Origin of the sequence: Micrococcus sp. UYEF5 (assembly GCF_040546065.1) — a bacterium.
GTDB lineage: Bacteria > Actinomycetota > Actinomycetes > Actinomycetales > Micrococcaceae > Micrococcus > Micrococcus luteus.
Map to the genome: position 1 here is coordinate 111,556 of NZ_JBEPNB010000006.1, position 53,631 is coordinate 165,186.

At 73.9% G+C, this 53,631-nt stretch carries 40 protein-coding genes and 5 tRNA genes; 25 read left to right on the top strand and 20 right to left on the bottom strand.

All coding sequences use genetic code 11. The features are described 5' to 3' along the window. Window positions 1-126 precede the first annotated feature (126 nt). Window positions 127-5,181: an ATP-dependent helicase gene (locus tag ABIB16_RS07700; RefSeq protein ID WP_354436174.1), complete on the bottom strand. Its 5,055-nt coding sequence runs from the start codon at window positions 5,179-5,181 to the stop codon at window positions 127-129. Continuing rightward, entirely contained in the window at window positions 5,178-5,636 is a 459-nt protein-coding gene (locus ABIB16_RS07705) for a 23S rRNA (pseudouridine(1915)-N(3))-methyltransferase RlmH (protein WP_174232859.1), read from the bottom strand. Before ABIB16_RS07705 ends, ABIB16_RS07700 begins: the two co-directional genes overlap by 4 nt. A gap of 105 nt (window positions 5,637-5,741) precedes the next feature. Here ABIB16_RS07705 and ABIB16_RS07710 point away from each other — a divergent pair, with 105 nt between their 5' ends. Beyond that, a complete protein-coding gene (locus ABIB16_RS07710) occupies window positions 5,742-6,830 on the top strand; it encodes an alpha/beta hydrolase (protein WP_123244174.1) in 1,089 nt (362 codons plus the stop codon). Window positions 6,831-6,896: 66 nt separating this feature from the next. Here ABIB16_RS07710 and ABIB16_RS07715 read toward each other — a convergent pair. After that, window positions 6,897-6,987: transfer RNA gene (locus ABIB16_RS07715), tRNA-Ser, on the bottom strand. 74 nt (window positions 6,988-7,061) lie between these two features. Then, window positions 7,062-7,568 carry a nucleoside deaminase gene (locus ABIB16_RS07720; RefSeq protein WP_354436175.1) on the bottom strand — a complete coding sequence of 169 codons (507 nt, stop codon included), beginning with the start codon at window positions 7,566-7,568 and terminating at the stop codon, window positions 7,062-7,064. Between the two features lie 83 nt (window positions 7,569-7,651). Here ABIB16_RS07720 and upp point away from each other — a divergent pair, with 83 nt between their 5' ends. The 3 genes from upp to ABIB16_RS07735 all read left to right on the top strand — a co-directional run bounded on the left by upp (window position 7,652) and on the right by ABIB16_RS07735 (window position 10,146). Next, window positions 7,652-8,287: a uracil phosphoribosyltransferase gene (upp, locus tag ABIB16_RS07725; protein WP_119217943.1), complete on the top strand. Its 636-nt coding sequence runs from the start codon at window positions 7,652-7,654 to the stop codon at window positions 8,285-8,287. 475 nt (window positions 8,288-8,762) lie between these two features. After that, window positions 8,763-9,551 (top strand): winged helix-turn-helix domain-containing protein, encoded by a 789-nt coding sequence (locus ABIB16_RS07730; protein ID WP_119217543.1) that lies wholly within the window; start codon window positions 8,763-8,765, stop codon window positions 9,549-9,551. A gap of 70 nt (window positions 9,552-9,621) precedes the next feature. Then, a complete protein-coding gene (locus ABIB16_RS07735) occupies window positions 9,622-10,146 on the top strand; it encodes a SixA phosphatase family protein (RefSeq protein WP_095353556.1) in 525 nt (174 codons plus the stop codon). Window positions 10,147-10,225: 79 nt separating this feature from the next. Here the strand turns inward: ABIB16_RS07735 and ABIB16_RS07740 are convergent. Beyond that, a tRNA-Arg gene (locus ABIB16_RS07740) sits at window positions 10,226-10,299 on the bottom strand. Window positions 10,300-10,543: 244 nt separating this feature from the next. Between ABIB16_RS07740 and ABIB16_RS07745 the strand changes: the two genes are divergently transcribed. Continuing rightward, entirely contained in the window at window positions 10,544-12,388 is a 1,845-nt protein-coding gene (locus tag ABIB16_RS07745) for a phosphoenolpyruvate carboxykinase (GTP) (protein WP_049147908.1), read from the top strand. Between the two features lie 68 nt (window positions 12,389-12,456). Here the strand turns inward: ABIB16_RS07745 and ABIB16_RS07750 are convergent, their stop codons facing one another. Together ABIB16_RS07750 and ABIB16_RS07755 are read right to left on the bottom strand one after the other, a co-directional pair. Continuing rightward, complete coding sequence (locus tag ABIB16_RS07750) at window positions 12,457-13,647, bottom strand: globin domain-containing protein (RefSeq protein WP_061867517.1); 1,191 nt, start codon at window positions 13,645-13,647, stop codon at window positions 12,457-12,459. Between the two features lie 94 nt (window positions 13,648-13,741). Beyond that, on the bottom strand, window positions 13,742-14,200 hold the full coding sequence (locus ABIB16_RS07755) for an RrF2 family transcriptional regulator (protein ID WP_002858036.1): 459 nt from the start codon (window positions 14,198-14,200) through the stop codon (window positions 13,742-13,744). 71 nt (window positions 14,201-14,271) lie between these two features. Between ABIB16_RS07755 and ABIB16_RS07760 the strand changes: the two genes are divergently transcribed. Further along, window positions 14,272-16,467: a RecQ family ATP-dependent DNA helicase gene (locus ABIB16_RS07760; protein WP_159832833.1), complete on the top strand. Its 2,196-nt coding sequence runs from the start codon at window positions 14,272-14,274 to the stop codon at window positions 16,465-16,467. A gap of 10 nt (window positions 16,468-16,477) precedes the next feature. Here the strand turns inward: ABIB16_RS07760 and ABIB16_RS07765 are convergent, their stop codons facing one another. Continuing rightward, a complete protein-coding gene (locus ABIB16_RS07765) occupies window positions 16,478-17,953 on the bottom strand; it encodes a phosphomannomutase/phosphoglucomutase (RefSeq protein WP_061873256.1) in 1,476 nt (491 codons plus the stop codon). Between the two features lie 141 nt (window positions 17,954-18,094). On the opposite strand from ABIB16_RS07765, the gene ABIB16_RS07770 reads away from it, so the two are divergent. After that, complete coding sequence (locus ABIB16_RS07770) at window positions 18,095-19,246, top strand: MFS transporter (RefSeq protein ID WP_255354996.1); 1,152 nt, start codon at window positions 18,095-18,097, stop codon at window positions 19,244-19,246. Between the two features lie 45 nt (window positions 19,247-19,291). Here ABIB16_RS07770 and ABIB16_RS07775 read toward each other — a convergent pair whose 3' ends face one another. Beyond that, the gene (locus ABIB16_RS07775; protein ID WP_159832835.1) at window positions 19,292-20,629 is read right to left on the bottom strand and encodes a polysaccharide deacetylase family protein; all 1,338 of its coding nucleotides are present in this window, start codon (window positions 20,627-20,629) and stop codon (window positions 19,292-19,294) included. Between the two features lie 196 nt (window positions 20,630-20,825). On the opposite strand from ABIB16_RS07775, the gene ABIB16_RS07780 reads away from it, so the two are divergent. Continuing rightward, window positions 20,826-21,662: a hypothetical protein gene (locus ABIB16_RS07780; protein ID WP_061867512.1), complete on the top strand. Its 837-nt coding sequence runs from the start codon at window positions 20,826-20,828 to the stop codon at window positions 21,660-21,662. A gap of 79 nt (window positions 21,663-21,741) precedes the next feature. Here ABIB16_RS07780 and ABIB16_RS07785 read toward each other — a convergent pair. Then, window positions 21,742-21,830: transfer RNA gene (locus ABIB16_RS07785), tRNA-Ser, on the bottom strand. Window positions 21,831-22,026: 196 nt separating this feature from the next. Beyond that, window positions 22,027-22,905, bottom strand: coding sequence for a PRC and DUF2382 domain-containing protein (locus ABIB16_RS07790; protein ID WP_354436176.1), 879 nt, complete (start codon window positions 22,903-22,905; stop codon window positions 22,027-22,029). 291 nt (window positions 22,906-23,196) lie between these two features. On the opposite strand from ABIB16_RS07790, the gene ABIB16_RS07795 reads away from it, so the two are divergent. Next, window positions 23,197-25,152 carry an FAD/NAD(P)-binding protein gene (locus ABIB16_RS07795; RefSeq protein WP_354436178.1) on the top strand — a complete coding sequence of 652 codons (1,956 nt, stop codon included), beginning with the start codon at window positions 23,197-23,199 and terminating at the stop codon, window positions 25,150-25,152. Between the two features lie 84 nt (window positions 25,153-25,236). Here the strand turns inward: ABIB16_RS07795 and ABIB16_RS07800 are convergent, their stop codons facing one another. From ABIB16_RS07800 to ABIB16_RS07810, 3 genes are all read right to left on the bottom strand, one after another. Beyond that, the gene (locus tag ABIB16_RS07800) at window positions 25,237-27,987 is read right to left on the bottom strand and encodes an ExeM/NucH family extracellular endonuclease (protein WP_354436180.1); all 2,751 of its coding nucleotides are present in this window, start codon (window positions 27,985-27,987) and stop codon (window positions 25,237-25,239) included. Between the two features lie 27 nt (window positions 27,988-28,014). After that, a complete protein-coding gene (locus tag ABIB16_RS07805) occupies window positions 28,015-30,291 on the bottom strand; it encodes a bifunctional metallophosphatase/5'-nucleotidase (RefSeq protein ID WP_354436181.1) in 2,277 nt (758 codons plus the stop codon). A gap of 244 nt (window positions 30,292-30,535) precedes the next feature. Further along, window positions 30,536-30,623: transfer RNA gene (locus ABIB16_RS07810), tRNA-Ser, on the bottom strand. 143 nt (window positions 30,624-30,766) lie between these two features. On the opposite strand from ABIB16_RS07810, the gene ABIB16_RS07815 reads away from it, so the two are divergent. Continuing rightward, a complete protein-coding gene (locus ABIB16_RS07815) occupies window positions 30,767-31,828 on the top strand; it encodes an NAD(P)H-quinone oxidoreductase (RefSeq protein WP_002858060.1) in 1,062 nt (353 codons plus the stop codon). Further along, entirely contained in the window at window positions 31,825-32,274 is a 450-nt protein-coding gene (locus ABIB16_RS07820) for a hypothetical protein (protein ID WP_044658507.1), read from the top strand. The genes ABIB16_RS07815 and ABIB16_RS07820 overlap by 4 nt, the downstream gene beginning before the upstream one ends. Window positions 32,275-32,348: 74 nt before the next feature. Here the strand turns inward: ABIB16_RS07820 and ABIB16_RS07825 are convergent. Then, window positions 32,349-32,422 (bottom strand) — tRNA-Thr (locus ABIB16_RS07825). 181 nt (window positions 32,423-32,603) lie between these two features. Between ABIB16_RS07825 and ABIB16_RS07830 the strand changes: the two genes are divergently transcribed. Beyond that, a complete protein-coding gene (locus tag ABIB16_RS07830) occupies window positions 32,604-33,338 on the top strand; it encodes an HAD family hydrolase (RefSeq protein ID WP_044658508.1) in 735 nt (244 codons plus the stop codon). 29 nt (window positions 33,339-33,367) lie between these two features. Here ABIB16_RS07830 and ABIB16_RS07835 read toward each other — a convergent pair whose 3' ends face one another. Beyond that, entirely contained in the window at window positions 33,368-34,558 is a 1,191-nt protein-coding gene (locus ABIB16_RS07835; protein WP_036384674.1) for a DNA polymerase III subunit delta', read from the bottom strand. Further along, window positions 34,555-35,214, bottom strand: coding sequence for a dTMP kinase (gene tmk, locus ABIB16_RS07840; RefSeq protein WP_002858064.1), 660 nt, complete (start codon window positions 35,212-35,214; stop codon window positions 34,555-34,557). The genes ABIB16_RS07835 and tmk overlap by 4 nt, the downstream gene beginning before the upstream one ends. Before the next feature lie 81 nt (window positions 35,215-35,295). Between tmk and ABIB16_RS07845 the strand changes: the two genes are divergently transcribed. Further along, window positions 35,296-35,592, top strand: coding sequence for a DUF2516 family protein (locus ABIB16_RS07845; protein WP_036384680.1), 297 nt, complete (start codon window positions 35,296-35,298; stop codon window positions 35,590-35,592). Window positions 35,593-35,617: 25 nt separating this feature from the next. On the opposite strand, the gene ABIB16_RS07850 is transcribed toward ABIB16_RS07845, so the two are convergent. Beyond that, window positions 35,618-36,460 (bottom strand): hypothetical protein, encoded by an 843-nt coding sequence (locus ABIB16_RS07850; RefSeq protein ID WP_044658509.1) that lies wholly within the window; start codon window positions 36,458-36,460, stop codon window positions 35,618-35,620. A gap of 49 nt (window positions 36,461-36,509) precedes the next feature. Between ABIB16_RS07850 and ABIB16_RS07855 the strand changes: the two genes are divergently transcribed. Then, a complete protein-coding gene (locus ABIB16_RS07855; protein ID WP_044658510.1) occupies window positions 36,510-37,268 on the top strand; it encodes a phosphoglyceromutase in 759 nt (252 codons plus the stop codon). 62 nt (window positions 37,269-37,330) lie between these two features. Here the strand turns inward: ABIB16_RS07855 and phoU are convergent, their stop codons facing one another. Beyond that, entirely contained in the window at window positions 37,331-37,999 is a 669-nt protein-coding gene (phoU, locus tag ABIB16_RS07860) for a phosphate signaling complex protein PhoU (RefSeq protein ID WP_044658511.1), read from the bottom strand. 163 nt (window positions 38,000-38,162) lie between these two features. Here phoU and ABIB16_RS07865 point away from each other — a divergent pair, with 163 nt between their 5' ends. Continuing rightward, on the top strand, window positions 38,163-39,392 hold the full coding sequence (locus ABIB16_RS07865; RefSeq protein WP_036316036.1) for a sensor histidine kinase: 1,230 nt from the start codon (window positions 38,163-38,165) through the stop codon (window positions 39,390-39,392). Next, window positions 39,389-40,069, top strand: a complete 681-nt coding sequence (locus ABIB16_RS07870) for a response regulator (protein ID WP_041104721.1) — start codon at window positions 39,389-39,391, stop codon at window positions 40,067-40,069. The genes ABIB16_RS07865 and ABIB16_RS07870 overlap by 4 nt, the downstream gene beginning before the upstream one ends. Window positions 40,070-40,160: 91 nt before the next feature. Here the strand turns inward: ABIB16_RS07870 and ABIB16_RS07875 are convergent, their stop codons facing one another. Beyond that, window positions 40,161-40,712: a hypothetical protein gene (locus tag ABIB16_RS07875; protein ID WP_036384688.1), complete on the bottom strand. Its 552-nt coding sequence runs from the start codon at window positions 40,710-40,712 to the stop codon at window positions 40,161-40,163. 201 nt (window positions 40,713-40,913) lie between these two features. Between ABIB16_RS07875 and ABIB16_RS07880 the strand changes: the two genes are divergently transcribed. The 9 genes from ABIB16_RS07880 (at window position 40,914) to glgB (ending at window position 53,109) form a co-directional block, all read left to right on the top strand. Then, on the top strand, window positions 40,914-41,396 hold the full coding sequence (locus ABIB16_RS07880) for a CarD family transcriptional regulator (protein ID WP_069941546.1): 483 nt from the start codon (window positions 40,914-40,916) through the stop codon (window positions 41,394-41,396). A 124-nt stretch (window positions 41,397-41,520) separates the two neighbouring features. Continuing rightward, window positions 41,521-42,819: a 2-C-methyl-D-erythritol 2,4-cyclodiphosphate synthase gene (gene ispF / locus ABIB16_RS07885; RefSeq protein WP_237069386.1), complete on the top strand. Its 1,299-nt coding sequence runs from the start codon at window positions 41,521-41,523 to the stop codon at window positions 42,817-42,819. A 73-nt stretch (window positions 42,820-42,892) separates the two neighbouring features. After that, window positions 42,893-44,350 carry a cysteine--tRNA ligase gene (gene cysS / locus ABIB16_RS07890; RefSeq protein ID WP_161788169.1) on the top strand — a complete coding sequence of 486 codons (1,458 nt, stop codon included), beginning with the start codon at window positions 42,893-42,895 and terminating at the stop codon, window positions 44,348-44,350. 74 nt (window positions 44,351-44,424) lie between these two features. Continuing rightward, entirely contained in the window at window positions 44,425-45,414 is a 990-nt protein-coding gene (rlmB, locus tag ABIB16_RS07895) for a 23S rRNA (guanosine(2251)-2'-O)-methyltransferase RlmB (RefSeq protein ID WP_036317879.1), read from the top strand. A gap of 232 nt (window positions 45,415-45,646) precedes the next feature. After that, window positions 45,647-46,630, top strand: coding sequence for an ABC transporter substrate-binding protein (locus ABIB16_RS07900; RefSeq protein WP_134417095.1), 984 nt, complete (start codon window positions 45,647-45,649; stop codon window positions 46,628-46,630). Between the two features lie 131 nt (window positions 46,631-46,761). Next, a complete protein-coding gene (locus tag ABIB16_RS07905; protein ID WP_036382447.1) occupies window positions 46,762-47,751 on the top strand; it encodes an ABC transporter permease in 990 nt (329 codons plus the stop codon). Continuing rightward, window positions 47,744-48,535: an ABC transporter ATP-binding protein gene (locus tag ABIB16_RS07910; RefSeq protein ID WP_041104730.1), complete on the top strand. Its 792-nt coding sequence runs from the start codon at window positions 47,744-47,746 to the stop codon at window positions 48,533-48,535. Before ABIB16_RS07905 ends, ABIB16_RS07910 begins: the two co-directional genes overlap by 8 nt. 103 nt (window positions 48,536-48,638) lie before the next feature. After that, window positions 48,639-50,738 (top strand): alpha-1,4-glucan--maltose-1-phosphate maltosyltransferase, encoded by a 2,100-nt coding sequence (locus ABIB16_RS07915; protein WP_044658573.1) that lies wholly within the window; start codon window positions 48,639-48,641, stop codon window positions 50,736-50,738. Window positions 50,739-50,778: 40 nt separating this feature from the next. Then, window positions 50,779-53,109, top strand: a complete 2,331-nt coding sequence (gene glgB / locus ABIB16_RS07920) for a 1,4-alpha-glucan branching protein GlgB (protein ID WP_060974271.1) — start codon at window positions 50,779-50,781, stop codon at window positions 53,107-53,109. Window positions 53,110-53,631 lie beyond the last annotated feature (522 nt).

The following is a 53,631-nucleotide window of genomic DNA, read 5'->3' on the forward strand; positions in this document are numbered from 1 at the left end:
ACCCCCGGGCCCCGCCTCCGCGACAGGGCCACCCCGGGCAACGCGGGTTGAGTTGTCGCGGGTGTTCGACGGCGGGACCCGTGACAACTCAACCCGCGTTGCGGACGGGCGGACGGGCGTGGGTTCTCAGTTCCGGAACCGGATGCCCGACGGGCTCGAGTAGAACCCCGCGGCCAGCAGCGCCTCGGCCAGCGGCGTGCCGAGCACGGGCCCGCCGTTGACCTTCTCCAGGCTCAGCCGCTCGGTCCGGCCGGTCCGCAGCGCCCACACGAGCGCCTCCGCCGCGGCCCGCAGCTCGCCCGGCTCCTCCGTGAACGCGAGCAGCGTGCGCCCGCCACGCTCCATGTAGAGGGCCAGCCGCCCCGCGATCAGCACGACGACGGCGCCCGCCTTCCGGCCCGGGCGATGGCCCGTGGGCACGACGCCGTCCCGCCCGGCCGGCACGGACGGCCAGTCCAGCGCGGCGCCGTAGGGGTTCGCCGGATCCGTCGCGGCCAGGGCGAGGGCGAGCGGAGCGGCGTCGACGGCGGCGTCCTCCTCGTCCCGCTGGAACCCACGCAGCCGATCCACGACCGCGCCGGTGGAGAACTGCGCGCCGCCCAGCCCGTCGACGAAGTGGCCGCGGCGCACCTGGCCCGCGTCTTCCATCCGGGTGAGCAGCCGGTACTGCCCCGCGAATCCGCCGGGGACCTCCTCGGCCACCACGGAGCCGCGCGTGATCACGCCGTACCGGTCCAGCAGCAACTCGGCGGTGGCGTGGGCGCGGATCGTGGGGTCCTGCTCGGCGGCCGGCAGCAGGGACCAGCGGCCGGCCGAGCGGGCCTGCTCGGCGGCCGAGAGCCCGACGGTCCCCGCCGTGAGACCGGCCGAGCCCCGGGCGCCGCCCTCGGGCGAGGCGAGCCCCGCGTACCGGCCACGCCCGCGCACCCCGGCCAGTCGCCCGCCGAGCCCGCGCCCGGCCGCCGCCCCCGCGGCCCCGCCCGTCCGCGCGGTGCGGGCCCGCGGCGTCTGCCGGCCGGTGCGGTGCGCGGTCTTGCCGAGCGAGAGCAGGCCGCGGACGGGGGCGAACGTGTCGTTGCCGACCCGGCCGTCCCACACCAGGCCCCACAGCGCGGCCAGCACCGCGGGGCCGCGGGCCAGGTCGGCCGGGTCGCGGTGCGGGTCGGGGCCGCCCGCCCCGCCTGCGCCACCCGCGTCGCCGTCGTCGCCCGCCGCCTGCGCCGCCCGCACCCGCTCCACGAGCTGGGGGAAGAACCAGGCCCCGCCGCCGGCGAGCACCTCGAGCACGGCCGTGCGCAGGCCGGCGTCGGCCGGTGTCTCCTCCGCGGGCTCGGGCAGGCGCAGCGTGAGGTCCACGGCGTCGGCGGGGTGCAGGGCCACCCAGCCGTCGTTGCCGGTGGCCTCCCCGACGCCCGACCACACGTATTCGCCCGTGGCCAGCAGCTCGTCGAGCAGGGCGGGGGCGTAGTCCCGCACGCGGGCGGGCAGCACGAGGGACTCCCACGCGCTCGCGGGCAGGGGGGTGCCGGCCAGCTGGTCCAGGACGGTGGCCACCCCGTCCACGCCCTCGAGCGTGGCCGGCGGCCGCCAGGCCCCGTCGCGCCCCGTCCGCGGCCGCAGGTGCTGCCAGTCGGCGAGGAACCGGGCGTACGCGGCCTGGTCCACCGGCTCGACCTCGGCGCGCAGCGCGGCGAGGGAGCGCATGCGGATCCGCCGCAGCACCTCGGCGTCGCACCACTCGGCGTCCAGGCCGGTGGCCCCGGGGGTGCCCTCCGGCCGGAACGCGCCCGTGCTCACGCGGCGCTCGGTGGCCAGGCGCTGCAGCACCGAGAGCACGACGGCGCCCCCCAGCCCCAGCGCGGCCCCCGCCTCAGCGGCGGTGAAGGGGCCGTGGGTGCGGGCGTAGCGGCCCACGAGGTCCCCGAGCGGGTCCTCGACCGGGTCGAGGAACGCGGTGGGCACTCCGTGCGGGATCGGCGTGCCGAGCGCGTCCCGCAGGCGGGCGGCGTCCTCGGCGGCGGCGAACCGCTCGACCCCGTCCTGGCGCAGGCGGAACGCGCGGCCGGCGCGCTCGAGCTCCGCCAGCATCCCGGCGACGGCGTCCTCGTCCGCGGACTCCTCCGTCTCCCCCTCGGGGCGTGTGCGCCGCGCGGCCTCCGCCACGGACAGCGGTCCCAGCAGGCGCAGCAGGTCCGCCACGCCCTCGGTCCCGCGGGCGCGCCGGTCGGGCGCGAGCCGCTGCAGCTGGGCCTCGACCTCCGCGATGACCCCGGCGTCGAGCAGCTCACGCAGCTCCTCCGTGCCCAGCAGCTCGGACAGCAGTGCCGGGTCGAGGGAGAGCGCGGCGGCGCGGCGCTCGGCCAGCGGGGAGTCGCCCTCGTAGATGAACTGGGCGATGTAGCCGAACAGGATGGACTGGCTGAACGGCGAGGGCGCCGTCGTCGTGACCTCCACGAGCCGGACGGCCCGCGAGGACACCCGCCCCGCGAGCTCCTTGAGCGCAGGGAGGTCGTAGACGTCCTGGAGCACCTCGCGCACGGTCTCCAGGATCACGGGGAACCGCGGGTGCTTCCGTGCCACGTCCAGCAGCTGCGCGGACCGCTGCCGCTGCTGCCACAGGGGGGTCCGCCGCCCGGGATCACGGCGCGGCAGCAGCAGGGACCGGGCCGCGTTCTCCCGGAACCGGGCGGCGAACAGCGCGGACCCGCCGACCTCCGCCGTGACGATCTCGTCCAGCTCCTCGGCCGTGAACTCGAACAGCTCCGCGCCCGGCGGCTCCGCGTCCATCAGGGGGATGCGCAGCACGATCCCGTCGTCGGCGGCCATCGCCGCGCCCGAGCCGGTCTCCAGCCCGTACCGCTGCGCCAGCCGCGCCCCCACCGCGAGCGCCCACGGGGCGTGCACCGCCATGCCGTAGGGGGAGTGCAGCACCACGCGCCAGTCGCCGAGCTCGTCCGTGAACCGCTCCACCACGAGCGTCTGCTCGGTGGGCAGCACCCCGGTGGCCTCGCGCTGGTCCTTCAGGTAGGCCAGCAGGTTGTCCTGCGCCCACGGGTCCAGGCCCGCGGCGGCCAGGCGGGTGCGGCCGGCCTCGGGGTCCGCGTCCAGCTCGCGGCGGAAGCGCCCGACGGCGTCGCCCAGCTCCGCCGGCCGGCCCGCGGCGTCGCCCCGCCAGAACGGGAGCTTGCCGGGCTGCCCGTAGGCGGGCAGCACCAGGACGCGGTCCGCGGTGATGTCCACGATGCGCCAGCTCGTGGCGCCCAGCAGGATGACGTCCCCCACGCGGGACTCGTAGACCATCTCCTCGTCGAGCTCGCCGACCCGGCGTCCGCCGGAGCGGGCCGAGCCCGCGGACGCGGTGCCCGCCGACTCGGCCGTGTCCCCGGCCGCCGCGCCGCCGGGGGTGCCATCCGCGCCGCCGTCGGAGGCCAGGAACACCCCGAACAGGCCGCGGTCCGGGATGGTGCCGCCCGAGGTGACCGCGAGGCGCTGGGCGCCGGGGCGGGCGGCGAGCGTGCCGTTCTCCCGGTCCCACAGGATGCGCGGGCGCAGCTCGGCGAACTCGTCCGAGGGGTAGCGGCCGGCCAGCAGGTCGAGCACGGACTCGTAGGCGGAGAACGGCAGCGTCGCGAACGGCGCGGACCGGCGCACGAGGTCGAACCACTCCTGTGCGTCCAGGTCCGCGACGGCGACGGCGGCCACGGTCTGCTGGGCGAGGATGTCCAGCGGGTTGGCGGGGATCCGCAGCGACTCGATGCGCCCGGCCGTCATGCGCTCGGCCACGACGGCGGTGTCCACGAGGTCGCCCCGGTGCTTGGGGAAGAACACGCCCCGGGAGACCTCGCCCACCTGGTGGCCGGCGCGGCCCACGCGCTGCAGACCGGAGGCCACCGAGGGCGGCGACTCCACCTGGATCACCTGGTCCACCGCGCCCATGTCGATGCCCAGCTCCAGCGAGCTCGTGGCCACGACGCAGCGGATCTGGCCGGTCTTCAGCGCCTCCTCGACGATGGCGCGCTGCTCCTTGGACACGGAGCCGTGGTGGGCGCGGGCGAAGTCGGAGACGGTGCCCGATCCCGTGCCGGTCTGCCCGGCCACCTGGGCGGGGCCGTGGAAGCCGGTCGGGTCCGGTGTGCGGAAGCCGGGGACGGCGTCCGGGTGCTCGGCCGCGGCGGCCGCCTCGGCGCGGGCCTCCCAGATCTCGTTGAGCCGGCCGGTGAGGCGCTCGGCCAGGCGCCGGGAGTTGGCGAACACGAGCGTGGAACGCCGCTCGGCCACCAGGTCCACGATCCGCTCCTCGACGTGCGGCCAGATGGACCCGCCCGTCACCGCGCCCTCGTCGCCGAGCCCGCCCGTCGAGGAGCCGGGTCCCAGGTCGTGGGCTGCGGCGGGGGAGGAGAGGTCCGTCAGGTCCGGCACCGGCACCGTGACCGTCAGGTCCCAGCGCTTGGCCGAGGCGGGCCGCACCACCGTCACCGGCTGCGTGCCGCCGAGGAACCGGGCCACCTCGGCGGCCGGCTCGACCGTGGCGGACAGGCCGATCCGCTGCACGGGGGCGTCCAGCAGGGCGTCCAGGCGCTCGAGGGAGACGGCCAGGTGGGCGCCGCGCTTGGTCCCGGCCACGGCGTGCACCTCGTCCACGATCACCGTGCGGACCCCGGCCAGCGCCGCGCGGGCCTGCGAGGTGAGCATGAGGTACAGCGACTCGGGCGTGGTGATGAGGATGTCCGGCGGATCCTGCTGCAGGCGCCGTCGCTCGGCCGCCGGGGTGTCTCCGGAGCGCACACCCACCCGGACGCGCGGCACGGGCCTGCCCTGGTGTGCGGCGGTCTGTGTGATGCCCACCAGCGGGGCCCGCAGGTTCCGCTCCACGTCCACGCCGAGCGCCTTCAGCGGCGAGACGTAGAGGACGCGGGTGGCCGCCGTCCCCTCGGCGGCGGGCTCGCGCACGAACGAGTCGAGCGCCCAGAGGAAGGAGGAGAGGGTCTTGCCTGAGCCGGTCGGCGCGATCACCAGTGCGTGCCGCCCGGAGGAGATCGCGTCCCACGCGCCGAGCTGGGCCGGCGTCGGGGCCTCGAACGCGCCCGTGAACCAGGCGCGCGTGGGCTCGGTGAACCGGCCCAGGACGACGTCGGCCGCGGGCGTGGCCGTGCCCGCTGCGGTCTCCGCGGGCCCGCTCATGCGTGGTGGTACGGTCGGCCGGCGGAGATCTCCTGGGCTCGGTAGACCTGCTCCGCCAGGATCAGCCGCACGAGCTGGTGCGGGAAGACGAGCGGGGACAGGGACCAGACGCGGTCCGCGCGGGCGTGGACCCGGGCGTCCACCCCGTACGCGCCTCCGATCACCATCGTCACCGGGGCGCCGACGTCGAACCGGCTCTGCAGGTGCCGCGCCAGACCCGGCGAGTCGAACGCCGTCCCCCGCTCGTCCAGCAGGATCAGGTGCTCGTCCGCGCCGACCGCGCCCAGGATCCGGTCCGACTCCTCCGTGCGCGCCGCCTCCTCCTGCCGCGCGGAGTGCGGCAGCAGACGCCACGAGAGGTCGTAGGGCTTCTTGAGGCGCCGCTCGTAGCGGTCGATCCCGTCGACGACCCACGCCTCATGCTTCTTGCCGATGGCCAGCACCCGAACAGACATGGCCCCATGATCGCACCGGCCGCGGACACGGTACGGGGGTCGGCCCCCGCCGCTCGGTTACGCTCGCCGGGGCGGGGTGCCTGGCTCCGCACCGGAAGGGGGGCCATGACGTCGACCGCACGGTCCCCGCGGGTGTCCCGCCGCGCCGCGCTCGGCCTCGGGGTCGGCGCCCTCGCGGTGGGCGGGGTGGCCGTCGTCACCGACCTGGCCGGCGCGCCCGCCGGGCCGCTGGGCGCCAACGCGACGGCCCTGTACGGCATGCGCAGCTCCACCGGGCACACGTACGCGGCCCTGCCCGGGCGCGCCGGACGCATCGACGTGTACCGGCCGCCGGGCCAGGGCCCGTTCCCGGTCCTCGTGTGGAACGCGGGCTCCGGCTGGCGCAGCGATCGCGGCTACAGCGACGGTGTCGACGTCGCCCGCGGCCTGGTCCCGCACGGCTACGCCGTCGCCGCGTTCTCGGTGCGCAGCTCCAAGCAGGGCACGTTCCCCGCCCAGGTGGAGGACGCGACGGCGGCGGTCCGCTGGGTGCGGCGCAACGCCCCGGGCCTGCAGCTGGACGCGGGGCGGGTGGCCGTGGCCGGCTCGTCGTCGGGCGGTTGGAACGCCCTCATGGCCGGCCTCACGGGCGGACAGGACCTGGACCGCGAGCAGGTGCCGCTGCCCGGCCGGGAGGTGCCCGACGGCGGCCACGCGATCCCGGAGGAGGACCGCGTCCACGCGATCGTGGACTTCTTCGGCCCCACGGACTTCCTGACGATGAACCGCCAGATGCTCCCGGGCGCGTGCGCGGACTACAACCGCGCGAACCGGCTGAAGCACTGCCACCTCGACGACCGCAGCACCAAGTCGGACATGCTGGGGGTGCCGGTCCTGGCCTCGGGCGGCCTGACCCGGCTGGCCTCCCCGATCGCGCACCTGCGCCCGGACTCGCCGCCCCTGCTGGTCGTCCACGGGCGCAAGGACGTCACGGTGCCGTGGGGGCAGAGCCTCGAGCTGTACCGGGCCGCCGAGGCCGCCGGACTGCGCACCGCGTTCTACTCGGTGGCCGAGGGTGGCCACGACCTGGGCATGATGACCGCGAAGACCCGCAGCGCGGAGGTGCTCCGCAACGGTGCGCCGGCCAGCGCCGTGCACGCCACCATCTCGTGGTCGGCGGTGGCCTCGTTCCTGGACGCCGTCCTGCCGCGCTGAGCCGGCGGCCGGACCCGCCCCGGCATGGCGAAAGCCCGGGAGCACGAGGCCCCCGGGCTGCACATCTGGCGGTGACGGTGGGATTTGAACCCACGGTACGGGGTTACCGTACACAGCATTTCGAGTGCTGCACCTTCGGCCGCTCGGACACGTCACCAGACCAGGACACCCTACCCGAGCCGCGGCGGCGCGCCCAAACCGGCCGCCCGCCGTCGTCGGGCGCGGGCGCGTTCAGCCGCGCTGTGCCGCGAAGAACCCCCGCAGCAGCGCCGCGCTCTCCTCGGCGCGGACGCCGGCGCGGACCTGCACCCGGTGGTTGAAGCGGGGGTCGCGGACCACGTCCAGCACCGAGCCGCACGCGCCCGCCTTCGGGTCCCATGCCCCGAACACGACGCGCGGGATGCGGGCCAGCAGCAGCGCACCGGCGCACATGGGGCAGGGCTCCAGGGTCACCACGAGGGTGCAGTCCGTCAGGCGCCAGCCGTCGCCCGCCCCGGCGGCGGCCCGCAGCTCCGCCCCGCGGCGCAGCGCGAGGACCTCGGCGTGGGCGGTGGGGTCGTGGTGCTGCTCGCGCTCGTTCCCGACGACGGCCAGGACGGCCCCGTCGCCGGCCACGAGGGCGGCTCCGATCGGCACGTCGCCGGCCGCTCCGGCCACGCGGGCGGCCCGGAGTGCCAGGCCCATCCACGCGTGCTCCTGCTCGGCCGTGGGCGCGGGGGAGGGGACGGGGGCGGACACGCGGCCAGCCTAGCGGCGGTGTCGGCGCCCCCGCGGGCGCGGGGACGGGCGCAGGGGCGCGCGTGGGCGGTACCGTGGGCGCCATGCGCGTCCACATCGTCGACCACCCGCTCGTGGCCCACAAGCTCAGCGTCCTGCGGGACAAGAAGACCCCGTCCATGATCTTCCGGCAGCTCACGGAGGAGCTCGTGATGCTGCTCGCCTACGAGGCGACGCGCGACGTGGCCATGGAGGAGGTGCGGATCGAGACCCCGGTGACCGAGACCACCGGCTTCCGGCTGGCCCGCCCGCGTCCGCTGGTCGTGCCGATCCTGCGCGCGGGGCTCGGGATGCTGGAGGGGATGACCAAGATGGCGCCGTCCGCCGAGGTCGGGTTCCTCGGCATGGCCCGCAATGAGGAGACGCTGGACATCGTCACCTACGCGGAGCGGCTGCCCGCCGACCTGTCCGGGCGTCACGTGTTCGTCCTGGACCCCATGCTGGCCACGGGAGGCACGCTGATCGAGGCCATCCGCTTCCTCTACCAGCGCGGCGCGGCGCGGGTCACGTGCCTCTGCCTGCTCGGAGCGCCCGAGGGCATCGGGCGGCTGGAGGCCTCGCTGGGCGACGTCGAGGTGGACCTGTACCTGGCCGCCGTCGACGAGCGCCTGGACGAGCGGTCCTACATCGTCCCCGGCCTCGGCGATGCCGGCGACCGGCTCTACGGTCTGGCGGAATGACCTGAACGGACCTCCGCGTCCGCCACGAGACGACCACGGCCCCCGCCCCCACCCGGCGGGGACCGTGGTCGTCTCACGGGAGCGTCTCCGGCGGGGACGTCAAGCGGAGCCGCGAATGTGTCGTCCATTTAGTGGACGTCATGGCCCGCTGTGACCCGTCATCATGGCGTCATATGGAATGCCTGGAAGTCGCCTGCATAAATATTCCGCATACGCACTGGTCCTGCGGTGCACTCTCCCCTGTCGAACAATGAAAAGAGTCCCGCGGGCGAGCCGAGCGACGGCGCGACGCTATTCCGATCCGCGAATAGTGATGTTGAGCACATTCAGGACTCTTCTTCTCAAATAATGAGACAAAAGTGCGAACGTTACTTGCCAGTCCCCTCGGTGAAGTCACATTCTTGTCATGTGACGCCTCGTCCGCCGCACCGACCGAGCGGTGGAGGGGCCATGAGCCGAAAGAGGAGTGGTGGCCATGGGTCAGTCCGCCGGATACGTGCACATCTCCGTCCGCAACGCGCAGCGCCGGGCCGACGGCATGTCCCGCCGAGGCCAGGCCCGCGCAGGCCTGCGCCTGGCCGGTGGCACCGACGCCCCCGACTCCCAGACGGCGCCGACGCCGGTCCTGGCGCCGAACGGCATCCCGGGTCCCCAGGCGGTGGCCCGGGAGAACGAGGCCCGCGGGTTCGTCATCTACGTGGGCATGGACGAGCTGGCCGCCTCGGCCGCCGGCACCTCCCTCACGCGGCTGGCCAACGAGCTGCGCCACTACGTGGAGTCCCTCGTCCCCGGGGCGGAGTCGCACGCCGCCGTCGCCCTGGCCCCCGCCGGGGCCGAGGGCCGCGACCTCGAGGTCGTGCGCCAGGTGCTCGGCGATCCGACCGTGCAGGGCGGTGCCAGTCCCGACCTGGCACAGGCGCCGGCCCCCGTGTCCACGCGCCAGCCCGGTGTGCTGATCGACCTGTCCCGGCGCGAGGTGCAGCTGGACGGCGAGTCGCTGAACCTCACCTTCAAGGAGTTCGAGCTCCTGAACTACCTCGTGGAGAACGGTGAGCGCACCGTCGGCCGCGAGGAGCTGCTCGACGCCCTGTGGCGCAACGCCGACGAGGTGCCCAACGAGCGCACCATCGACGTGCACATCCGCCGACTGCGCGCCAAGCTCGGCCGCCTGGCGAACACCGTGCGCACCGTGCGCGGCCAGGGCTACCGCTTCTACCGCCACCCCGAGGTGGTCGTGTGGGCGGCGCCGGAGTACAGCATCTGACCCGCGCCCGCCCGTGTCCGACGACGGCCCCCGCTCACCCGAGCGGGGGCCGTCGCCGTAGCCTGGCGGCATGAGCACCGCCGACGCGAAGACCCTGATCGTCCTCCGGCACGCCAAGGCCGGCTGGCCCGACGCGGCCGACGACCACGCCCGCCCGCTCGCCGAGCGAGGCCATGCCCAGGCGCCCACCGCCGGTGACTGGCTCCGCGAGCACGACCTCGTCCCGGACGCCGTCGTGTGTTCCGATGCGCTGCGCACCCGTCAGACGTGCGTGTGGGTGTGCGAGCGCCTGGGTGAGCTGGCACCCACGCCCTACCTGGACCCGCGGCTCTACGGGGCCGACGCGGCGCGGGCCCTGGCCGTCGTCAACGAGACGGAGGAGACCACGCGACGGCTGCTGGTGGTGGGCCACATGCCGTGGGTGCAGGAGCTGGGCATGCGGCTGATGAGCCTGGACTCGGACCAGGACGCGGCGCTGCGCATGAGCGAGCACTACCCGACGCTCGGGATGCAGGTGTTCCGGGTGGAGAAGCCGTGGGCCGAGCTCGACGGCCGCGACGCCGCCCTGACGCACTTCGTGGTTCCGGGGCGCTGACCTCCGCGGCGGCGCGCGTGGCAGAGGCGCGCCGACATGACGAAGGCCCCGCTCCAGCAGGAGCGGGGCCTTCCGATCGTGCGCCCAAAGGGATTCGAACCCCTGACCTTCTGTTCCGTAGACAGACGCTCTATCCAGCTGAGCTATGGGCGCATCATCCGATCCGCCGGAGCGGCTCGAACTCGTAGAACACTACAGGACCTCTCCGGCGAAGTGCAAATCGACGGTCTGCGGCGGTCTGTGTCGGGGGTGTGGCGGGGGCGCGGCCATGATAGCCGGGCTCGGGTACCATGGCAGGACCGTGCGGCCACAACGATGTGGTGCGCGCTTCGGCGGTGCACGCATCGGAGTGGACGGGACGGAACGGCCCCGGACCCCAATGGGAGGACTCTCCACCATGGCTGACAACGCCACCACCTCGTTCGCGGATCGCGCCCTGGCGGACGCGCCCACGGACTACGCCCAGCTGCGCGAGTGGGTCGCTCAGATTGCAGAGCTGACGCAGCCGGACTCCGTCCAGTGGGTCGACGGCTCCGAGGAGGAGCGCGACCGCCTCGCGGACGAGCTCGTGGCGGCGGGCACCCTGACCCGCCTGGCCGAGGACAAGTTCCCCAACTCCTTCGCCGCGTTCTCCGATCCCGCCGACGTCGCCCGTGTGGAGGACCGCACCTTCATCTGCTCCGAGAAGGAGGAGGACGCCGGCTTCACCAACAACTGGATGGACCCGGCGAAGATGCACGGCATCCTCGACGACGCGTTCACCGGCGCCATGCGTGGCCGCACCATGTACGTGATCCCGTTCGTGATGGGCCACCTCGACGCCGAGGACCCGAAGTACGGCGTGGAGATCACCGACTCCGCCTACGTGGTCCTCTCGATGCGCATCATGGCCCGCATCGGCCAGGACGTGCTGGACAAGATGTCCCGCGAGCAGGCCTTCTACGTGCCGGCCGTGCACTCCGTGGGCGCCCCGCTGGAGCCGGGCGAGCAGGACGTGCCGTGGCCGTGCAACGAGACCAAGTGGATCGTGCACTTCCCCGAGGAGCGCTCCATCTGGTCCTTCGGCTCCGGCTACGGCGGCAACGCCCTGCTCGGCAAGAAGTGCTACGCGCTGCGCATCGCCTCCGTGATGGCCCGGGACGAGGCCTGGCTCGCCGAGCACATGCTGATCCTCAAGCTGACCAACCCCGAGGGCCGGTCCTACCACATCACCGGCGCCTTCCCGTCGGCCTGCGGCAAGACCAACCTCGCCCTCATCGACCCCACGATCGAGGGCTGGAAGGCCGAGACCCTGGGCGACGACATCACCTGGATCCGCGCCGGCAAGGACGGCGAGTTCCGCGTGATCAACCCGGAGACCGGCTACTTCGGCGTCGCCCCCGGCACCGGCTGGTCCACCAATCCGAACGCCATGCGCGCGATCTCCAAGGGCAACTCCATCTTCACCAACGTCGCCCTCACCGACGACGGCGGCGTGTGGTGGGAGGGCATGACGGACGAGGTCCCCGAGCACCTCACCGACTGGCGCGGCAACGACTGGACGCCCGAGTCCGGCACCCCGGCCGCCCACCCGAACTCCCGGTTCTGCACGCCCATCGAGCAGACGGACATGCTGGCCGACGAGTACCGCGACCCGCGGGGCGTGAAGCTGGACGCCATCCTGTTCGGCGGCCGCCGCAAGACCACCGTGCCACTGGTGACCGAGGCCTTCGACTGGGAGGATGGCATCCTCAAGGGCGCCACCCTCTCCTCGGAGACCACCGCGGCCGCCGCCGGCGCCGTGGGCGTCGTGCGCCGCGACCCGATGGCCATGCTGCCGTTCCTCGGCTACGACGCCGGCGACTACCTGGCCCACTGGGTCAGGGAGTCCGGCAAGGCCGACCCGGAGAAGCTGCCGCGCATCTACCTGGTCAACTGGTTCCGCCGCAACCGCGACGGCGGCTTCGCCTGGCCCGGCTTCGGCGAGAACTCGCGCGTCCTGAAGTGGGTCGTGGAGCGCCTCGAGGGCAAGGCCGAGGCCGAGGAGACCCCGATCGGTCTCGTGCCGGCCGCGGGCTCGCTCGACCTGTCCGGCATCGAGGTGTCGGCCGAGGACCTCGAGGACGCCCTCAAGGTCGACGCCGCGGAGTGGGCCGAGGAGAACGAGCTCATCGAGCAGTGGCTCGGCCGGTTCGGCGAGTCGCTGCCCGCCGTCGTGCGCGAGCGCTTCGAGGCGCAGAAGGCCCGGTTCGCCCAGGCCTGAGCCCCGCCGCACGCGGAACGGCCCGCACCCCGTGAGGGGTGCGGGCCGTTCCGCGTTCCGGGGCCGGATCAGGCGGCGAGCCAGAGGTCCGGGCCGAAGATCTCGTAGCGGATGGACGTCGCGGGCACGCCGGCGTCGATCAGCTTCGAGCGGGTGGACTGCATGAACGCGAGCGGGCCGCACAGGATGTAGTGCCCGTCGCGGGGCAGTTCGACGTCGTCGAAGTGCATCACACCCTCGACGGTCGTGACGCCCTCGGGGTCCTGTTCGGGCCGCACCCCGAGGAAGAGGCGGGCGTCACCGTGCGGCAGCGCCGCCAGGGACTCCGTCACCTGTTCGCGCAGGGCCACCGCCTCCCAGGACGCGTCGCCGTGGAAGAAGAGGACCTGGCGGTCCGAGCCCTGCTGGGCGAGGGTGTCCAGGATCGCCGCGGCCGGGGTGATGCCGATGCCGGCGGTCGCCAGGACCAGGGGAGCGGTGGAGTCCTCGTCCTCGAGGGTGATGTCGCCGTAGGGGTTGGACAGCTCGATGACGTCGCCGACCTCCACGCTCTGGATGAGCGTGGGCGAGACCTCGCCGCCCTCGTCCAGCTTCACGGTGATGACGCGCTCGGTGGCGGACCCGGCCTTCTCGGAGAGGGAGTACTGGCGGCACTGGCGCAGGCCGTCCTCGACCTTCAGTCGTACGGACACGTAGCCGCCGGCCTTGCCGCGGGTCTGCGGGGTGTCGTCGGCCGGCTCGAAGCGGAAGGTGACGGCCGCGTTGCCGGTGGGCTCCTTCGCGACGACCTTCCAATCCGTCCACATCCTGTCGTTGGCCTGCTGGGCGTAGAGGCCCTTCTCGATCTTGATGAGGGCGTCGGCCATGAGCCAGTAGACCTCGGTCCAGGCGTCGGCCACCGCGGGGGTGACGGCGTCGCCGAGCACCTCGCCGATGGCCCAGAAGAGGTTCTCGTAGACGATCGGGTACTGCTCCTCGACGATGCCGAGGGCGGTGTGCTTGTGGGCGATGCGGGACAGGACGGCCTCGGGCAGGGTGCCCGGGTTCTCGAGCAGGTGCACCGCGAACTTCACGATGGATCCGGCGAGGGCCTGGGCCTGCTCGCCGTTGCGCTGGTTGGCGCGGGAGAAGACGCCGTCGAGGAGTTCGGGGTGGGCCTCGAACATGTGGGCGTAGAACAGGGGCGTGATCTCCGGCATGTGCTCGGCGACGACGGCGGCGGTGGCCTCGATGACGGGGCGGGACTTCTCGGACAGCACGGGGGTCTCCGTCTCCTCGGTGGGGAATCTTGCGCTGATTTTGCCAGATTACACCCGGCCGTCGCCGTCGGGAACTCGCCCCCGGCTCGTTCCCTCAGTGCGCCACGGGGATCTCCGGCAGGCCCAGCAGCACGGGCCCGCCGACAGGCCCAGCGCTCACCAGATCCCGGATCCGCACGGTGTCGAGTTCGGCGAGGAAGGCCTCGCGTGCGCGGTGCAGGGCGCCGCGCAGGCGGCAGTCGCCGGCGTAGGGGCACGCCACCCCGGAGTCGCGCCCGGCGCAGTCGATCACCTCGTCGCGGCTGCTCAGCGAGCGCACGAGCTCGCCCACACGCTGGTCCAGACCGGCCGCGGCGATCATGGCCCCGCCATGCCGACCGCGCAGCACCTCGATGGTCCCGCGGCGACGCAGCTCGGCGACCGCCTTGATCACGTGGTTGTAGGGCACCTGGATCCGGTCCGCGATCTGCTGGCTGGTGAGCCGTTCCCCCTCGGCGGCCGCGAGCGTCATCAGCACACGCAGGCAGACGTCGGTGTAGGCGCTCAGCTTCATCCCGCCATCATCCCACCGGTGCACGGCGCCGCCGCGCCTGCGGTGTCCGGGCCGGTTGGCATACTGACGCCATGGACGCCACCTCGCACCCCGACGCCGGCCCCCGCCTCCCCGAGACCTCCGTGCCGGGGGGCGACGCCGCGCTGCACGAGGAGGCCCTGGCCGTCCTGCGTCGGCTCGTGGACCGGCCGGACGCGCGATTCAAGGACGGGCAGTTCGAGGCGATCGAGGCGCTCGTGGCCCACCGCCGCCGCGCCCTGGTGGTGCAGCGCACCGGCTGGGGCAAGTCCGCCGTGTACTTCGTGGCCTCCCTCCTGCTGCGCGCCCGCGGCGCGGGGCCCACGCTGATCGTCTCCCCGCTGCTCGCGCTCATGCGGGACCAGGTCGCGGCCGCCGCCCGGGCGGGCGTGCGCGCGGTGTCCGTGAGCTCGGCGAACGCCACGGAGTGGGACGAGGTCCGGGCCCGGCTCGCGGCGGACGAGGTGGACGTGCTGCTGATCTCGCCCGAGCGCCTCACGAACCCCCGGTTCCGGGACGAGCAGCTGCCGGACCTCGTGGCGCGCATGGGCCTGCTCGTGGTGGACGAGGCCCACTGCATCTCCGACTGGGGCCACGACTTCCGGCCGGACTACCGCCGCATCCGGGACCTGATCGGGCTGCTTCCCGCCGAGGGGCCGCGCGCGGTGCCCGTGCTGGCCACCACCGCCACGGCCAACGCCCGTGTGGTGGCGGACGTGGTGGAGCAGCTCGGCGTCGCCTCCGAGCAGGACGTGTTCGTGCTCCGCGGCCCCCTGGCCCGCGCCTCGCTGCGCCTGGGCGTGCTGCGCATGCCCAGCCCGGCCGCGCGCCTGGCCTGGCTCCTCGACCACCTCGCGGACCTGCCGGGCTCCGGGATCGTCTACGCCCTCACGGTCTCCGCCGCCGAGGACACGGCGCGCGCCCTGCGCGAGGCGGGGCACGAGGTGGTCGCCTACACGGGCCGCACGGACCCGGAGCGGCGCGCCGAGATCGAGGAGGACCTCAAGGCCAACCGGGTGAAGGCCGTCGTGGCCACCTCGGCGCTCGGCATGGGCTTCGACAAGCCGGACCTGACGTTCGTGGTGCACTTCGGCGCGCCGGGCTCGCCCGTGGCGTACTACCAGCAGGTCGGCCGTGCCGGCCGCGGGACGGACCACGCGGACGTGCTCCTGCTGCCCGGGCCCGAGGACCGTCGCATCTGGGAGTACTTCGCCACCGCCTCCATGCCGGACGAGGAGCAGGCGCGCGCCGTGCTGGGGGCGCTCGCGGACCACGGCGGGGCCCTCTCCGTGGCGGCGCTCGAGCCGGCCGTGCGGATCAAGCGCACCACCCTGGAGCTGCTGCTCAAGGTCCTCGCCGTGGACGGGGCGGTCGAGCGGGTGGGCGGCGGCTGGCGCGCCACCGGGCGGGAGTGGACGTACGACGCCGAGCGGTACGCCCGCGTGGCCGAGGCGCGCCGGGCCGAGGAGCGGCTCATGCTCGACTACCAGACCACGGACCGGTGCCGCATGGAGTTCCTGGCCCGCACCCTGGACGACCCCACCGCCGCGCCGTGCGGCCGCTGTGACGTCTGCGCCGGCCCCTGGTACCCGACGGGATCGGACGGGGCGGCGGGGGAGCGCGCGGAGGCCGCCCTGCGCCGCACCGGCGTGCCGATCGAGCCCCGTCGCATGTGGCCCTCGGGCATGGACCGGCTGGGCGTGCCCGTGAAGGGGCGCATCGCGCCCGAGTCACAGGCCGAGGAGGGTCGCGCGCTCGCCCGCCTGACGGACCTCGGGTGGGGCACCGTCCTGCGGGACCTGCTGGACCGGGAGGACGCCCCGGTGCCGGAGGAGGTCCTGCGGGGCGCCGTCGACGTCCTGGCCGGCTGGGGGTGGCGGACGCGGCCGATCGCCGTCGTCGCGATGCCCTCGCGCACCCGCCCGCAGCTGGTGGGGTCGTTCGCCGAGGGGATCGCCCGGATCGGCCGGCTGCCGTTCCTCGGCTCGCTCGAGCACGCGCGCGGCGGCCCCACGGCCGGGCCGGGCGGCAACAGCGCCTACCGGCTCGGGTCCGTGTACGGCCGGTTCGCCGTCCCCGAGGCGATGGCGCAGATGCTGCGCACCGCCCCGGACGCCGGCCGCCACGGCCCCGTGCTGCTGGTCGACGACCTCGTCGACTCGCGGTGGTCGCTCGCCGAGGCTGCGCGGGTGCTGCGCGAGGCCGGCGCCCAGGGGGTGCTGCCGCTCGTCCTGGCCCAGGCCGGATGAGCCGCCGAGGTCAGCGCTCCGCGCGGACGATCGCCAGCACGGCGTCGCGGAGCGCCTCCATGGTGGCGGCCGTGCGGGCCTCGCCGTTGTAGCGCAGGAACGGCTCCGTGTTGGACGGGCGGAGGTTGAACCACCACGTGCCGTCCTGGGCGGCGACCGTGGTGCCGTCCATGCGGGTCACCGTGGTGGCCACCCCGGCGAAGTCCTCGTGCACGGCCTGGCCCTCGCCGACGCCCTCGCCCACGGCGGGGGCGAACTGCGCCACCACCGCGGCCACGGCGGCGTCCTTGTCCGCGACCTGCGAGTTGATCTCTCCGGAGGCCACGTACGGCTCGTACTCCTCGGCCAGCTCGGACAGCGGCTGCTCCTGGCCGCCCAGGGCCGCCAGCACGTGCATGGCCGCGAGCATGCCGGTGTCCGCGTTGAAGAAGTCGCGGAAGTAGTAGTGCGCGGAGTGTTCGCCGCCGAAGACGGCGGACTCGGCGGCCATGACCGCCTTGATGAAGGAGTGGCCCACGCGGGTCTCCACGGCCCGGCCCCCGTCGGCCGCCACGAGCTCGGGGACGGCGCGGGAGGTGATCAGGTTGTGGATGACCACGGGGGTCTGCTCGCCGTCGGCCTTCGCGCGGGCGATCTCGCGGCGGGCCACCAGGGCGGTGACCGCGGAGGGGGAGACCGGGGCGCCCTGCTCGTCGATCACGAAGCAGCGGTCGGCGTCGCCGTCGAAGGCCAGGCCGATGTCCGCGCCGTGCTCCACGACGGCGGCCTGCAGGTCCCGCAGGTTCTCCGGTTCCAGCGGGTTGGCCGGGTGGTTCGGGAAGGTGCCGTCCAGCTCGAAGTAGAGCGGCTCGATCTCCAGCGGCAGGGCGGCCAGCTCGGCGTCGCCGAGGACGGCCGGGGTGGTCTTGCCCGCCATGCCGTTGCCCGCGTCCACCACGACCTTCAGGCGGCGCACCCCCGTCAGGTCCACGAGCGAGCGCAGGTACGCGGCGTAGCCGGGGAGGATGTCCTCCTCCGTCACGGTGCCGGTGGTCTCGGCCGCGGGGATCTCACCGGCGTCGAGGTAGGCCTGGGCCGCGTCGCGGATCTCGAACAGCCCGGTGTCCGAGGAGACCGGCACGGCGCCGGCCTGGGCCATCTTCATGCCGTTGTACTCGGCCGGGTTGTGCGAGGCGGTGAACACCACGCCCGCGGCCTGCTTCACGCCCGCCGCGTAGTAGAGCATGTCCGTGGAGATCAGCCCCAGGGTGACGACGTCGGCGCCGCGGCGCGTGGCACCCTCGGCGAAGGCCGTCATGAACGCGGGCGAGGAGGGGCGCATGTCCCCGCCGACCAGCACGGTCTGACCGGCCAGGCCCAGCACGTCCACGAAGGCCGCGCCCACCGCGCGGACGCTCTCCGCCGTGATGGACTCGCCCACGATGCCGCGGACGTCGTACGCCTTGAAGGAGTCGTGCAGGTCGAGGGAGGGGGTCGAGGTAGTCACCCGACCGATCGTAGTGGACAGCCTGGATACAGTGAGGGCGTGCCCCCGACCACTCCGCCCCCGAGCGCGGGGCCCCCGGCCGTCCCGCCGTCGGGACCCGCGCCGGCCGCTCCCGGGGAGCCCGCGTACCGCAGGCTGCTGATCGGGCTGTTCCTGGCGGGGGTGGCCACGTTCGCCCAGCTCTACTCCCCGCAGGGCCTGCTGCCGCTGGTCAGCGACGACCTGGGCGTCCCCGCGGACCGTGCCGCCCTGCTCGTCTCCGCCAGCACACTCGGCCTCGCCCTGTCGGTGGTGCCGTGGTCCGTGGCCGGGGACCGGTGGGGCCGCCGACGCGCCATGGTGGTCTCGATGGTCTCCGCCAGTGCGTGCGCGCTCACGGGCGTCCTCGCACCCACGTTCGAGGCCATGCTGGGCCTGCGCCTGCTCGAGGGCATGGCGCACGGGGGTGTCGCGGGACTCGCCGTGGCGCTGCTGGCGGAGGAGGTGGTCCCGCACGCGGTCGCGGCGGCCGCCGGCACCTACATCGCCGGCACCACCCTCGGCGGGCTCTCCGGCCGGCTCCTCGCCCTGCCCGTCGCGGAGGCGTCCTCGTGGCGCGGCGGGATGCTGGCCGTCACCGTGGTCGGGGTGCTGTGCACGGTCGGCTTCCTGGCGATCACGCCGCGTGCCCGACGTTTCACGCCGTCGCCCACCTCCCCGGCGACGCTCGTGCGCATCGTGCGCGGTCACCTGCGCTCGCCGGAGCTCGTCGCCGTCTACCTGCAGGGGGCGCTGCTGATGGGCGGGTTCGTGGCGCTGTACAACTTCGTGGGGTACCGCCTGCTCGACCCGCCGTTCTCCTGGACGCCGACGGCGGCCGGCCTCGTCTTCCTCGCCTATCTCGCGGGCACGTGGTCGTCGCCGCGCGCGGGTCGGCTGGCCGCGCGGGTGGGCCGGCTGCCCGTCCTGGCCGGCGCGACGGCGGCCATGGCGGCGGGCGTCGCCCTCACGTCGGTCCCGCATCCGGCGGTGCTGGTGCCCGCCCTCGTGCTCGTGACGGGCGCGTTCTTCGCCGCCCACGCCGTGGCCTCCGCGTGGTCTGGGACGGCCGCCCCCACGGGCCGCGCCCAGTCGACCTCCCTGTACAACTTCGCGTACTACGCCGGCTCGAGCCTCTTCGGCTGGCTGGGCGGCGTGTTCCACGAATCCCATGGGTGGCCGGGGACGGTGCTGATGGTCCTGGCCCTGGTGCTGACCGCCCTGGTGAGCGCCGTCGTCGTGCTGCGCGGACGCGGGACGGCCCCGGCGCGCTGAGCCGGGGCCGTCGTCGGGGCGGATGTCAGTGGGTCGACCCGCCGATCACCAGCCGAGGGCCTCGGCATCCGTGCCGGTGGCGGACCGGGCCTGGTCGCGCCAGGCGGCGAGGACCTCCGGGTCCTGCAGCTCGAGCCACGCGATCATCTGCTGGTAGGTCACGCAGTAGGTGTCCTCCTCGACGCAGACCTCCCGCATGACCTTCTCCACAGCCGGGTTGAACGCGTTGAGACCCCAGTCGTTGAAGTGGTTGCCGAAGACCAGCGGGGCGCGGTTGCCCGCGAACGCCGAGTCGTACATGTAGCGGTAGGTGCGGTACTGGAAGTCGGTGAGTCGGGAGACGTCCTCCGGGATGTCCTTGCCGCCGTTGCCGGAGATCCAGAAGTTGTAGTCCATCGCCATCACGAACGGGCTGGCCGCGTCCTTCTCGGCGAGCACGGGGGACCAGGTCATCGGCATCTCGAACTCCCAGATCCCGTCCTCCTGGTAGGGCCAGGCGACGCCGGAGGCGGCCGCGGCACGCGACGTGTCGTACTCGAGTCCGTTGTCCTTCCACATCGGGACGAGCTGGTCCCACTCCCCGTCGAGGCAGGGCAGGCGTCCGCCCTTGACGTCGTCGGGGGTGACCTCCAGCGCCGGCAGGGAGCTGCCCGGGTTGTAGGCGCCGGGGTCGGAGAGGATGTCCGTGAACGAGCCGTACTCCTGCTTCCATTCGGCCGTGGACCACTGGTCTGCGCCGTACCTCGTGGGCGCGCCCAGGTGACCCGCGTAGTGGGTGCCGATCTCGTGGCCGGCGGCGTGTGCCGTGTTGATGTTCTCGATGCGCTGCGCCACCTCGGCCTCGTCGCCGCCGAACTCCGTGCCCACGTAGCCGGGCTCGTTGCCGGGCGCCGTGTAGTTCTCCCGGTTGGCGGTCTCGATGAGGTTGATCGCGGACTGGAACACCGTGAACTTCGCGTCGGAGTCCGCCGCCGCGTCCAGGAAGGTCTTCCAGCGCGCGTCCTGACGGCCACCGTCGAAGGAGAAGAGGACGAACTGCGGCGGGCGTTCCTCCGCCGTGAAGGCCCGCATCGGCACGTCCTCATGGGAGCGGGCGGCCAGGGGGAGCGCGGGGTCCGCGGCGGCCGACGGCGAGCCCTCACCGGACGACGCCGCATCCGAGGACCGTCCCTGCGACGACGAGGCCTCCGATCCGTCCGCAGATGCGGGCGACGAGACGGCCGCGTCCGTGGCGCCGGAGGACCCGGCCGCCGTCCCCTCGTCCCCCTGCGGGGCGGCACAGCCGGCCAGCACGAGGGCGAGCGCCACCGACGTCCCCCACCAGCGGCGTCGCCGGGGCGAGGGGGTGTCGACGGTGCGGGCGGACGGGCGGGGGAAGGACATGCGGTCTCCTGGCTCGGTCGAGTGGCGGGCGGAGTGTCTCCTCCATGGCCGCCGTGACCAGACACGGAGGACTCCACGTTCCACCGTAGGGGAGGCCCCCCGGTGGCTCTGGAGCCCTGGCAGAACTGTGACCAGGTTGTGATGTGGCGCCGCGGCTGCCGGCATGGCCCTCGCGGGCCACACCTAGACTGGAGGCATGGAATATCTCGTCCCTGTCCTCGCGGTGGTCGTCATCGGCGCCCTCGCGTTCGCCGCCGCCCGGTGGATGTCGGCTGGTCGAGCGCGTCAGGCGGCGGATCAGCGCACGCCGTCCGGTCGCGGGCTGGACATCGGACCGGAGCGGGCGCGTCTGGCGGCGGGGCTGCTGGACGAGGACGCCCATCGGCGCGTGTACGGGCACATCGCCCAGAGCCGTGTGATGGAGGCCGTGCGCGACTACCGCGCCCACACGGGACGCGGCCTGAAGGACGCCGTCATGGACGTGCAGTCCCTCGCCGTGCATCCGCAGGTCTACTCCGAGCCGGTGCAGGAACCGGACGCCACGTCCGCCGGAGTCGCGGGGCCCGTTCCCGACGACCATGGGGAGCCCCACCGGGACGATGCGGCCCCGGCCGAGACCCCCGGGCCGAAGCGGCCCGGACAGGATTCGAGCGGGCGGGGGGAGCCGGACGCCCAGACGCCCGATCGCGAGACCTCTGACGCCGTGGCCGAGGACGACGCCCGGCAGGACGCCGACCACGACTCAGCAGCGCCGCCCGCAGACGAGTTGACGACCCTGACCGTCCCCGCCGAGTGGACCGCCGCCCCCGCCGAGGAGGAGCTCCCCTTCGAGGTCGAGGTGATGCGGGGGACGGAGTCCGTCCGCCTCTCCTCGCAGGACCTGCCGCCGTGGCTCCGCGATCAGCTCTCCGCCATGGTGCGAGACGGCAACCTCGAGTCCGCCGCCGTCCAGCTGTCCAGCCACTCGGAGCTCTCCGTGCCGGAGGCGTACGAGCTGCTGCGCCGCATGCGGGAGCGCCGCGGGGAGGGCTAGTCACCGGTCGGTCGGCACGTCAGGTCCCCGCGGCAGACGCGAAGAGGGCCGGAATCGCGTGGATTCCGGCCCTCTCTCGCGGAGACGGGGGGATTTGAACCCCCGGCCCAACTTTCGTCGAGCCCTTCATTAGCAGTGAAGTCCATTCGGCCGCTCTGGCACGTCTCCTCCGTCCGGCGCGCCTCGCACGGGGCGACGCGCGGTCAGACCGGTCCAGCTTAGCGCGCCAGGCCAGGGCAGGGCAAAGGAACGCCGTGCTCACGGGCGGATCACCATCGCGCACGAGCGGGGCCCCGGATCCATGGATCCGGGGCCCCGGGTGATCTGTCAGCCGTCCGGCCTGAGGCCGACGCGTCCGTTCAGATCAGATGCGGTCCTTGCGGTCGTTGCGGCCGTCGAGGTCGCGATCGGTGGCGTCGCCGTCGACCTTGACGTCCTCGTGGCGGACCTCCTCGGTCACCGTCTCGGTGTCCTGCACCTGGCGCTTGCCCAGGGAGACCTTCTCGGCGTCCACGGTCTTGTCGACGACCGGGGTCTCCTCGTAGGTGGTCACCTCGACGTCGCCGTCGCGGCCGGCGGTGCGGGCCTCGGCGGAGTCGGGGTCGACGGACTCGCGCTCCACCACGACCTCCTCGCGGGTGACGGGCACCTCGACGGTCTCGGTGGTGGTGTAGGCCTGCTTGCGCAGACGGACGCGGCCGGAGGCGCGGCGCTCGGTGCCGACGTTCAGCTGCTCGTCCTTGACGACGACGGAGTCGGCGTCGGTCACGTCGCGGCGGTCACGGTCGGTCACGTCGCGGCGGTCGCCGTCCACGACGGCCTCGTCGCGGCGGTCGGCCACGCCGGCCACACCCGCGGTGCCGGCCACGCCGGCGGCGCCGGCGTCGGTGCGCACGTCGTCACGACGCACGTCGCCGTCGTGATCCGCGGCGGAGTACTCCATGGAGTAGTACTCGTAGATGCGCTGCTCCTCCTCGGGGGTCAGCGAGCCGTCCGCGTCCACGTTCGGGGCGTCCTTCACGAAGGACTTCTCGAAGGGCACCGTGATGCCGTCGGCGGTGGTCTGGGCCTGCTGCAGCGGAACGAAGGTCTCGCGGGCGCCGAACAGGCCGGTCTTCACCGTGACGAAGGTGGGCTCGTTGGTGACGTCGTCGAGGTAGACCTGACCGACGGAGCCGATCTTGTCGCCGTCGGTGGCGAAGACGGTGGAGTTCTGCAGCTGGTCGAGAGCGTTGCGGTCCATGAGGAATTCTCCTTCTGAATCGGTGTTTTGTTGCCTTACGCTCATTCACAATTCCCCATGGGCCCGAGTGGCGTCAACCATCGGCCCCCCAGATTCCCAATTCCCAGACTTCTCCCAGAATCTCGACGCGATCCGCATGATTCCGCGGATTCTTCGTCCGGGCCTGCTGTGGATCCTGGGGGATCGGTGGGAGTGTGGCGCAAGCGGTCCGCGACTCTTGACGGCCACCGATATTGTGTGGAATACGCGCGCCGCAGGCGTGAAAACGATCCCGAGGAGAGTGGAGGCCCCATGTCCCAGCCCCTGGTGGCCGATCGCCGCCTCGCAGTGGTGGGAGCCGGCCCCCGCGGCGTCATGCTGCTGGAGCGGATCCTCGCCCGACTCGAGGGCGCGGCCCCGGACGCACACCCCCGGCGGCTGCGCATCGACGTCGTGGACCCCTATCCGCCCGGGCCAGGGCGGGTGTGGCGCACGGACCAGTCCGAGCTGTACCTCATGAACACCCCCGCGTTCTTCCCGACCGCGTGCGCCGCCGACAACCCCGGTCTGCGCCCCTCCACCGCCGCGCAGACCTTCGACCAGTGGCGTCGCGTGCACCCGGAGGCCAGCCTCGGCGTGCGCCGCCACCAGTACCCGGCCCGAGCGGTCTACGGGCGCTACCTCCGGCACCTGTACAAGGACGTCGTCGCGGGGCTGCGCGCCCGCCCCGAGGTCGTCGAGGTCGTCGAGCACCGCGTCGAGGCCACCGCCCTGCACCCCCGGCCCGACGGCGGTGCCCGCCTGGAGCTGCGGGACGCCGACGGCGCGGTCGCCGCGCTCGACGCGGACGCCGTCGTGCTCTGCCTGGGCCATCAGCCGGCGGAGCTCAGCCCCGGCCAGAACCGGATGGCCGCCGCCGCGCGGGGCCGGGACGAGCTGCACTACCAGGGCCCGCAGATCCCCTCGGACGTGGACTGGGAGACCGTGGAGGCCGGGGCGGACGTCCTCGTGCGGGGCATGGGCCTGAACGCGTTCGACCTGCTGGCCCAGCTCACCCAGGGCCGGGGCGGGGTGTACCGCCGCACCGGCGACGGACCCGGCCGGGCCCTGCGGTACGAGCCGTCGGGGGACGAGCCGCGCCTGCACCTGATGTCCCGCCGCGGCATCCCGTACCTGCCCAAGGCGGAGGTGGACGCCTTCGTGCCCCGCGGCGTCACCCTCAGCTACCTCTCCGACGCCGCCGTGGACGCCCTCGCCGCCCGGCACGGGGCCCTGGACCTCGCCGAGCACCTCTGGCCGCTGCTGCACCGCGACGTGGTCCGGCACTACTACGCCACGCTCGTCCGGGCCCAGCCCGAGATGCTCGGCGGCCCCGTCGAGGCGCGCCGGTTCCTCGGGGAGCTCGTCGGCCAGCTCGAGGAGGCCGGCCGCGGCGCCCCCGTGACCTCCGCGCACGCCGAGGAGCTCCTCCAGCGGTACGCCCCCGGCCGCCGCTTCCTCGACATCCTGGCCTATGGATCCCCGTTCGAGGACGCCGTGTTCGCCTCCCATGAGGACTATCAGCGGGCCGTCGCGGACTTCATGGAGCAGGCCTGCGTGGAGGCCGCCCTCGGGGAGGAGTCCCCGTTCATGATGGCCGTCGGCGCGCTCCATGCCGGCCGACTGCGGATCAAGGCGTGGATCGCCGAGGGTCGGATCGCCGAGGCCTCCCGCATCCGGGACGTCCAGGGCTGGTTCGAGCCGCTGGTCGAGGGCCTCGCCTCCGGCCCGCCCCTGTGGCGCGTCGAGCAGATGCTGGCGGTGCACCGGGCCGGCCTGCTCACCTGGGCCGGCCCCGCGCCCGTGGTCGAGGCCGAGGACCACGGGTTCACCGCCCACAGCCCCCAGGTGGGAGCGCAGGACTCGCTGGGGCCCGCCGTCGTCGAGGGGGCCTGGCTGGTGGAGGCGATGATGCCGCCCAACCGCGTGCAGGCCGCCGCCTCCCCGCTGGTCCGTCAGATGCTGGCGGACGGCGTCGCCGCGGCCGGGACGTGGGAGGACGAGGAGGGCGTGCGCGTGCCCGCCACCGGCTTTGACGTCACGGCCCGCCCGTACCGGCTGCGGGCCGCGGACGGCACGGCCCACGCGGACGTGTTCGTGCTGGGCCTGCAGCTCTCGGGCGTGCAGTGGGGCACCGCGATCGCGGCCGAGGCCGGGGCCGATCCGACCGGACGTGCCCTCTTCCTCGCCGACGCCGACGCCGCCGCGGCGGCCGTGCTCGCCGGCTGAGCCCCCACGACGACGGCGGGGCCGCCCGGGTGGATCCCGGACGGACCCGCCGTCGTCATGCCGGGGGCGGCGCCCCGCGCCCCGTCAGGGACGGGCCGGCCCGCGGCCCTTGCCGGGGTGCTCCGGGCCGTGGCCCTTGCCCGGGTGGTCACCGCCGTGGCCCGGGGTCGCGCCCACGCAGCGCAGCCACTCGCGCACGGAGTTCGCGGGCTTGCCCGGCACGCCGCGCGGATCGGTCACGCCGTCGCAGGTCTCGCCCGGGGAGGGCTCCGGCTCCGGCTCCGGGGTCGGCTCGGTCACGGGCGCGTCGAGCTGGAGGCCCACCAGGATCGGGTTGTGGTCCGAGGACCGCCACTGGTCCGCGGAGTACAGGTCCTCGGCCACGTAGTTGTGGCGCGAGTACTCCAGGGCCACGGATTCGTTCGCGTTGATCATCCAGATGTCCTGGCCGGTGATCGCCGTCGCCGCCGACGGCGAGGCGTAGATCCCGTCCAGGCTGCCGACGGCGCCGCCGAACGCGTACGAGTACTCGCCCGTGAGCGCGCCCTGCGAGACGTACCCGGCCGCCTCGAGCACGCGGATCGGGTCCTCCTTCTCGTAGGCGTTGAAGTCGCCCATCAGCAGGACGCGGTCGGTGCCGGTCTCGGCCTTCATGCGCTCGGCGAAGGCCACGAGGGCCTCGGCCTGGCCCACGCGGTCCGCGTTGTACGCGCCCTGGCCGTCGCCCGCGTCCACGTTGCCCCCGGTCGCACCGGAGCCGCCCTTGGACTTGAAGTGGTTGGTGATCGCCACGAACTCGGTGCCGGCCGCCCCCTCGGACGTGCCGTCGGCGGCGCGGAACAGCTGCGCCATTGGCTCGCGTGCGTTGTCGAAGTTCGTCTGGTCGTCCAGGATCACCGACTCGCCCACCGGGGTGACCTCGGCCGGCTGGTAGATGAACGCGGAGCGGATGACGTCCTCGTCCGCGAGCGCCGGGCGCTCGGCCGGGGAGGCGACGAAGGCCCAGCGCTGCTCGCCGGCCTGCGCGTTGAGGGCCTCCACGAGGTGGGCCAGCGCGTGGTCCCGGTCGAGGCCGAACTTCTCGGAGTTCTCGATCTCCTCGAGCGCGACCACCGAGGTGCCGAGGCCGTTGATCGCGGCCGCGATCTTCTCCTGCTGGCGGGCGAACGCCTCGGAGGTGTAGGCGCCGCGCGGCAGGCAGCCGTTCGTGGTGACGGGGGTGCCGGCGCGGTCGCGGTAGGCGCTGCAGCCGGCCACGTCCTGGCCCAGGGTCGTGAAGTAGTTGAGCACGTTGAAGCTGCCGACGGTGACGTTGCCGCCGACCGCCTCGGGGGCGGCCTCGGCCGGGCGGGTGTCCTCGATCGTCACGGGCTGGACGGCGGCCGCCGTGGCGTCGGTGAGGTGGCCCAGCGGCTGGAAGGACCACGCGTCGAAGCGCCAGTCGAGGATGACTCCGGTGGTGAACTCCAGGCCCGCGCCCACACGCACCGGCTGGTCCGCGTCCAGATACGGCAGCGGGTTCTGGTTGCCCGGCGAGCGCATGAAGTTCGTGGTGGCCCCGTCGTCGAGCACGATCAGCTGCTGCGCGTTGGCGGCCGCGACGGCCTGGGCCTCGGCGCCGGGCAGCGCCACCGACGTCGGGTTGTCCAGCGGCGTGGTGCCGGGGACGATGCCGAGGGAGCCGTACTGGTTGAGGGAGTAGTTGTCCGTGACCGTCCAGTCGCCCTGCGGGGCGAGGACCATGCCCTCGAGCGCCTCACGGTCGGCCTCCTCCAGCGGGAACTCCACCGGCGTGGGGGCCACGGCGCCGGGCTCGGCGACCGGCAGCACGCCGCCGGCGGCGACCTTGATCTGCGTGAGGCCGTAGTGCTCGGCCGCTTCGCCCGTGACCTGGACGTGGTCGCCGAGCGTCACGGAGCCGACCGTGTCCGGCGAGTACACGAACACGCCGTCGGAGGCGCCCGGGGTGGCGTCGGGGGTGTCGCCGCCGGTGCCGGCGGTCTGGATGTAGTAGCCGTCGTAGCCGCCCGTGGAGTACACGGCGGTGACGACGCCGGTGGTGGTCACCTGGCGCCCGGCGTACGGGGTGGCCGTGCCGGTGCCCTGGAGCTGGGCGATGGTGATCCGCTCGGCCGGGGTCGGCTGCGGCTCGGGCTCCGGGGTCGGCTCGCCGCCGGTGGCGGCGGCGTTGGTCGGGGTGACCTGGTCGGTGACGGTGAAGTCGGCGCTGTTGTCGTCCGTGTCCACGCCGTTCGTGCGGGTGAGGGACTTCGGGTCCGAGTTGGCCGAGGGGGCGCCGGCAGCCGCCGTTTCGAAGGTGTTCGTGGCTCCGTAGCCGAGCACGTCCGCGACGCCCGGCACCTGGCCGGTCACCACGGAGCCGACCGGCAGGTCCGTCACGGTGCCCGTCTGGCGCGCGAGCACGATCGTGCCCTTGGTGCCCGCGGGGTTGAACGCCCCGCCGGCCACGAGGTCCGCCTGCGGCAGGGCGGCGCCCGCGGTGCCGTTGGAGCCGCCGGAGACCAGGAAGTGGCCCTTCGCGGGCACCGTGCCGGACAGTGCGACCGTGCCCTGGGTCGCGGCCGTGCCGGCGGCGGAGCGGTACTGCAGGGACCAGCCGTCGAGGCTGATCGGCTGGTCGGTGGGGTTGTAGAGCTCCACGAACTTGTGGGTGTACACGGCGTTCGCGGAGCCGCCGTTGGTGTACGCCTCGTTGATGACGAGGGAGTCGCCGGCCGGGCTGGCCTGGGAGGGCAGGGCCACAGCGGGGGCGAGCAGGGCCAGGGCGGCGGTGGTCACCGCGGTGCGCGCGGCGAAGCGGGGCAGGGGGGTCATGTCGTCCTCGGTCTCGTTCTCGATGGGTCAGCGCGACAGGCCCGCGGCGGTCAGCCAGGCATGGGCGGAGAAGACGGGGTGCGTGGCGGCGCCGCGCTGCACGCCGCGGCCCTTGCCCGGGTGGTCCTCGCCCTTCACGCGGCCCTTGCCCGGGTGGTCGGCGCCCTTGTCATGGCCCTTGCCATGACCCTTGCCATGACCCTTGCCCGGGTGGGTCGGGGCGGGCTGCTCCGGCTCGGTGGGGGTCGGGGCCGCGGTGACCTCGAGGGCATGGCGCACCACGGTCGTGCTGCCGTCGGCGTAGCGCACGGTCATCACGAGCTCGCCCGTGCCCGCGGCGGCGGGGGCGGTGATCCCGGAGAGCGTGACGGTCTCGGAGCCCGCGGGGACGGCCACGGTGCCCAGGGCGGTCTCGGCGCCGCCGGCCGTGCGGAAGGCGACGTCGACCGCGGTCGCCGCGGGGGCGCCGTCGGAGTCCACCACGAGGTCCCCGAGGGTCAGGCCGACGGCCTGCCCGGCCTCGACCGAGGCGGGGGCGTCGGTGACCGGCACGCCGTTCTTGCCGAAGTCCGGGGCGACGGCGCCGCGGGCCGCGTCCTGGGCGCGGGCGTAGTCCGTGATCGCCTGGGAGTCCAACAGGCCCATGTTCACGAAGTTCTGGCGGCCGGTCGCGAAGGCGGTGTAGCCGTCGGGGGCCTTGGTCGGGTCCCCGAGCGTCGTCCAGGTGTCGTCGGACAGGAACGACTGGCTGGCGACCGTGTACATGCGGTCCGCCTGGAGCGGCTCGCCGTCGATCCACACGCCGGTCACCTTGTCCCCCTGCGGGCGGGACTCGTCGTAGGTCCAGGTCAGCTCCTCGGACCAGCCGAGGGTGAACTTGCGCACGTCGTTCCGCCAGTTCTCCTCGAGGGCCAGCTTGATGGAGGAGCCCGGGATGTCGAAGTAGGTGATGGTGTTGCCGAACGGCGCCATGTCGAGCAGCTCGCCCAGGGTGAGGCGACCGACGAGGTCGGCCGGCTTGGTCGGGAACGCGCCGCCGTCGGTGAAGCGGTCCGTCAGCAGCTCGGAGCGCAGGCCGCCGGGGTTGGTCACGCCGAGGTCCACCTCGGGGTTCGCCTGCTCGGCGGCGCGCTTGACGGCGTCGCCCACCCAGGTGCCCAGGGTGGTCTCGGCGGCGCGCGTGCCGCCGGCCTTCCAGGAGCCGCCGGCGTCGATGAGCTTCTGGTAGTCGGTGGTGATGGAGGCGGACAGGTCGGCCACGACCTCGCCCTGCAGGTCCTCGAAGACCGCGACGGCCTCCTGCTCGATCGCGTACACCTGGGCGGTGACGGGGGATTCCGCGGCGGCCTCGGCGGGGGCCTGCGTGGACCGGGCCAGCAGGCGCGGGGTGAGCCCGGTGACCTCGCCGTCGGCGCCCACGGTCAGCTCGACGGCGGCCAGGTGGCTGCCGGAGGCGCCCGCCTGGATCACGGGGCGGTGGGCGCCGCCGGCCGCGGCGTCGTACTGGTAGAGCTGGTGGGTGTGGGCGTTGAAGATGACGTCCACGGCGGAGGAGGTCTCGCCGACGATGCGGTCGAACTCGGCCCGGGCCGCCCGCTCGGCGGCCAGCTCGCCCGCGCCGGCGGCGCCGTCGTGGTACGAGGCCACGATCACGTCGGCGGCGTCCTGGGCCTCCAGCTCGTCCGCGACCGCGTTCACGGCGGCGACCTCGTCGAGGACCTCGTTGCCCTTCAGGCCCGCGCCGGTGGTGGTCGCGTACAGCTCGTTGGGGGAGGCGCCGATGACCGCGACGCGCACGCCGTGGACGTCGAAGACGGCGTGCGAGGTGAGGACGGGCTCCTTGGTCGTCGGGTCCACCAGGTTGGCGGAGAGCACCGGGAACTGGGCCCGGGACTCCACGCGGCCCTGCAGGTCGTCCAGGCCCTTGTCGAACTCGTGGTTGCCGGCGGTGAGCGCGTCCAGGCCGAGCGCGTTCATCACGTCGATCGTCGGGTTGTCCTGCTGCACGTTGGACACGGACTTCGAGCCGCCGATCAGGTCGCCGGCGCTGGTCAGCAGCGTGGAGCCGGCGCCGTGCTCGGCCTCGAACGCGGTGCGGTAGTCCTCCACGGTGTCCGCGAACTGCGTGCCGATGTAGTCCGCGGACAGCGCGCCGTGGAAGTCGTTGAAGGACAGGATCGAGATGGTGGTCTCGTCCGCGGCGGCCGTCTCGACGGCGAGGGCGGGCGCCGCGCTCGCGGGCGCGAGGACGAGGACGGTGCAGGCGGCCGTGGTGACGGCACGGCGGCGGAACAGGCTGGGCATGGCTCTCCCCGGGATGCGTGATGACAGAGGTGCGCCGCCGGTGGACGGCGGGGTGACGCGCGGAGTCCATCACATCCAGGTGGCCTCCAGGTGAACGAGAGGCGGGGGGGGGGGGGGGGCGGCCCCCCCGCGGCCCGGGGGGGGGGCGGGGGGGGGGTGGGGGGCCCCCCCCCCCCCCGGGGGGGGGGGGGGGCCCCCCCGGGGGGGGGGGCCCCCCCCCCCCCCGCCTCTCGTCGTGTGCACGCGGATGGTGAGGGATTCGAACCCTCGGCACGGGGTCACCGCGCACCGGTTTTCAAGACCGGCTCCTTCGGCCGCTCGGACAACCATCCCGGGCCTGACCGCGACGGCGTGGGCCGCCGCGTCGAGGACCCACTCTAGCCCGTGGCCCGGCGGGCGACCGGTGGCGAGTCCGGCCCCCGCGCGCGAGGATGGACCCTCGACCCTCGACCCCCGACCAGAGGAGGAGACCCCCATGGACGTCCCCGCACAGATGCGCGCCGTGCGATTCACCGGCGCCGGCGACAACGGCGTCGTCCGCGTGGGCCACGAGCCCGTGCCGGACCCCGGCCCGGGCGAGGTGCTGGTGCACGTGGCCGCCGCGGGTCTCAACCGCGCGGACATCGCGCAGCGCGAGGGCCGCTATCCGCCGCCGCGCGGCGCCTCCGAGATCCCCGGACTCGAGGTCTCCGGCACCGTGGCGGCGCTGGGACCCGAGGCCGGGATGCCGGGTGAGGGGCGGTTCGCCGTCGGTGACCGGGTGTGCGCGCTCCTGGCCGGCGGCGGCTTCGCCGAGTACGTCGCCGTGCCGGCGGGCCAGCTCATGGCCGTCCCCGACGGCGTCGGCCTCGTCGAGGCGGCGGCCCTGCCGGAGGTCGCCTGCACGGTGCACTCGACGCTCGTGGGCCGGGCGGGCGTGCAGGCCGGGGACCGGGTGCTCGTGCACGGCGCCACCGGCGGCATCGGCTCCTTCGCCGTCCAGTTCCTCGCCGCGCTCGGTGCACGGGTGCTGGGCACCGCCGGCGGCCCGGAGAAGGTGGCACTCGGTCGGCGGCTGGGCGCCGAGCACATGTTCGACCACCGCGCCGCCGAGTCCGGTGCCTTCGCCCCGTGGGTCAAGGAGGTCACGGACGGCCACGGCGCGGATGTCATCCTCGACGTCGTCGGCGGCCCGTATCTGGCGCCCAACGTGTCCGCGCTCGCCCCCGAGGGACGCATCGTGACGCTCGCGGTCCAGGGCGGCGCCGTCCCGGAGGACTTCAACATCATGAAGCTGGTGGTCAAGCGCGGCTGGCTCACGGGGGCGACGCTCCGCTCCCGCTCGGTCGTGGACAAGGCCGGGATCGTGGCCGCGGCCGAACGTGCCGTGTGGCCCCTGGTGGCGGCGGGCCGCATCGACGCGAGCGTCGGGGCGTGCTTCCCGCTCGCCGAGGCCGCCGAGGCGTTCGACTGGTTCGACTCCGCCACCCGCACGGGCAAGGTCGTGCTCGTCACCGACCCCGCCGACGCGCGCCGGCCGTCCGGCGACCGCGCATGAGGGGGCCCTTCGCACGCTTCCGTCAGGAGCGTGCCGACGACCGCGAGCTCGGCACGGGGCTGTGGCGCCGTGCCCACGACCGACTCAGCCGGGCCCTGGACCGCTACTGGCAGGTGCTGGAGGGCCAGCGGGGCACGGACGTGCTGAGCCACGAGGAGCGCAACGGCGTGGTCCACGCCGGCAACGTCCTCACGGAACGGCTCCCCGCGGTCCGTGCCCTGTGCGTCCGCCTGCACCGGGACCACGAGGGCGACGGCGAGCACATCCCGGCCGAGGCCGCCGACGTCCACCGTGAGCTCTCCCGCGCCGCACACGAGCTGGCCGCCACCGCCCAGGCCCTCGCCCTGTACCGGCTCGGCCAGGGCTCGGCGGAGTCGGTCGGCCGGCACGCCGAACGCACCCTCGGCCACCTGGACCGGGCGGAGGAGCTGGGAGCCGGGCTCTGACGGCGGCGCGCCCCGGACGGCCGGCCCGAAGACGAGAGGACCCCGCCGCGTGATCACGCGGCGGGGTCCGGGGGAGCCCCCTGCCGGATTCGAACCGGCGACCTGCTCTTTACGAGGGAGCTGCTCTGGCCAGCTGAGCTAAGGAGGCACGGACCGTGAACGGCCACGGCTGACGAGCATACCGGTTTCGCGGCCCCGATTCCACCGCACGGCCGGGCGCGCGGGCCACCGACTGTGGCCCGCGCCTTCCGCAGGCGTTCACCCCCAGGCCACGCCGCGGCCAGACGGGGACGGTTCCCTGGTGGGCACACACCGTCGACGGGAGACGCATGAGCCTGCCCCACGCCCCTCGCACCCCGGCACCCCCCGCCGCGGCCTCGTCAGCCGCGCCCCTCCGCCTGGCCGTGGTGGACATGTCCGGCACGTCCATCGTGGAGCACGGGCTCCAGGACACGGCGTTCGCCCGCACGTTGGACCAGCACGGCGTCCCGGCGGGCACGCCGGAGCACGACGACGCCGCTCGGCGGTTCCGCGCGCTCCGGCCCACCTCGCGCACGGCCGTGTTCCCCCGCGTGTTCGCCGACCGGGCGGTGGCCGCGGCGGCGACCCGCACGTTCGAGGCGGCCTTCGACGCGCTGCTGGCCGAGCACGGCGTCCGGGCCGTCCCGGGCGCGGAGGAGGCGCTCGTCCGCCTGCGCGCCCTCGGCCTCCACGTGTGCCTCTGCACCGGCTACGCCCGCCACACCCAGAACATGATCCTCGAGTCGCTGGGGTGGATGGGCCTGGCGGATCTGAGCCTCTCCCCGGACGACGCCGGCCGCGGCGTCCCCCACCCGGACATGATCCTCACCGCCCTGCTCGGTCTCGACCACGACGACGTCCGCAGCGTCCTCGTGGTCGGGGACACCGCGGAGGACATGACGGCCGGGCGCCGCGCGGGGGCCGGACTCGTGGTCGGCGTGCGCACGGGTCGCGACGCGGACGACGTCCTGCTGGCGGCGGGCGCGGACCGGGTGGTGCCGGGCCTGGCCGACGTGCCGGACCTGGTGGTCCGCACCCGCTGAGCCGGCGCCGGCCCGCCCCGCGCGGCCGCTCAGCGACGTCGCGGGGTGCGCACCCGGCGGGGCAGCAGCGCCAGCATCATGGCTTCGAGGGCCAGCTGCTCCGGCACGTTGGCGGCGATGCGCTCCCGGGCCGTGGTGACGGCGTCGATCCGGGCGAGCACCTCGGCCGAGTCGCCGGCGGTGCCGCGGGCGTACGCCTCGATCTCGTCCCGACGGTGCTCGTTGATGAGCTCGCCGTCGGCCCCCAGCTGCACGCGCAGCACGTCCCGGAACAGGCCCATGACGTCGATCATGGCCCGGTCCAGCGAGTCCCGGACGGCGCGGCGCCGCCGGCGGGTCTGGTCCTCCTCGAGCCGTTTGACGTGGTGGCGGAGCTTGGGCGGGACGGGCTCGCCGGGCTCGAGGCCCAGGGAGCGGCGCAGTGCCTCGAGCTCCTCGGCGTCCCGGGCTTCGGCGGCGGACTCGGCCTCGGCCTTGGACACCTCGGCCAACGTGGCGGCCAGGGCCATCGCGTCGGAGACGGCGGTGGCCTGGAGCGGCAGGGAGAGGATGCGCTCGCGGCGTTCGAGGGCCTCCGGGTCCCGCGCGAGGCGGCGGGCCATGCCCACGTGCGACTGGGAGATCCGGGCGGTGGTGAGCGCCGTCTCGCGGTCCAGCCCGTCGCGGCGGTGCAGCAGCTCCGCCACCTGCTCCACGGCGGGGATGCTCAGCGTGATCAGCCGGCAGCGGGAGCGGACGGTGGGGAGCACGTCCGCGGGGGACGGGGTGCACAGCATCCAGATCGTGCGGGCCGGCGGCTCCTCGATGGCCTTGAGGAGCACGTTCGTGGCGCGCTCCGTCATGCGGTCCGCGTCCTCCATGAGGAAGATCCGCCAGCGCCCGGTGGCGGGGGTGGACTGGCCGGCCTCCACGAGGGCGCGGACGTCCTCGATCCGATAGCTCACCGCCTCGGTGGCCAGCACGGTCACGTCCGGGTGGGTGCCGCCGAGGACGGTGCGGCACGCGTGGCACTCGCCGCAGCCGCGCGCCGCCGGGTCCGCGACCTCGCACTGCAGGGCCGCGGCGAACGCACGCGCCGCCGTCGACCGGCCGGAGCCGGGCGGGCCCGTGAACATCCAGGCGTGGGTGGGACGGTCCTCGGCCGCGGCGCGGCGCAGCTGGGCCACCGCGGCCTCCTGGCCCGCGAGGTCCGCGAACACGGCGGGGGCGGGGGCCGTCATCGGTCGGCCGCCTGGGCGGTGACGCGGGCCAGCGCGCGGGCGGTGAGCTCCTGCGGCGGCAGCGCGCCGTCGAGCACGAGGTACCGCTCGGGCGCGGCCGCCGCGCGCGCGAGGAAGGCGGCGCGCAGGGCCTCGTGCCGGTCCGCCGTCTCCCGCTCCATGCGGTCGGGGGTGCCCTCGCCCCCCGCCGCGCGCCGGTCACGCCGGTCCGCGGCGGTGGCCGCGTCCACGTCGATCAGCACCGTCAGATCGGGGACGAGGCCGTCCGTGGCCCACTCGTTCAGGGCGGCGATCCGCGCCTCGCCCAGCCCGCGCGCCGCGCCCTGGTAGGCCACGGACGAGTCCACATACCGGTCCGTGACGACGACGGCGCCCCGGGCCAGCGCGGGGCGCAGCGTGCGGACGGCGTGGGCGGACCGGGCCGCGGCGAACAGCAGCGCCTCGGTGCGGGGGTCCACGGGGGCGTGCCCGGGGTCCAGCAGCAGCTCTCGCAGCGTCTCGCCCAGGTCCGAGCCGCCGGGCTCGCGCGTGAGCACCACCTCGTGGCCCGCGGCGCGCAGGGCCTCGGTCAGGGCGCGGGCCTGGGTGGACTTGCCGGATCCGTCCGGTCCCTCGACGGCGACGAACAGGCCGCGATGCTCGGTCTGGGTGCTCACGCCTCGAGCCTAGACGCCGCCCCGGACGGGGAGGGAACCCGGCCGGGCCGACCGCCTAGACTGACCGGCATGAGCGCCCCCATGCACTTCGCCCTGCTCGTCGACCACTGGCTGTTCCGCGTCCTGGCGATCGCCGCGCTCGGGCTCGAGGTCTGGGCGCTGGTGGACGTCGTCCGGCGCCGCCCCGACGACTTCGCCCGCATCGGGGGCCGGGACAGGAGCTTCTGGCTTATCCTCACCGGCGTCGCCGCCGTCGTCGGGCTCCTCGGCGTGCTCGCCGGCGGCGGGATGGGCATGTTCGGCCTCGTGGCCGCGTGCGTGGCGTGCGTCTACCTCGCCGGCCCCCGCCAGGACATGGGCCCGGCCCTGCGCCGCTGAGGGTCCCGCGCCGTCGGCGCCGCCCTCATGACGACGGCGCCACCGCCGCCCAGCGCACGCTCAGCTCCCCGCGCCGCCACTGGTGCGGGCCGCCCAGCACGGGCCAGCCCGCCGCGCGGAGCGTGCCGACCGTCGCCAGCCACCGCTGCCGCGTCCCGTAGGCCGCGAGCGGGGCGTGCGCGGCCCACGCGGCGTCGGCCTCCGCCAGGAGCCGATGGACGGGCTCGCCGGGTACGTGCCGGTGGATGAGGACCTTCGGCAGGCGCGCCGCCACGTCCGAGGGGCGGGCGAAGGACCCCAGCCTGAGGGCCACGGTCAGGCTCGCGGGCCCGTCCCGACGCAGGTCCACCCAGGCCGCCCGCCGGCCGTCCTCGGAGCAGGTGCCCTCCACGAGGACGCCGTCGTCGGCGAGCCCCGCGCACAGCAGGGACCAGATCGCGGGCACGTCCTCCTCCCGGTACTGGCGCAGCACGTTGAACGCGCGCACCACGGTGGGCGGCCGCGGCACGGGCAGCTCGAAGCCGCCGACCGCCCAGGTGACCCCCGGCAGGTCGCCGGCCCGCTCCCGGGCCCGGGCCACCCGAGCGGGGTCGATCTCGAGGCCCACCAGCTCGAGGGCCGGGTTCTGCACGCGCAGCCGCTGGGCCATCTCGACGGCGGTCACCGGCTCCGCGCCGAAGCCCAGGTCCACGGCCAGTGGGCGGGGAGTGCGCCGCAGCAGGGGGCCGTGCACGTCCGTGAGCCAGCGGTCCACCCGGCGCATCCGCTGCGCCGCCGTCGTGCCGCGGGTGATGTGGCCCTGCGGTCCCCGGGCGGGGCCGGGGCCGGGCGTCGTGCGCGCGCGCAGCCGCCGGGCCTTCTCCACCATGGGCTCCAGCGTAGGGGAGCGGCGGGACGGGTCCGCCTAGGATGGTGACATGGCGAACACCACGTACACGCTGGTCCTGCTGCGGCACGGTCAGAGCGAATGGAACGAGAAGAACCTGTTCACCGGCTGGGTGGACGTCCCGCTGACCGAGAAGGGGCGCGCCGAGGCCGCCGGCGGCGGTGAGCTGCTGGAGGCGGAGGGCATCCGCCCGGACGTGGTCCACACGTCCCTGCTCAAGCGCGCCATCACCACGGCCAACCTGGCCCTCGAGGCCGCGGATCGCCAGTGGATCCCGGTCAAGCGCAGCTGGCGCCTGAACGAGCGCCACTACGGCGCCCTGCAGGGCAAGGACAAGGCCCAGGTGAAGGAGGAGTTCGGCGAGGAGCAGTTCATGGTCTGGCGCCGGTCCTTCGACACCCCGCCGCCCGCCCTGGACGACGACTCCGAGTTCTCCCAGGTCGGCGACGAGCGCTACGCGGACCTGGGCAAGGACGCCCCCCGCACCGAGGCCCTCAAGCAGGTCATCGACCGCCTGCTGCCCTACTGGGAGGAGCAGGTCCTGCCCGACCTCAAGGCCGGCAAGACCGTGCTGATCGCCGCGCACGGCAACTCGCTGCGCGCGCTGGTCAAGCACCTGGACGGCATCTCGGACGAGGACATCGCGGGCCTGAACATCCCGACGGGCATCCCGCTGGTCTACGAGCTGGACCAGAACTTCAAGCCGATCACCGCGAACGGCCGCTACCTCGATCCGGAGGCCGCCGCGGCCGGCGCCGCCGCCGTGGCCGCCCAGGGCTCCGCGCACTGACGCGTCCGACGACGACGGGCCGGGACCCCGCCTGGGGGCCCGGCCCGTGGCGTCGGGGACGGTCAGGAGCCGGTGGCGTCCGGGCGGTGGGTCGCCCACTCGCCCGTGACGAGGTAGCGCACCTTGGCGGCCACGGACAGGCCGTGGTCCGTGAACCGCTCGAGGTAGCGCGAGGCCAGCGTGACGTCCGTGGTGGTGGCCGGCGTCGCTCTCCAGTCCGGGGCGGCGATCGCGCGGAAGACGGACAGGTGCAGCGCGTTGACGTCCTCGTTGAGGGCGTCGATCCGGTCCCCGTGCGCCAGGTCCTGGGTCTCGAGCAGCAGGACGACCTCCTCGGCCACCTCCACGGCGGCGTCGCACATCGCGGTGATCACGGTCCGGACCTGTTCCGGGATGACGTGCTCGGGGTAGCGCAGCCGGGTCAGCTGGGCCACGTGGCGGGCGAGGTCGCCCATGCGCTCGAGCGAGGAGCTCATCCGCAGCGTGGCGACGACGGTGCGCAGGTCCGTGGCCACGGGCGCCTGCAGCGCCAGGATGCGCACGGCCTGCTCGTCGAGGGACTCCTGCAGCTGGTCGATCCGCGCGTCCTCCGAGATGACCCGTTCGGCGCCGTGCACGTCGGCCGCCTCGAGGGCGGCCTGCGCGTCCATCATGGCGCGGTGCACGAGGCGGGCGATCTCGGTCAGGTCGCGGCCCAGCCGTTCGAGGTCGGCTCGGTAGAGCTCGCGCATGGTCTCCTCTCCCCGGCGACGCCCGTGCGCCGCCGACCCCGACTCCCCGGGGCAACGGTCCACCCTGGCAGGGCAAGATGAACGGCCCATGAACGCCGATCGTCCGGCGTCTGGCGGGGCCGGGGCAGCCCGTCTCCGGGCCGCCAGAGGCTAGTCTGGTGCCGTGGATCCCGTCATCATCGGCCTGCTGTGCGGAGCGGTCGGACTGTTCACCGGAGTGGCCTCCATGCTGGCCTTCCGGGCGTCCGAGCGCTCGCGGACGGTGGACCTGACGGTCGGCGAACCCACCCTGGCGCCGGGCGCCGCCGAGGTCCTCTCCGTGGTCGGCCGCGCGTACGCGGTGGTGGACGACGTCGACGGCGTGGTGCGCGCGAACCCCGCGGCCTACGCCCTGGGCCTGGTGCGGGGGCACTCGCTCGTCCAGGACCAGCTGCGGGAGCTCACGCGGACCGTGCGGGCCGACGGCGTCATCGTCGAGCGCCGCATGGAGCTGCCCCGAGGACCCCTCGGGCAGTCGAGCCTCGTCGTCGAGCTGCGCGTGGCCCCGCTGGACGAGGAGTACATCCTGATCCTCGCCGACGACCGCACGGACGTGACCCGCACCGAGGCCATGCGCCACGACTTCGTCGTCAACGTCTCGCACGAGCTCAAGACGCCGGTGGGCGCCATCTCCCTGCTCTCCGAGGCCATCGGCGACGCCGCGGAGGACGAGGAGGCGGTGCGTCGCTTCGCCGCACGGCTGGGCGTCGAGTCCCGCCGGCTCACGGCCCTCGTGCAGGACATCATCGAGTTCTCCCGGCTGCAGGCCAAGGACGTGGTCCAGGACGGAGGGCCTGTGGACCTCAACGCCGTCGTCGCGGACGCCGTGGACCGCCTGCGCCTGACCGCCGAGGACCGCGGCATCGCGCTGCGCGTGGGCGGCCGCGTGGACGCGGTGGTGCACGGGGACCAGGACCAGCTGATGACCGCGGTGCGCAACCTGGTGGACAACGCGGTGCGCTACTCCCCGGAGGGCACCACGGTGGGCATCGGCCTGAGCTCCGTGGACGGGCTCGCGCAGGTCACCGTCACGGACCAGGGCATCGGCATCAGCCCGGAGGAGCAGGAGCGGGTCTTCGAACGCTTCTACCGCGTGGACGCGGCGCGGTCGCGTCAGACGGGCGGCACGGGCCTGGGGCTGAGCATCGTCAAGCACGTCGTCATCAACCACGGAGGGGAGGTCACCCTCTGGTCCCAGCCGGGCCGCGGGTCGACCTTCACCATCCGCCTGCCCGAGTGGGGGGACGGTGTCGCCGTCGACGGCGCGCCGGGTGCCGCCCACGTCACCGAGCGGCGCGGTCACCGGGTGACCGCCTCGGCCGCACCCCCGACCCGGAAGGAGACGAGCGCATGAGCCGCATTCTGATCGTGGAGGACGAGGAGTCGTTCAGCGACCCCCTGTCCTACCTCCTGGAGAAGGAGGGGTTCGAGGTCACCGTCGCCGCCGACGGCAACGAGGCGCTGAGCGTCTTCGAGCGCGACAGCGCGGACCTGATCCTCCTGGACCTGATGCTCCCGGGGATGTCCGGCACCGAGGTGTGTCGTCAGGTGCGCCAGCGCTCCAACGTCCCCGTGATCATGCTGACCGCGAAGGACTCGGAGATCGACAAGGTCGTCGGCCTCGAGCTCGGGGCGGACGACTACGTGACCAAGCCGTACTCCTCGCGTGAGCTGGTGGCCCGCGTCCGCGCCGTGCTGCGCCGTCAGGGGGACCAGGAGGAGCCGATGTCGGCGACCATCAGCGCCGGCCCCGTGCGCATGGACGTCGAGCGGCACGTCGTCTCCGTGGACGGCGAGCAGGTGTCCCTGCCGCTCAAGGAGTTCGAGCTGCTGGAGATGCTGTTGCGCAACGCCGGGCGCGTGCTCACCCGCGGCCAGCTGATCGACCGCGTGTGGGGCTCCGACTACGTGGGGGACACCAAGACCCTCGACGTGCACGTGAAGCGCCTGCGCTCCAAGATCGAGCCCGATCCCTCGAGCCCCCGCTACCTCGTCACGGTGCGCGGCCTGGGCTACAAGTTCGAGGCCTGACCGGCGCGCTGCACCCGGGACGACGACGGCCCCGGCTCCACCTCGCGGTGGGGCCGGGGCCGTGGCGTGCCGGGCGCAGGCCCGGCGGAGGTCAGTGCTCCTCGCCGTAGTGGTGGGTCTCCTCGTGGAGGTGCCCGACGAGATCCTCCTCCGAGGGCTCGACTCCCTCGGGGAGCAGGTCACGGTACTGCTCCTGGGTGGCGCTCAGCAGCGGGACGGCCAGGTCGGCGGTGCCGCCGTTGCCGGAGACGGTCACGGGCAGGTTCTCGCCGACCCACACGCCCTCGCGCTCCAGGACGGTTGTGTTCGCCTCGTCTTCGAGCTTGCGGCTCTCGCCGGCGGGGACCTTCAGGGTCGCGGAGCCGCCGCCCTCGGCCTGGAAGGTGTAGGTCTGATCCTGGCCGGAGGTGTTCTCCACGGTGCCGATCAGGCGGGCGGGGCCCGACTCGCCGTCGCCGACGAGGGCGAGGTTGCGGTAGCTCAGGAAGTCCTGCTCCTGGCCGTTGATGCCGTCCGAGGGGGAGTACTGGATGGCGGTGGCGATCGGGCTCACGGCGGAGCAGCCGGTGGCGCCCAGCAGGGCGACCGCGGCCAGCGCACCTGCGGCGAGGTGGCGCCGGGCGGGCCGGGATGCGTTCTTCACAGAGGTCTCCTCAGGTGCGATGACGTGCTCAGGAGCCCCGAGGCAGGGGTCCTGCCAGGTCAGGCTACCGCATCCCGGGACGCCGGCCGGCCCGTGGCGCCGGGTCGTCCACTATCACATCCGGAGGCCGAAGATGTGACGGCGCGCGCGGCATGACGAGGCCGCATGATAGAATGAGACGACTGAAAGGGGCACAACAACATGGTTTTTGAGGTCGGAGAGACCGTCGTCTACCCCCATCACGGTGCTGCGCGGATCGAGGAGATCAAGATGCGCACCATCAAGGGGGAGGAGAAGATGTACCTCAAGCTCAAGGTGGCGCAGGGAGACCTGACCATCGAGGTCCCTGCGGAGAACGTCGACCTCGTCGGCGTGCGTGACGTCGTGGATGCGGAGGGGCTCGAGCACGTCATGGAGGTCCTGCGCGCCGAGCACGTGGAGGAGCCCACCAACTGGTCCCGCCGCTACAAGGCGAACCTGGAGAAGCTCGCCAGCGGCGACGTCAACAAGGTGGCCGAGGTCGTCCGTGACCTGTGGCGCCGCGACCAAAACCGCGGCCTGTCCGCCGGCGAGAAGCGCATGCTCGCGAAGGCCCGCCAGGTGCTCGTGTCCGAGCTGGCGCTGGCCAAGAAGGTCACCGAGGAGGAGGCCGAGGGCCGCCTGGACAAGGTGCTCGAGGGCTGACGAGCAGCACACGACAGGGGAGGGGCCCGCGTCCACGACGCGGGCCCCTCCCCTGTCTCGTCCCCGGCCGTCGCCGCCGGGGGTCCCGGGCCACGGACACCGGCGCGCTCCCTAGGATGAGGCCATGCCCACCGCCCTCGTGATCGCCGCCGCCGGCGCCGGCACCCGCCTCGGCGCCGGGCTGCCCAAGGCCCTCGCCCCCCTCGCGGACGGCCGCACCCTCCTGCACCACTGCCTGGCGTCCGTCGCCGCCGCACGCGCCGCCGGGCTCGCCCTCGACGCCGTCGTGGTGCTCACCCCGCCGGCGGGGGCCGACGCCGGCCGCGTGGCCGCCGAGGTCGACGCCGGCCCGCACCTGGACGTGCCCGTGCACTGCGTGCCGGGCGGCGCCGAGCGCGCGGACTCGGTCCGCGCCGGACTCACCGCGGCCTCCCGCGCTCTGGCCGACCTCGCCCCGGCGGGGGCGCCCCGCCGCGTCCTCGTCCACGACGCCGCCCGCGCGCTGACCCCGCCGAGCGTGTTCGGGGCCGTCACGGCGGCGCTCGAGACCGGCGTGGTCGCCGCGGTCCCGGGCCTGCCGCTGACGGACACCGTCAAGCAGGTCACCCCCGGACGGGGCGGCGTCGACGTCGTCGCGGCCACACCGGCCCGCGCCGAACTGCGCGCGATCCAGACGCCGCAGGGCTTCGATCTGGACACCCTGCTGGCGGCCCACGAGGCCGTGCGCACGGACCCCACGCTCGACGCCGCGGTGCTCACCGACGACGCGATGGTCATGGAGGCTGCGGGGCATGAGGTGGTGGTGGTGCCCGGCGACCCGGCCGCGTTCAAGGTCACCGCCCCCGCCGACCTCGACCTCGCCCGCCTCGAACTCGCCCGCCGCATCCCCCAGGAGGAGACTCCCATGGACCAGCCCGCCCGCCCCGCCGCGGCCGCCCCCCTGCCGCGCGTGGGGATCGGCACCGACGTGCACGCGTGGGCACCCGAGGATGCCCCCCGGCCCCTGTGGCTCGGCGGCATCCACTGGCCCGGCGAGCGTGGCGTGGCCGCGACCTCGGACGGGGACGTGGCCGCCCACGCGGCGTGCAACGCCCTGCTCTCCGCCGCCGGCCTCGGCGACCTCGGGGCCGTGTTCGGCGTCGACCGGCCGGAGATGGCGGACGCCTCCGGCGCGGACATGCTCCGCGAGGTGCTGCGCCTGCTGACGGAGGCGGGCGTCGCCGTCGGGAACGTGGCGGTCCAGGTGGTCGCCCCCCGGCCCAAGGTGGGCGCGCGCCGCGCGGAGATGGAGGCCGCCCTCTCCGCCGCCCTCGGCGGGGCCCCCGTGTCCGTCTCCGCCGCCACCACGGACCGGCTGGGGTTCATCGGGCGCAGGGAGGGGCTGGTCGGGATCGCGACCGCGCTCGTCGTCCCCGCGGCCTGAGCCCGCGTCGGCGCACCGACTAGGCTGGCAGAGCCCCGTCAGGACCCCGCCCCTCCGGAAGGACCGCGCCCCCATGGCCCAGCGCTTCTACGACACCCGCACCGCGCAGATCCGGGACTTCGAGCCCCTCGTGCCCGGCGAGGCGTCGGTGTACTACTGCGGGGCCACGGTGCAGGGCATGCCGCACGTGGGCCACGTGCGCAGCGCGATCGTGTTCGACATCCTCATCCGCTGGCTCGAGGCCACCGGGCTGCGCGTCACCTCGGTGCGGAACGTGACGGACATCGACGACAAGATCCTCGACCGCTCGGCCGCCTCCCACGAGGCCGGCTTCGAGGCCTCGGACCTCTACCCGGCCCGCGAGCCGTGGTGGGCCCTGGCCTACCGGTTCGAGAAGGCGTTCGACGCCGCCTACCTCGCCCTCGGCGTCCGCCGTCCCACCTATGAGCCGCGCGCCACCGGCCACGTGCCCGAGATGTTCGCGCTCATCGAGCGCCTGATGGAGCGCGGCCACGCCTACCCCGCGCAGGACGGCTCGGGCGACGTCTACTTCGACGTCCGGTCCTGGGAGCGCTACGGCGAGCTCACCCGCCAGCGCGTCGAGGACATGCAGGACGCGCCCGACGCCGACCCGCGCGGCAAGCGCGACCCCCGCGACTTCGCCCTGTGGAAGGGCGCCAAGCCCGGTGAGCCCGCCACCGCCGTGTGGGAGTCGCCCTGGGGCGCCGGCCGCCCCGGATGGCACCTGGAGTGCTCGGCCATGTCCACGAAGTACCTCGGCGCAGAGTTCGACATCCACGGCGGCGGCCTGGACCTGCGGTTCCCGCACCACGAGAACGAGCTGGCCCAGTCGGCGGCCGCCGGGGACGGCTTCGCCCGCTTCTGGCTGCACAACGGGCTCGTCACCTACGGCGGCGAGAAGATGTCCAAGTCCGTGGGCAACACGATCTCCCCCGAGGAGATGCTCGGCATGGCCCGCCCGACGGCGGTGCGCTACTTCCTGGGGCAGGCCCACTACCGCTCCCAGCTCGACTACCGGCCCGGCGCCCTCGACGAGGCCGAGGCCGCCGTCGAGCGCATCGAGGGCTTCACGGCCCGCGCCCGCGCCGCCGGTGCCGTCCCGCCCGCCCCCGACGGGGCGCTCGCGGACCGCGTGCCCGCCGCCTTCCGCGCCGCCATGGAGGACGACCTCAACGTGCCCCAGGCGCTCGCGGCCCTGCACGAGGCCGTGCGCGCCGGCAACTCGGCGCTGGCCGGGCAGGACCTCGACGCCGCGGCCGCCCGCCTGGCCGAGGTGGAGGCCATGACCGCGGTGCTGGGCCTGGACGACGTGCCCGAGGGCGACGACGCCGCGGCCGGCCCGGTGTCGGACACCCTCGACTCGCTCGTCCGCTCGCAGATCGAGGCGCGGGCGCAGGCCCGCGCGGACAAGGACTGGGCCACCGCGGACCGCATCCGCGACGCGTTGGCCGCGGCCGGCGTCGTGGTGGAGGACGGCGCCGACGGCGCCACATGGCGCCTGGCGGACTGACACCTAGACTGGAGGGCGATCCGGCGGCGCCCCGCGTGCCGCCGCCCCCGTCCCCGGCCCGCAGGAGTCCCGCCATGTCCACCGCCCCCCGCTCCGGCGGATCCCGCAAGCCCAAGGGCAAGAAGGGCCCCATGAAGGGCACCGGCGGCCACGGCCGCAAGGCGCTCGAGGGCCGCGGACCCACCCCCAAGGCCGAGGACCGGGTCTACCACAAGGCGCACCGCGCCAAGCAGCTGGCCGAGCGCTCGGCCGCCAAGCGCGGCCCCGTGAAGGACCAGGTCCGCGGCCGCGTGAAGCTCACGGACGAGACGGTCTCCGGTCGCAACCCCGTGCTCGAGGCGCTGCGCGCGGGCATCCCGGCCAAGGCGCTGCACGTGGCCGTGCGCATCGAGATGGACGACCGCGTCAAGGAGGCCCTGCGCCTCTGCCTCGAACAGGGCGTGCCGGTCCTGGAGAACACCAAGCCGGAGCTGGACCGCCTCTCCGGCGAGGCCGTGCACCAGGGCATCGTGCTGCAGATCCCGCCCTATGAGTACGCGGACGCCACGGCCCTGGCCCTCGACGCGCTCGCGAAGCACGAGAAGGGGCACCTGCGGACCCCGCCGCTGCTGATCGCGCTCGACGGCATCACCGACCCCCGCAACCTCGGCGCCATCATCCGGGCCGGCTCCGCGTTCGACGCGGACGGCGTGATCGTGCCCGAGCGGCGCTCCGTCGGCGTGACCGCCACCGCCTGGCGCACCTCGGCCGGCGCGGCCGCGCGGGTGCCCGTGGCCCAGGCCGGCAACCTGAACACCACCCTCGTCGACCTGCACAGGGCCGGCTACTTCGTGCTGGGCCTCGACGGCGGCGGGGACGTCTCCCTGCCCGGGCTCGCCCTGGCCACGGAGCCGCTCGTGCTCGTGGTGGGGGCCGAGGGCAAGGGTCTGTCCCGCATGGTGCGGGAGCACTGCCAGCAGATCGTGTCCATCCCGATCGACTCGACGATGGAGTCCCTCAACGCCTCGATGGCGGTGGGCATCTCCCTGTACGAGATCTCGGTGCAGCGCGCCGGCGGGCGCTGACCTCCACGGCGTCCCGCCCGGGATGACGGCCGGGCGGGGACGCGGGGGTCGCACACGAAGCCCAGCGGGGCAGAGTGTCCACCGTGATGCCCATCACATGGCAGGATGTCGCGTGGACACGCCCACGTCTTGCCCGTGACGCGCGTCACCGCGCACAGTGTCTGCACTGTGTCCGACGGGCCCCCGTCGGCGAGCGCATCCCGCACCGCACCATCAGAACGAGGTCCGTCTCATGAAGCACCGCTCCCTCCCCCTCACCGCCGCCCTCGCCGTCGTCGCCCTCGGGCTCACGGCGTGCGGCGACTCCGGCTCCGGCGGCGACGGCTCCTACACCGTGGGCATCAACCAGCTCGTCTCCCACCCGGCGCTCGACGGTGCGGCCGAGGGCTTCAAGGAGGCGTTCAAGGACGCCGGTCTGGACGTGACGTTCGAGGAGCAGAACGCCCAGGGCGAGCAGGCCACCGTCACCTCCATCGCCTCCACCTTCGCCAACGACGGGGACGTGGACCTCGTGGCCGCGATCGCGACCCCCGCCGCACAGGGCACCGCCTCGGCCGTGAAGGACAAGCCGGTCGTGTTCATGGCGGTCACCGATCCCAAGGGCGCTGAGCTCGTGGCCTCGGACGAGGCCCCGGGCGGCAACGTCACCGGTGTCTCGGACCGCAACCCGGTCAAGGAGCAGCTGCAGCTGCTCAAGGACGTGAAGCCGGACGCCACGACCGTCGGCATCGTCTACAACTCCGGCGAGGCCAACTCCAAGGTCCAGGTGGACCAGGCCAAGGAGGCCGGCAAGGAGCTGGGCCTCGAGGTCAAGGAGGCCACCATCACCAACTCGTCCGAGGTCCAGCAGGGCGTGCAGTCCCTGTCCGGGGTGGACGGCATCTACGTGCCCACGGACAACGCCGTCGTCTCGGCGCTGGAGACCGTGGTGGGCTACGGCAAGGAGCAGCGCGTCCCCGTCATCTCGGCGGACATCGACTCCGTCGAGCGCGGCGCCCTGGGCACGTACGGCATCGACTACACGGCGCACGGCAAGCAGGCCGGCGAGATGGCCGTGAAGATCCTCAAGGACGGCGCGAAGCCGGCCGAGCTGCCCGTGGGCTACGCCGACCCGGCCAACCTGCAGCTCGTGCTGAACCCGCAGGCCGCCGAGGCCTACGGCGTCGAGATCCCCGCCGAGCTCAAGGACAGGGCCGACCAGCTCGTCGAGGGCTGATCCCGCGCCTGCCCGCCTCCGCGGCGGCCCGGACCACGGGGTCCGAGCCGCCGCGGAGCACGTCGACGGCCGGCCCACCCCGTCCCGCCGTCGTCCGTCCCCCCTCGCACCGCCCGAAAGGCACCCGCCCCATGCTGACCGCAGTGGAACTGGGTCTGATCTACGCCGTCGTCGCGCTCGGCGTGTACCTGACCTTCCGCATCCTCGATTTCCCCGACCTCACGGTGGACGGCTCGTTCACCACCGGCGCCGCCACGGCCGCCGTGCTCATCACGGGCGGCACGCCGGTGCCCCTGGCCATGCTCGCCGCGTTCGTGGCGGGCGCGCTCGCGGGCCTCGTCACCGGCCTGCTGCACACGAAGGGCCGGATCGACGGCCTGCTCGCCGGCATCCTCACGATGATCGCGCTCTACTCGATCAACCTGCGGATCATGGGCAAGGCCAACATCCCCCTGCTCGGCCAGGACACCCTGTTCACGTGGCTCGGCGACCTGGGACTGGCCCGGAACTGGGGCTCGATCCTCGTGCTCTTCCTCGGTGTGTTCGTGGTGAAGCTGATCCTCGACTGGTTCCTGCACACGGACCTGGGCCTCGCCCTGCAGGCGACCGGTGACAACGAGGAGATGATCCGCTCGTACGGCGTCTCCACGGACCGGATGAAGATCCTCGGCCTGATGATCTCCAACGGCCTCGTGGCCCTCGGCGGCTCCCTGCTGGCCATGTACCAGGGCTTCGCGGACATCTCCATGGGCATCGGCCTCATCCTCGTGGGCCTGGCGTCCGTGATCGTGGGCCAGGCCGTGTTCGGCCAGCGCACGGTCTTCTGGGCGACGCTCGCCGTGATCGTCGGCGCCGTGCTCTACCGCCTGATCATCCAGTTCGCCCTCAACGCGGGCCTGAGCCCGAACGACATGAAGCTGATCTCCGCGGCCCTCGTCGTCGTGGCCCTGCTGCTGCCGCGCTTCGGCTTCGCCAGGCGCCTGAGCCTGCGCACGCGGGGCACGGCCGCGACCCCGGCGCCGGCCGCCGCCGCTCCGGCCACCGCCGGCATGCCCCTGACTGGCGAGCCGGGCGGCGCCACCCCCGCCGCATCCGTCTCCGAGGAGGCCCCCCGTGCTTGAGATCTCACAGGTCTCCAAGACCTTCTTCCCGAACACCGTCAACGAGCGGCGCGCCCTGCGGGGCATCGACCTGCACCTGGCCGAGGGCGACTTCGTCACCGTGATCGGCTCCAACGGCGCCGGCAAGTCCACGATCCTGAACACGATCGCCGGCAAGCTGCTCCCGGACACCGGCACCGTGGCCGTGGGCGGCAAGGACGTCACCCGCATGCCGGACCACCGCCGCGCGGCCTCGATCGGCCGGGTGTTCCAGGACCCGACGGCGGGCACGGCCCCGAATCTCACGATCGAGGAGAACATGGCCCTGGCCTGGCGACGCGGGCACGCCCGCGGGCTCTCGCGGGGCGTCTCCCGCGCCCGGCGCGCGATGTTCCGCGACGAGCTCACGAAGCTCGAACTCGGCCTGGAGAACCGCCTCACCGCCAAGGTCGGGCTGCTCTCCGGTGGCCAGCGTCAGGCGCTCAGCCTGCTCATGGCCACGTTCTCCGGACCGAAGATCCTGCTGCTGGACGAGCACACCGCCGCCCTGGACCCGTCCCGGGCGGAGCTGGTGACCCGCCTGACCCGGCAGGTGGTGGCCGAGCACCGGCTCACCACGCTGATGGTCACGCACAACATGTCCCAGGCCCTCGAGGTCGGCAACCGGCTGATCATGATGCACGACGGCCGGATCATCCTCGAGCTGGACGAGCAGGAGAAGGCCGGGCGCACCCCGGCGGACCTGCTGGCCGAGTTCGGCAAGATCAAGGGCGCCGTCGTGGACGACAAGACCATGCTGTCCTGAGCGTCCCGTCCGGCGCCCCGTCCCCGGCCCGCCCCTCCGCCCCCCACGGCGGGCGGGCGGGCCGGCCGTTCTCACCGGCGCGGCCGCGGGGTAGCGTCGTGGCGTGAGCACCGTGAAGCCCGACACCCAGAGCGCCACCGCAGCCGATGTCCGCCTCCAGACCGTCACGGGGCGTATCCCGGTGACGGACGTGCAGCCCGTGGTGCTGGACGGCCGGTTCCCGGCGAAGGCCGTGGTCGGCGAGGACATCCCCGTCCGCGCGACCGTGTTCCGCGAGGGCCACGACTCCGTGCGCGCCACCGTCCGCCTGTTCGACCCGGCCGGCGCCGAGGTGCAGCGCGTGCAGATGCGTCCGGGCCGGCCCGGCCTGGACGAGGTCGTGGCCACGCTGCGGCCCGCCGAGCCGGGCCTGCACCAGTTCGTGGTCGAGGGCTGGGACGACCCGGTGGGCACGTGGAAGCACGCGGCCACCGTCAAGATCGCCGCCGGCGTCGACGTGGAGCTGATGCTCGCCGAGGGCGCCGCCCTGTTCCGCCGGGCCGCCGAGGACGCGGAGCGCTCGGCCGAGGACCGCGCCGTGTTCGAGGAGGTCGTTCGCGGCCTCGAGGACGAGTCGCTCATCCCGGCCCAGCGCCTGGCCTCCGCCGAGTCGGCGGAGGTGTCCGCCGTCCTCCACGCCCGCCCCGTGCGGGAGCACCTCACGAGCTCCGAGCTCTACCCGCTGGACGTGCAGCGCGAGCTCGCCGGCCGCGGCGCCTGGTACGAGTTCTTCCCCCGCTCCGAGGGCGCCCGCTTCGACGAGGCCTCCGGCACGTGGTCCTCTGGCACCTTCGCGACGGCGGCCGACCGGCTCCCGGCGGTCGCCCGGATGGGCTTCCAGGTGGTCTACCTGCCGCCGATCCACCCGATCGGCACCACGCACCGCAAGGGTCCGAACAACACGCTGACGGCCGGGCCGCAGGACCCGGGCTCGCCGTGGGCGATCGGTGGGCCCGAGGGCGGGCACGACGCCGTGCACCCGGACCTGGGCACCGTCGAGGACTTCGAGGCGTTCGTGGCCGCGGCCGCGGACGAGGGCCTCGAAGTGGCCCTGGACCTGGCCCTGCAGTGCTCCCCGGACCACCCGTGGGTCGCCGCGCACCCGGAGTGGTTCACCACCCGCGTGGACGGCACCATCGCGTATGCGGAGAACCCGCCGAAGAAGTACCAGGACATCTACCCGCTGAACTTCGACAACGACCCGGGCGGCCTCGCCCAGGCGGTGCTGGACGTGGTGCGGGGCTGGGTGGCCCGCGGCGTGCACATCTTCCGCGTGGACAACCCGCACACCAAGCCCCTGTGGTTCTGGGAGTGGCTGATCGCGAAGGTCCGCGCCGAGGAGCCGCGCGTCGTGTTCCTCGCCGAGGCCTTCACCCGTCCCGCGATGATGCACGCCCTGGGCAAGGTCGGGTTCCAGCAGTCCTACGGGTACTTCACCTGGCGGAACACGGCCGAGGAGCTTGCGGAGTACCTCCAGGAGATCTCGCACGAGACGCCGGCGTTCTATCGCCCCAACCTCTTCGTCAACACGCCGGACATCCTCACGGAGTACCTGCAGCACGGCGGCCCGGGCGCGTTCCGGATCCGCGCCGTCGTCGCCGCCACGGCCAGCCCGCTGTGGGGCGTCTACGCCGGGTTCGAGCTGTTCGAGCACGTGGCCCGGCCGGGCGCGGAGGAGTACATCGACAACGAGAAGTACGAGTACCGCCCCCGGGACTGGGAGGGCGCGGAGGCCGCGGGTGCCTCGCTCGCCCCGTACCTCACCCGGCTCAATGAGATCCGCGCGGCGCACCCGGCGCTGGGCGACCTGCAGAACCTGACCCTGCACGCCTCGACGCACCCTGACCTGCTCGTGTTCTCGAAGACGCGCTCGGCCCGGCCCGAGGGTGCGCACCGGGACGCCGAGGCGGTCACCGACGCCGGTCCCGCGGAGGACACCCTGATCGTCGTCGTCACCACGAACCCGCACGACGTCGTCGAGGCGACCCTGGACCTGGACCTCGAGGCGCTGCGTCTGCGCCCCGAGGACCGCGACGCGTCCGGGGCCGTCGAGGTGGAGGACCTGCTCACCGGCCAGCGCTGGCGGTGGGGCCGCACCCCGTACGTCCGCCTGGACCCCCACGTCGAGCCCGCCCATGTCCTGCGGGTCGTCCGGAACGGCTGAGCCGCTCCCGACGCCCGCCGTCCCCAGAACAGGAATCGCCATGACCCCGTCCGCCGCCCCCCGTCCCGCCGTCGCCCCGCTCGCCGTGGACCCGGAGGTGCTGGCCGCCGTCGCGCAGGGCCGGCACCACGATCCGCACACCGTGCTGGGCGCCCACCCGCATCCCGACGGCGCGGCGGTCACCTACCGCGTGCTGCGCCCGCTGGCGCGCACGGTCACGGTGGTCCGCGCCGGCGACGGGCAGCGGGTGGAGCTGACGCACGAGCACGACGGCGTGTTCGCGGGCGTGGCCCCGACGCCCCGCGTGGCCGGGGCTGCCGCGGGCGACTACCGCGTCGAGGTGGCGTACGAGACCGAGGACGGCACGACCGGCCCCGTCCAGGAGCAGGACGACGCGTACCGGCACCTGCCCACGCTCGGCGAGCTGGACCTGCACCTGATCGCGGAGGGCCGGCACGAACGGCTGTGGGAGGTGCTGGGCGCCCGCGTGGTCCGCACCTCCGCGGGCGAGGCCGTCGGCACGGCCTTCGCGGTCTGGGCGCCGAACGCGCGGGCCGTGCGCGTGGTGGGCGACCACAACGGCTGGGACGGCCGGACCCATGCCATGCGGTCCCTCGGCTCCTCCGGCGTGTGGGAGCTGCTGGTGCCTGGCGTCGGTCACGGCGACCGCTACAAGTTCGAGATCCTCGGCCGGGACGGGCTCTGGCGGCAGAAGGCGGACCCGATGGCCCGCTGGACGGAGGTCCCGCCGGCCACGGCCTCGCGTGTGCTCGAGTCCGACTACGCCTTCGGGGACCGCACCTGGATGGAGCGCCGCCGTCTCACGGACCCGCACGAGCGCCCGCTGAGCATCTACGAGGTGCACCTGGGCTCGTGGCGGCCCGGGCTGGACTACCGCGAGCTGGCCGAGCAGCTCGTGGAGTACGTGCAGTGGCTCGGGTTCACGCACGTGGAGTTCCTGCCGGTCGCGGAGCATCCGTTCGGCGGGTCCTGGGGCTACCAGGTGACCGGCTACTACGCCCCCACCTCCCGGTTCGGCTCCCCGGACGAGTTCAAGCACCTGGTGGACGCGCTCCACCGGGCGGGGATCGGCGTCATCGTGGACTGGGTGCCGGCGCACTTCCCGAAGGACGAGTGGGCGCTCGCGCGCTTCGACGGGACCGCCCTGTACGAGCACCCGGACCCGCGGCGGGGCGAACATCCCGACTGGGGCACCCTCGTGTTCGACTTCGGCCGCACCGAGGTCCGCAACTTCCTCGTGGCCAACGCGCTCTACTGGCTCGGCGAGTTCCACATCGACGGGCTGCGCGTGGACGCCGTCGCCTCGATGCTCTACCTGGACTACTCGCGCGAGGACGGGCAGTGGGAGCCCAACGTGCACGGCGGCAACCACAACCTCGAGGCCATCGACTTCCTGCGCGAGGTCAACGCGACCGTGTACCGCCTGCACCCCGGCGTCCACATGATCGCGGAGGAGTCCACGGCCTTCTCCGGGGTGAGCGCTCCCGTGGACGCGGGCGGTCTCGGCTTCGGCAAGAAGTGGAACATGGGCTGGATGCACGACACCCTGGCCTACCTGTCCCAGGACCCGGTCAACCGCCGGTGGCACCACGAGCAGTGGACGTTCTCCCTGGTGTACGCCTACTCGGAGAACTACGTGCTGCCGCTGTCCCACGATGAGGTCGTCCACGGCAAGGGCTCCCTGCTGGGCCGCATCCCGGGCGACCGACGGCAGCAGCTGGCGACCCTGCGCGCCTACTACGGGTACATGTGGGCGCACCCCGGCAAGCAGCTGCTGTTCATGGGCGGGGAGTACGCGCAGCCGAGCGAGTGGTCCGAGGGCGAGGGCCTGGACTGGCCCGTCTCGTGGGATGAGGCGCACCGCGGGGTCCAGCTGACGATCCGGGAGCTCAACGCGCTCTACCGCAGCAAGCCGGCGCTGTGGTCGCTGGACCACAGCCCGGAGGGATTTGCGTGGGTGGACGGCGGCGACGCCGACGGCAACACGCTCGTGTTCCTCCGCATGCCCGCGGCGCAGGTGGTGCCGGAGACACGGATCGACGACGACGGCGCCGCGGTCCCGGCCGCTGAACCGGGCGGCGCCCCGCTGCTGTGCATCACCAACCTCTCGGGGTCGCCGCGTCAGGGGCTGCGCGTGGGGGTGCCGTCCGCGGGGGAGTGGACGGTGGTGCTGGACACCGATGCGACCGACTTCCACGGTGACGGCTGGCGGGAGCAGACCGGCCAGTCCGAGGTGATTGCGGCACACGAGGGCCAGTGGCAGGGCCAGCCGGCCCACGTCACGGTGAACGTGCCGGCGCTGACCACCGTGTGGCTCCAGCCGACCCTGGACACGACGGCCACGCCCTGAGGAGTGGTGCACGTCACGGCCGGGGGTGACGGCGCTGGAGCGTCGAACGGGGCGGGCCAGGCCGAAGGAATCCGCGAGAACAGGCGGAAACCGGCCGCCCACCCTTGACCGCACGCCGGGTGCCGCCCCTGATTTTGTGTTCGGTGGGGTTCGTGTGTAGAGTTCCATCTCGTGCTCAAGACGCCGACCGGGTGACCGGGAGGCGGGGTGAAGAACACAGAATCCGCGGATTCATGCCGAGAATGGCAGGTCCAGGGCGGGTGGTGCTCACCGGGTGCGCGGCCGGCAGTGATGCGGGTCGGGATTCCTGAAGAAGATGATCTGGTTTGACAGCCGGGAATCATGTGGTAAGGTTTTCAAGGCCTTCCACGTGGATGGTCCGGTGAGTGTCTGGCCCCGCGGAAGCGGAGTTGACATTGTCGGATCGCGTGGTAAGGTTTTCTAGCCCGGCCATGTGAACGGACGGTGAATGCTTCGGACACGGAGTTGACACGGTCGAAACGGATGGTCTAGGATGGAGAA

Coding starts and splice junctions, on each gene's coding strand:
- ABIB16_RS07700 (WP_354436174.1), bottom strand. CDS start 5,181: ATGAGCGGGCCCGCGGAGACCGCAGCGGGCACGGCCACGCCCGCGGCC.
- ABIB16_RS07705 (WP_174232859.1), bottom strand. CDS start 5,636: ATGTCTGTTCGGGTGCTGGCCATCGGCAAGAAGCATGAGGCGTGGGTC.
- ABIB16_RS07710 (WP_123244174.1), top strand. CDS start 5,742: ATGACGTCGACCGCACGGTCCCCGCGGGTGTCCCGCCGCGCCGCGCTC.
- upp (WP_119217943.1), top strand. CDS start 7,652: ATGCGCGTCCACATCGTCGACCACCCGCTCGTGGCCCACAAGCTCAGC.
- ABIB16_RS07730 (WP_119217543.1), top strand. CDS start 8,763: ATGGGTCAGTCCGCCGGATACGTGCACATCTCCGTCCGCAACGCGCAG.
- ABIB16_RS07735 (WP_095353556.1), top strand. CDS start 9,622: ATGAGCACCGCCGACGCGAAGACCCTGATCGTCCTCCGGCACGCCAAG.
- ABIB16_RS07745 (WP_049147908.1), top strand. CDS start 10,544: ATGGCTGACAACGCCACCACCTCGTTCGCGGATCGCGCCCTGGCGGAC.
- ABIB16_RS07755 (WP_002858036.1), bottom strand. CDS start 14,200: ATGAAGCTGAGCGCCTACACCGACGTCTGCCTGCGTGTGCTGATGACG.
- ABIB16_RS07760 (WP_159832833.1), top strand. CDS start 14,272: ATGGACGCCACCTCGCACCCCGACGCCGGCCCCCGCCTCCCCGAGACC.
- ABIB16_RS07775 (WP_159832835.1), bottom strand. CDS start 20,629: ATGTCCTTCCCCCGCCCGTCCGCCCGCACCGTCGACACCCCCTCGCCC.
- ABIB16_RS07780 (WP_061867512.1), top strand. CDS start 20,826: ATGGAATATCTCGTCCCTGTCCTCGCGGTGGTCGTCATCGGCGCCCTC.
- ABIB16_RS07790 (WP_354436176.1), bottom strand. CDS start 22,905: ATGGACCGCAACGCTCTCGACCAGCTGCAGAACTCCACCGTCTTCGCC.
- ABIB16_RS07795 (WP_354436178.1), top strand. CDS start 23,197: ATGTCCCAGCCCCTGGTGGCCGATCGCCGCCTCGCAGTGGTGGGAGCC.
- ABIB16_RS07800 (WP_354436180.1), bottom strand. CDS start 27,987: ATGACCCCCCTGCCCCGCTTCGCCGCGCGCACCGCGGTGACCACCGCC.
- ABIB16_RS07805 (WP_354436181.1), bottom strand. CDS start 30,291: ATGCCCAGCCTGTTCCGCCGCCGTGCCGTCACCACGGCCGCCTGCACC.
- ABIB16_RS07815 (WP_002858060.1), top strand. CDS start 30,767: ATGGACGTCCCCGCACAGATGCGCGCCGTGCGATTCACCGGCGCCGGC.
- ABIB16_RS07820 (WP_044658507.1), top strand. CDS start 31,825: ATGAGGGGGCCCTTCGCACGCTTCCGTCAGGAGCGTGCCGACGACCGC.
- ABIB16_RS07830 (WP_044658508.1), top strand. CDS start 32,604: ATGAGCCTGCCCCACGCCCCTCGCACCCCGGCACCCCCCGCCGCGGCC.
- ABIB16_RS07835 (WP_036384674.1), bottom strand. CDS start 34,558: ATGACGGCCCCCGCCCCCGCCGTGTTCGCGGACCTCGCGGGCCAGGAG.
- ABIB16_RS07845 (WP_036384680.1), top strand. CDS start 35,296: ATGCACTTCGCCCTGCTCGTCGACCACTGGCTGTTCCGCGTCCTGGCG.
- ABIB16_RS07850 (WP_044658509.1), bottom strand. CDS start 36,460: ATGGTGGAGAAGGCCCGGCGGCTGCGCGCGCGCACGACGCCCGGCCCC.
- ABIB16_RS07855 (WP_044658510.1), top strand. CDS start 36,510: ATGGCGAACACCACGTACACGCTGGTCCTGCTGCGGCACGGTCAGAGC.
- phoU (WP_044658511.1), bottom strand. CDS start 37,999: ATGCGCGAGCTCTACCGAGCCGACCTCGAACGGCTGGGCCGCGACCTG.
- ABIB16_RS07870 (WP_041104721.1), top strand. CDS start 39,389: ATGAGCCGCATTCTGATCGTGGAGGACGAGGAGTCGTTCAGCGACCCC.
- ABIB16_RS07880 (WP_069941546.1), top strand. CDS start 40,914: ATGGTTTTTGAGGTCGGAGAGACCGTCGTCTACCCCCATCACGGTGCT.
- ispF (WP_237069386.1), top strand. CDS start 41,521: ATGCCCACCGCCCTCGTGATCGCCGCCGCCGGCGCCGGCACCCGCCTC.
- cysS (WP_161788169.1), top strand. CDS start 42,893: ATGGCCCAGCGCTTCTACGACACCCGCACCGCGCAGATCCGGGACTTC.
- rlmB (WP_036317879.1), top strand. CDS start 44,425: ATGTCCACCGCCCCCCGCTCCGGCGGATCCCGCAAGCCCAAGGGCAAG.
- ABIB16_RS07900 (WP_134417095.1), top strand. CDS start 45,647: ATGAAGCACCGCTCCCTCCCCCTCACCGCCGCCCTCGCCGTCGTCGCC.
- ABIB16_RS07905 (WP_036382447.1), top strand. CDS start 46,762: ATGCTGACCGCAGTGGAACTGGGTCTGATCTACGCCGTCGTCGCGCTC.
- glgB (WP_060974271.1), top strand. CDS start 50,779: ATGACCCCGTCCGCCGCCCCCCGTCCCGCCGTCGCCCCGCTCGCCGTG.